General features: G+C 59.5%; 45 protein-coding genes and 2 pseudogenes (1 of these 47 running past the window's edge). 27 read left to right on the forward strand and 20 right to left on the reverse strand.

The features are described 5' to 3' along the window. Positions 1 to 161: 161 nt before the first annotated feature. From TX24_RS31280 to TX24_RS32980, 5 genes and pseudogenes are all read right to left on the reverse strand, one after another. Positions 162 to 614 (reverse strand): hypothetical protein, encoded by a 453-nt coding sequence (locus tag TX24_RS31280; RefSeq protein WP_244175911.1) that lies wholly within the window; start codon positions 612 to 614, stop codon positions 162 to 164. A 3-nt stretch (positions 615 to 617) separates the two neighbouring features. Then, on the reverse strand, positions 618 to 743 hold the full coding sequence (locus tag TX24_RS32760) for a hypothetical protein (RefSeq protein ID WP_275941345.1): 126 nt from the start codon (positions 741 to 743) through the stop codon (positions 618 to 620). A gap of 162 nt (positions 744 to 905) precedes the next feature. After that, positions 906 to 2,756, reverse strand: coding sequence for a hypothetical protein (locus tag TX24_RS32620; RefSeq protein ID WP_057711269.1), 1,851 nt, complete (start codon positions 2,754 to 2,756; stop codon positions 906 to 908). A 51-nt stretch (positions 2,757 to 2,807) separates the two neighbouring features. Then, positions 2,808 to 3,671, reverse strand: a complete 864-nt coding sequence (locus TX24_RS32975; RefSeq protein ID WP_411829346.1) for a methyl-accepting chemotaxis protein — start codon at positions 3,669 to 3,671, stop codon at positions 2,808 to 2,810. Next, a pseudogene (locus TX24_RS32980) lies at positions 3,666 to 4,421 on the reverse strand (MCP four helix bundle domain-containing protein); the annotation flags it as partial. The gene TX24_RS32975 and the pseudogene TX24_RS32980, both read right to left, overlap by 6 nt. A 157-nt stretch (positions 4,422 to 4,578) precedes the next feature. Between TX24_RS32980 and TX24_RS23255 the strand changes: the two are divergent. Continuing rightward, the gene (locus tag TX24_RS23255) at positions 4,579 to 5,790 is read left to right on the forward strand and encodes a multidrug effflux MFS transporter (RefSeq protein WP_057711274.1); all 1,212 of its coding nucleotides are present in this window, start codon (positions 4,579 to 4,581) and stop codon (positions 5,788 to 5,790) included. A 96-nt stretch (positions 5,791 to 5,886) separates the two neighbouring features. Here TX24_RS23255 and TX24_RS23260 read toward each other — a convergent pair whose 3' ends face one another. Further along, positions 5,887 to 6,801: a site-specific integrase gene (locus tag TX24_RS23260; protein ID WP_057711276.1), complete on the reverse strand. Its 915-nt coding sequence runs from the start codon at positions 6,799 to 6,801 to the stop codon at positions 5,887 to 5,889. 108 nt (positions 6,802 to 6,909) lie between these two features. Next, complete coding sequence (locus TX24_RS23265; protein WP_057711278.1) at positions 6,910 to 7,725, reverse strand: M949_RS01915 family surface polysaccharide biosynthesis protein; 816 nt, start codon at positions 7,723 to 7,725, stop codon at positions 6,910 to 6,912. A gap of 411 nt (positions 7,726 to 8,136) precedes the next feature. Between TX24_RS23265 and arnC the strand changes: the two genes are divergently transcribed. The 12 genes from arnC to TX24_RS23320 all read left to right on the forward strand — a co-directional run bounded on the left by arnC (position 8,137) and on the right by TX24_RS23320 (position 21,225). Then, positions 8,137 to 9,171, forward strand: a complete 1,035-nt coding sequence (arnC, locus tag TX24_RS23270; RefSeq protein WP_003191219.1) for an undecaprenyl-phosphate 4-deoxy-4-formamido-L-arabinose transferase — start codon at positions 8,137 to 8,139, stop codon at positions 9,169 to 9,171. Further along, complete coding sequence (gene arnA / locus TX24_RS23275; protein ID WP_057711280.1) at positions 9,168 to 11,159, forward strand: bifunctional UDP-4-amino-4-deoxy-L-arabinose formyltransferase/UDP-glucuronic acid oxidase ArnA; 1,992 nt, start codon at positions 9,168 to 9,170, stop codon at positions 11,157 to 11,159. Before arnC ends, arnA begins: the two co-directional genes overlap by 4 nt. Beyond that, the gene (gene arnD / locus TX24_RS23280) at positions 11,159 to 12,043 is read left to right on the forward strand and encodes a 4-deoxy-4-formamido-L-arabinose-phosphoundecaprenol deformylase (protein ID WP_057711282.1); all 885 of its coding nucleotides are present in this window, start codon (positions 11,159 to 11,161) and stop codon (positions 12,041 to 12,043) included. Before arnA ends, arnD begins: the two co-directional genes overlap by 1 nt. Next, entirely contained in the window at positions 12,040 to 13,695 is a 1,656-nt protein-coding gene (arnT, locus tag TX24_RS23285; RefSeq protein WP_057711284.1) for a lipid IV(A) 4-amino-4-deoxy-L-arabinosyltransferase, read from the forward strand. The genes arnD and arnT overlap by 4 nt, the downstream gene beginning before the upstream one ends. Further along, positions 13,692 to 14,039, forward strand: coding sequence for a 4-amino-4-deoxy-L-arabinose-phosphoundecaprenol flippase subunit ArnE (gene arnE / locus TX24_RS23290; RefSeq protein WP_032897302.1), 348 nt, complete (start codon positions 13,692 to 13,694; stop codon positions 14,037 to 14,039). The genes arnT and arnE overlap by 4 nt, the downstream gene beginning before the upstream one ends. Then, complete coding sequence (gene arnF / locus TX24_RS23295) at positions 14,036 to 14,449, forward strand: 4-amino-4-deoxy-L-arabinose-phosphoundecaprenol flippase subunit ArnF (protein WP_057711286.1); 414 nt, start codon at positions 14,036 to 14,038, stop codon at positions 14,447 to 14,449. Before arnE ends, arnF begins: the two co-directional genes overlap by 4 nt. Further along, positions 14,446 to 15,828 carry a UDP-glucose dehydrogenase family protein gene (locus tag TX24_RS23300; protein WP_057711288.1) on the forward strand — a complete coding sequence of 461 codons (1,383 nt, stop codon included), beginning with the start codon at positions 14,446 to 14,448 and terminating at the stop codon, positions 15,826 to 15,828. The genes arnF and TX24_RS23300 overlap by 4 nt, the downstream gene beginning before the upstream one ends. Continuing rightward, positions 15,829 to 17,451 (forward strand): ArnT family glycosyltransferase, encoded by a 1,623-nt coding sequence (locus TX24_RS23305; protein WP_057711290.1) that lies wholly within the window; start codon positions 15,829 to 15,831, stop codon positions 17,449 to 17,451. It begins immediately after the preceding gene. A gap of 320 nt (positions 17,452 to 17,771) precedes the next feature. Beyond that, positions 17,772 to 17,960, forward strand: a complete 189-nt coding sequence (locus tag TX24_RS31285; RefSeq protein ID WP_275941352.1) for a type VI secretion system contractile sheath small subunit — start codon at positions 17,772 to 17,774, stop codon at positions 17,958 to 17,960. 165 nt (positions 17,961 to 18,125) lie between these two features. Further along, positions 18,126 to 18,836: an HPP family protein gene (locus TX24_RS23310; protein WP_003191232.1), complete on the forward strand. Its 711-nt coding sequence runs from the start codon at positions 18,126 to 18,128 to the stop codon at positions 18,834 to 18,836. A 130-nt stretch (positions 18,837 to 18,966) separates the two neighbouring features. Beyond that, positions 18,967 to 20,070, forward strand: coding sequence for an enoyl-CoA hydratase/isomerase family protein (locus TX24_RS23315; protein ID WP_057711292.1), 1,104 nt, complete (start codon positions 18,967 to 18,969; stop codon positions 20,068 to 20,070). A gap of 3 nt (positions 20,071 to 20,073) precedes the next feature. After that, positions 20,074 to 21,225, forward strand: coding sequence for an acyl-CoA dehydrogenase family protein (locus TX24_RS23320; RefSeq protein ID WP_034135655.1), 1,152 nt, complete (start codon positions 20,074 to 20,076; stop codon positions 21,223 to 21,225). A gap of 590 nt (positions 21,226 to 21,815) precedes the next feature. Here TX24_RS23320 and TX24_RS23325 read toward each other — a convergent pair. The 5 genes from TX24_RS23325 to TX24_RS23345 are packed head-to-tail and all read right to left on the reverse strand — an operon-like array spanning position 21,816 to position 27,373. Then, positions 21,816 to 22,589: an enoyl-CoA hydratase gene (locus tag TX24_RS23325; protein ID WP_003191236.1), complete on the reverse strand. Its 774-nt coding sequence runs from the start codon at positions 22,587 to 22,589 to the stop codon at positions 21,816 to 21,818. A gap of 11 nt (positions 22,590 to 22,600) precedes the next feature. Continuing rightward, positions 22,601 to 23,728: an acyl-CoA dehydrogenase gene (locus TX24_RS23330; protein WP_003191237.1), complete on the reverse strand. Its 1,128-nt coding sequence runs from the start codon at positions 23,726 to 23,728 to the stop codon at positions 22,601 to 22,603. Between the two features lie 9 nt (positions 23,729 to 23,737). Then, positions 23,738 to 24,922, reverse strand: coding sequence for an acetyl-CoA C-acyltransferase (locus TX24_RS23335; RefSeq protein WP_057711294.1), 1,185 nt, complete (start codon positions 24,920 to 24,922; stop codon positions 23,738 to 23,740). Positions 24,923 to 24,934: 12 nt separating this feature from the next. Beyond that, positions 24,935 to 25,702 carry an SDR family NAD(P)-dependent oxidoreductase gene (locus tag TX24_RS23340; protein ID WP_003191239.1) on the reverse strand — a complete coding sequence of 256 codons (768 nt, stop codon included), beginning with the start codon at positions 25,700 to 25,702 and terminating at the stop codon, positions 24,935 to 24,937. Positions 25,703 to 25,723: 21 nt separating this feature from the next. Further along, on the reverse strand, positions 25,724 to 27,373 hold the full coding sequence (locus tag TX24_RS23345; RefSeq protein WP_057711296.1) for an AMP-binding protein: 1,650 nt from the start codon (positions 27,371 to 27,373) through the stop codon (positions 25,724 to 25,726). Positions 27,374 to 27,709: 336 nt separating this feature from the next. Here TX24_RS23345 and TX24_RS23350 point away from each other — a divergent pair, with 336 nt between their 5' ends. From TX24_RS23350 to TX24_RS23370, 5 genes are all read left to right on the forward strand, one after another. Then, positions 27,710 to 28,603 carry a bestrophin family protein gene (locus tag TX24_RS23350; RefSeq protein ID WP_057711298.1) on the forward strand — a complete coding sequence of 298 codons (894 nt, stop codon included), beginning with the start codon at positions 27,710 to 27,712 and terminating at the stop codon, positions 28,601 to 28,603. A 70-nt stretch (positions 28,604 to 28,673) separates the two neighbouring features. After that, complete coding sequence (locus TX24_RS23355; RefSeq protein WP_003191245.1) at positions 28,674 to 29,732, forward strand: tetratricopeptide repeat protein; 1,059 nt, start codon at positions 28,674 to 28,676, stop codon at positions 29,730 to 29,732. A 206-nt stretch (positions 29,733 to 29,938) separates the two neighbouring features. Then, on the forward strand, positions 29,939 to 31,438 hold the full coding sequence (locus TX24_RS23360; protein WP_003191247.1) for an ATPase domain-containing protein: 1,500 nt from the start codon (positions 29,939 to 29,941) through the stop codon (positions 31,436 to 31,438). Continuing rightward, a complete protein-coding gene (locus TX24_RS23365) occupies positions 31,438 to 33,108 on the forward strand; it encodes an ATP-binding protein (protein WP_057711301.1) in 1,671 nt (556 codons plus the stop codon). Before TX24_RS23360 ends, TX24_RS23365 begins: the two co-directional genes overlap by 1 nt. A 121-nt stretch (positions 33,109 to 33,229) precedes the next feature. Further along, positions 33,230 to 36,493 carry a hypothetical protein gene (locus TX24_RS23370; RefSeq protein WP_057711302.1) on the forward strand — a complete coding sequence of 1,088 codons (3,264 nt, stop codon included), beginning with the start codon at positions 33,230 to 33,232 and terminating at the stop codon, positions 36,491 to 36,493. A 73-nt stretch (positions 36,494 to 36,566) separates the two neighbouring features. Here TX24_RS23370 and TX24_RS23375 read toward each other — a convergent pair whose 3' ends face one another. The 5 genes from TX24_RS23375 to TX24_RS23395 all read right to left on the reverse strand — a co-directional run bounded on the left by TX24_RS23375 (position 36,567) and on the right by TX24_RS23395 (position 43,134). Then, positions 36,567 to 36,944: a response regulator gene (locus tag TX24_RS23375; RefSeq protein ID WP_003191252.1), complete on the reverse strand. Its 378-nt coding sequence runs from the start codon at positions 36,942 to 36,944 to the stop codon at positions 36,567 to 36,569. A 78-nt stretch (positions 36,945 to 37,022) separates the two neighbouring features. Beyond that, positions 37,023 to 38,216, reverse strand: a complete 1,194-nt coding sequence (locus TX24_RS23380) for a hybrid sensor histidine kinase/response regulator (protein ID WP_034135015.1) — start codon at positions 38,214 to 38,216, stop codon at positions 37,023 to 37,025. After that, positions 38,210 to 38,809, reverse strand: a complete 600-nt coding sequence (locus TX24_RS23385; RefSeq protein ID WP_034127460.1) for a chemotaxis protein CheB — start codon at positions 38,807 to 38,809, stop codon at positions 38,210 to 38,212. The genes TX24_RS23380 and TX24_RS23385 overlap by 7 nt, the downstream gene beginning before the upstream one ends. Beyond that, entirely contained in the window at positions 38,806 to 39,636 is an 831-nt protein-coding gene (locus tag TX24_RS23390; protein ID WP_420865848.1) for a CheR family methyltransferase, read from the reverse strand. The genes TX24_RS23385 and TX24_RS23390 overlap by 4 nt, the downstream gene beginning before the upstream one ends. After that, positions 39,637 to 43,134 carry a response regulator gene (locus tag TX24_RS23395; protein WP_057711304.1) on the reverse strand — a complete coding sequence of 1,166 codons (3,498 nt, stop codon included), beginning with the start codon at positions 43,132 to 43,134 and terminating at the stop codon, positions 39,637 to 39,639. It abuts the gene before it with no gap. Positions 43,135 to 43,549: 415 nt separating this feature from the next. Between TX24_RS23395 and TX24_RS23405 the strand changes: the two genes are divergently transcribed. The 3 genes from TX24_RS23405 (at position 43,550) to TX24_RS23415 (ending at position 49,152) form a co-directional block, all read left to right on the forward strand. Beyond that, the gene (locus TX24_RS23405) at positions 43,550 to 47,077 is read left to right on the forward strand and encodes a hypothetical protein (protein ID WP_157255564.1); all 3,528 of its coding nucleotides are present in this window, start codon (positions 43,550 to 43,552) and stop codon (positions 47,075 to 47,077) included. Positions 47,078 to 47,283: 206 nt separating this feature from the next. Beyond that, positions 47,284 to 47,637: a response regulator gene (locus TX24_RS23410; protein ID WP_003191259.1), complete on the forward strand. Its 354-nt coding sequence runs from the start codon at positions 47,284 to 47,286 to the stop codon at positions 47,635 to 47,637. A gap of 114 nt (positions 47,638 to 47,751) precedes the next feature. Further along, positions 47,752 to 49,152: a DUF1254 domain-containing protein gene (locus TX24_RS23415; protein ID WP_003191260.1), complete on the forward strand. Its 1,401-nt coding sequence runs from the start codon at positions 47,752 to 47,754 to the stop codon at positions 49,150 to 49,152. 54 nt (positions 49,153 to 49,206) lie between these two features. Here TX24_RS23415 and TX24_RS23420 read toward each other — a convergent pair whose 3' ends face one another. Next, the gene (locus TX24_RS23420; protein ID WP_003191261.1) at positions 49,207 to 49,878 is read right to left on the reverse strand and encodes a DUF3313 domain-containing protein; all 672 of its coding nucleotides are present in this window, start codon (positions 49,876 to 49,878) and stop codon (positions 49,207 to 49,209) included. Between the two features lie 190 nt (positions 49,879 to 50,068). Here TX24_RS23420 and TX24_RS23425 point away from each other — a divergent pair, with 190 nt between their 5' ends. Beyond that, entirely contained in the window at positions 50,069 to 50,782 is a 714-nt protein-coding gene (locus tag TX24_RS23425) for an aspartate/glutamate racemase family protein (RefSeq protein ID WP_057711310.1), read from the forward strand. A 212-nt stretch (positions 50,783 to 50,994) separates the two neighbouring features. On the opposite strand, the pseudogene TX24_RS23430 reads toward TX24_RS23425, so the two are convergent. After that, positions 50,995 to 51,246 (reverse strand): annotated as a pseudogene (locus tag TX24_RS23430) (GNAT family N-acetyltransferase); the annotation flags it as partial. Positions 51,247 to 51,508: 262 nt separating this feature from the next. Here TX24_RS23430 and TX24_RS23435 point away from each other — a divergent pair. The 4 genes from TX24_RS23435 to TX24_RS23450 all read left to right on the forward strand — a co-directional run bounded on the left by TX24_RS23435 (position 51,509) and on the right by TX24_RS23450 (position 55,738). Continuing rightward, positions 51,509 to 52,480: a helix-turn-helix transcriptional regulator gene (locus TX24_RS23435; RefSeq protein WP_003191264.1), complete on the forward strand. Its 972-nt coding sequence runs from the start codon at positions 51,509 to 51,511 to the stop codon at positions 52,478 to 52,480. A 97-nt stretch (positions 52,481 to 52,577) separates the two neighbouring features. Next, positions 52,578 to 53,450 (forward strand): transporter, encoded by an 873-nt coding sequence (locus TX24_RS23440; protein ID WP_034135016.1) that lies wholly within the window; start codon positions 52,578 to 52,580, stop codon positions 53,448 to 53,450. Positions 53,451 to 53,474: 24 nt separating this feature from the next. Further along, on the forward strand, positions 53,475 to 54,629 hold the full coding sequence (locus TX24_RS23445) for an MFS transporter (protein ID WP_034135017.1): 1,155 nt from the start codon (positions 53,475 to 53,477) through the stop codon (positions 54,627 to 54,629). Next, positions 54,626 to 55,738 (forward strand): class II histone deacetylase, encoded by a 1,113-nt coding sequence (locus TX24_RS23450; RefSeq protein WP_034135018.1) that lies wholly within the window; start codon positions 54,626 to 54,628, stop codon positions 55,736 to 55,738. The genes TX24_RS23445 and TX24_RS23450 overlap by 4 nt, the downstream gene beginning before the upstream one ends. On the opposite strand, the gene TX24_RS23455 is transcribed toward TX24_RS23450, so the two are convergent. Then, positions 55,728 to 56,867 carry a glycerate kinase gene (locus tag TX24_RS23455; RefSeq protein ID WP_057711311.1) on the reverse strand — a complete coding sequence of 380 codons (1,140 nt, stop codon included), beginning with the start codon at positions 56,865 to 56,867 and terminating at the stop codon, positions 55,728 to 55,730. The two genes, TX24_RS23450 and TX24_RS23455, sit on opposite strands and share 11 nt — an antisense overlap. A 327-nt stretch (positions 56,868 to 57,194) precedes the next feature. On the opposite strand from TX24_RS23455, the gene TX24_RS23460 reads away from it, so the two are divergent. After that, positions 57,195 to 57,671, forward strand: the 5' end (the start) of a protein-coding gene (locus tag TX24_RS23460; protein ID WP_057711313.1) for an esterase/lipase family protein. The gene runs 1,320 nt beyond the window's last position; the window shows 477 of its 1,797 coding nt (coding positions 1-477); it begins with the start codon at positions 57,195 to 57,197; its stop codon lies off the right edge, out of view.

Below are 57,671 nucleotides of genomic sequence, written 5' to 3' on the forward strand. Positions count from 1 at the left end.
TTGTAAGGCGGCAACAACTTGCTCAGCACGGCTTCTTTTCGCTCATGGGAATAACGGGCCACATCGGTGTCCTTTACCGCCTATCTGGGGAAAACTGGAGGGTGACAACTATCCTGCCAGAGGGGGGGAGCTGGGGGCTCTGGGCAGATTTGAAGCTTGGCTCACAGGGGCTCCGCCTCTTGATCAAGATGGGACGGCAATTCAAGCGGCGGCATTCCGTAAAACACGATGAACACATCTTTGCAGCCCAGTTCACGATACCAGTGCACAACGTCCTCAATCAGTTCGTCCAAAACTCCGATCAGAATATCGTTGTAGTCTCCTGGAGCACCGGCTTCATATCGATAACGCGCATTGGTAAAAACTTCACGATCCCTTTCGATCCGATGCTCATGACGATCAAGCCGAATACGTTGCCTGATCGGCTCACGTATGGCATGAAACAAAGTGAGCAAATCGTGCTTATTAGGCCCTTTGTCTATCCGATAAGCCGGAATTTTGTCTGCCGCTTTCAAATACTGATGCGCTGCCTTGATAGCGCCGTTGTCCAGTTCGTAGGTTTCATTGACTTGGCCAAGGTTGCCATTGGGCTTCGATACGAAGCTTTTAAGCAAGATTTACATACCGATCGCAGCATTGATCTGTGCAACGTCCAGCATGTCATGACCACGTCTAAGATGCTTAGCAGCCTGCAAATAGCGATAAGCACTCTCAACCATCCAAGGCGATAATTTTTCCTTCATTTCTAAAGTCCTTTTCGGTTAAAAAATAAAGTCTACTCTAGTCTTTTTTATTCCGTTCAGCTATAACTATACTAAATGACTATTTAGTATAGTTATATCGCGGGGCTACCAGCAGTTGTAAGGATTTTAGAAGTCGCAGTAGTTAAACAGCACAAATGCTCGTTAATCCTCGAAGCTTGTCAAGCTGCGTTGCACCAAAAATTCGTAAATGAGCCGCGGCCGACCATTCTCTTGACCATTGGCTTTCTTCACAAGTTTTTCACTTTTGTCCCCCGTCCAAAGTCCAATGACGTCTTCCAATAGCCAAGTGCCGAAGCTTTTGCCTAATCCAGCAGCACGTGAAGGAGACAACGACATCGTTTTATTCTGCTTCATAAGGTCAACCATTAGGCTGGCGGATATCACGGGTAAGCAGCGCCCACCCTGCGCTGGGCCTAGCAGTAGTAGAAAGCTAGCGAGTGTCTGCATGGCGATATCATTGAGCTGATCACGCTTGAGTGAATAAACGTGACGTCGATCTGAAATGATTTGCAGCCTTTTGGCTTGAATTAACGTTACTCGTTCAGTCAGACACACGCCCTCGTCCATGGCCTTGAAAATAAGACAGATGTCAGTAGAAAACCTATCATAGTCCACACCTTCTCCGCCCTCCTCTGGCTTCCCGATAATCCTTTGGGAAAGGCTGAAGTCGAATCGCTCGTGCGCATCAAGCTCCTTTGCCGCAAACGCAAGCTGTCTTGACAGTGTTTCAAGGCAATACTTCAAATCCTTGAAAAACTCACCTACGTGTGTTTCTTCACCTGCATGAAGATTATCGAAAATTTCGCCGCCTGCCCTCCTCGCCATATCATTGACGGCGGCCTCGAAGAGTTGTTCGATGCGAGGGTTATCCAACCATGTTCTGGGAACTTGATCGGCGCCAGCGACCGTTCTTGGTGCAATGGGTTGGTAGGAGACAAGCATCAGATCCAATACATCAGGGTTCTCTCGCAGTAGGCTTATACATGCTCGGGCCCTCCGATTGGCCAATGTCGTCTCAGTACCTACAAAAGTGGACAATTCGTCTTGGGTCTTTTTATCGGCAAGTTTGATAGCAACAGATAATAACTCGTCTTCTTCGCCAGCCGGCCCCATGACGAACAACGTTTCCAGCGTCGCAGTTGCTAGAGCTTTATCCCCCTCAACAACAGCTGAAACTTCCTCCCGCCATGACGTCTTCATCGCGCTGTTCAGTCCATGAAGATTGTAATGATTTTGGCCTGTCTTTGAGCCTACACCAAACTCAAATAGCAGACTCGCGAGCTTCTCGATCTTCTTGGAAATAGTCACATCGCAGACCACTTGTTCGCGATCCGGTTGCGCTGGCGCGTACCACAGAGCGAATTGCAGCTTTCCGTAAGCACTTGTGCCTGCCCATTGTGCACAAAGCAAAGCGAATTGATGATCTGCGCAGCGATACCCTGCTGCACCAATTGCCCGAAGAACACGGACAGCGCGGGTTTCATCTCCGTTCAACGCCCTCATTTGGTGAATTAGTGTTTCCAAATTGGTATGTCTGCTCTCAATCAAATCAATAAGCTGTTCGAAGATTTTTTTGTCATCAGCGAGGGGTGGAAAATCTTCGATAACGTTACGAAATTGAGTGCAGTGCACCCCCGAATTGTGCCGTGATATATGACCTGTCGCTAATGTTCTTATAGCGTCTTTTAATGTTTCCCAGCGTGCGAGGCCATAATCGACGACTTGTGTTCGAGAAGTGTTGGCGGAATAGCCAATGGATTTTAAAGCGTCGTAAAGACTGGCGTATTTTGCACCGCTCAGACATAGATTCTCCAGCCCCTGCGTTAACGAGTTCTCAAACGCCTGCCAGTTAATTGGAGTCTGGTTGAACGTCATGCGATCTTGAGCGAACTTGATAACTGCTTCGATAGCGGCTTCCACGCTTTGGTAATGGTCCGGAGCCTCTATTGTTTTACGCTCGATAAAGTCAAATCCTTCATCATACAGATTCATTCTATGCCGCTCCTTAGCGTGCTTGACGGAAATTAAATATGATTTGTAAGTTCACAACCTAAACCGATCCACCGACTGCGAAAGCTTCCCCGCCAAACTCGACAATTCATCCGTCGTCGACGCCGTCTCGCCAATCACCCGACTGTTACTTTCCGACATCCCCGCAATCCTCTCCACCTGATGAGCAATCTCATTACTGGCCAGGCTCTGTTCACTAATAGTGCGGGAAATATCGTTGACCAACTCAGTGGTACTCAGCGTAGCCTGGAGAATCTCGCGAATGGCGCGTTCCACTTCGGCAGTCACTGCCATGCCCTTGTCCACTTGAGCAACGCCCTCCTCCATGCTGATCACCGCTGCTCGGGTGTTCTGCTGGATGCTCCCAACCATGCTGGCGATTTCCTGGGTGGAGGCGCTGGTGCGTCCGGCCAGGCTGCGCACTTCGTCGGCCACGACCGCGAAGCCGCGCCCTTGTTCACCGGCGCGGGCGGCTTCGATGGCGGCGTTCAGGGCCAGCAAGTTGGTCTGGTCGGCAATCCCCTTGATCACCTGGATAATGCTGTAGATCGCTTCGGACTCCTTGTCCAGTGTGCGGATCACTTGGGCTGACTGTTGGGCAGAACGGGCGATGCCGTCCATGTCGCTGACCACTTGGTGGATGACCCTGCCGCCGTCCTTGGCCAGGGTTTCAGCCTGGCTGGCCATGTCCAGGGCACGTTGGGCGTGACGGGTGATTTCTTCGATGCTGGCTGTCATTTCGCTCGCGGCGGCGGCCATGGTGCTGGCGGCGACGCTTTGTTGCTGGCTGCTGCCTGCCACTTCATGGCAACCCTGGCTGAGGCGCTCGCTCATGCCATTGACGCCGTGGGCGTTGCTGCGAACCACTTCGATCATGCCGCGCAAATCCCGCTGCATCGTCGCCAGGCTGCGAATCAGTGCACTGGCTTCGTCCTGGTTCTTGGGTTCGGCAATCGGCTCGCTCAGGTTGCCATGGGCAATGCTCTGGGCAATACGGCTGGCGGTGCGCAACGGCCCCATGATGCTCAGGGTCACCCAACGTCCTTGTGCCAGCAGCAACAGCAGGCTCGCCCCCAATACAATAATCAAGGTCCAGTTAGCGTTACTGATGGTTTGCCGGGTACCGGTGCTGGTGAGTTGGGTATTGTTTTCGATCAGTTCGCTCAACCCCGCCATTTGTTCTTCCAACTGGCTGAACGCGGCATTGAAGGTCTGCAGTTCGCCTCGTGCGGCCTCGGGATTGTCCAGGGCCAGCGCGACGATGCGCTCGCCGGCACTGATGTAGGTGTCCAGGCTGGGTTTGATTTTTTCCAGGCTGGCCTTGATCGAGGCGTCCAACGGCAGCTTGAGGTTTTCCGCCAGCACCTCGCGAAAGTGCTCGGCATGCTCCTTGATCGAGCTGTTGACCTCGGCCGCCGTACTGGTGCTTTTGCCCAGCCCGACCAACATGGCTGACAGTACATCCGCACGCAGGGCGTCGTGCATCATGTCGGCTTCCATGTGGTTACGCAGTACCGTCATGCTGACGTCGTTGTCCTGTACCGCATCGGCCATCCGCGTATTGCCCAGGTAGCCAGCCAGGCTCATGATCAAAGCGGTGAGCAACCCGGTCGCAATCAACAGCATCAAGCGTAATTTGATCGTCATAGTGGTACCCCGTGCCAGGACCGCCGGTTGGGAGCCCAACCGTTTCAATGTCGCTGCTAGCTGTATCGGCAGCTGTTGCTTGTTAGTGAAGCCTAAGTTTGCGGATCTGCGCGGTTCCCTTAAGCTGACCGTCCGTTGCTCTACCTGGATCTGCCAAATGCCTCAACGTATCGCCCGCCTCGCCCTGTTGCTGGGCTTGATCACCGCCGTCGGCCCGTTTGCCATCGACATCTACCTGCCGGCGCTGCCGACCCTGGGCGCCAGCCTCCAGGCCTCGCCGGCGGCCGTGCAGATGAGTTTGACGGTGTTCTTCATGATTATCGGCGTGTGCCAGTTGTTCTACGGCCCCCTCAGCGACGTGTTCGGGCGTAAACCACCGATTTATGCGGGTTTGGTGATCTTTGCCATTGGCAGCGTCGGCTGCGCGCTGGCACCGACCATCGAAGTGTTGATTGGTTTTCGTGCGGTGCAGGCGTTCGGTGCTTGTGCGGGCATGGTGATCCCACGGGCGATTGTCCGTGACCTGTATACCGGCCATGAAGCGGCGCGCCTGATGGCGTTGTTGATGCTGGTGATGAGTGTTTCACCGATCCTCGCGCCTTTGGCCGGTAGCCTGGTGATTTCGATCTGGAGCTGGCGCGAAGTGTTTGCCGTGTTGGCGGTGGTGGCCGTGCTGTGCCTGCTGATGACCGCCGTACAACTGCCAGAAACCCACCCGGCCGAGCGCCGCCTGGGCAAAACCCTGGGCCAGGCGTTCGGCAGCTATGGCGCCCTCCTCCGCGACCCTGTTTTCACGGGGTTGTCGGTGGTGTGCGGGTTTGGCCTGGCCACTTTCTTCGTGTTCATCGGCAGCGCGCCTTTCGTGTACATCGAGTTTTTTGGCCTGACACCAACCCAGTTCAGCCTGTGCTTTGCTCTCAACGCAGCTTCTTTTTTTGCCATGAGCCAACTGACCGCACGCCTCAGCGCCCGCTTTGGCCTGGCGCCGTTGATTCGCTGGTCGGTGGTGGGCGTGGCGGCGGTCATGAGCTTGCTGGCCGCTACTACGCTGTGGGGTGACAGCTTGGCCTTGATGATGGGGCTGTTGTTTATCGGTTTTGGTTTTCTGGGCCTGCTATTGCCGGCGGCCGGGGTGTTATCGTTGGAAGATCACGGTGCAGTGGCCGGTTCTGCGTCTGCACTGCTGGGCGCGATCCAGATGGTCACGGCTGCTGTGGCGATGACCCTGGTGGGCGTGTTTGCCGACCATACCCCGGCGCCGATGTTGATCGGCATTGCGCTGTGTGCGCTGGCCGCGATGCTGACCACCTTGTGGACGTTGCGGCGCTTGCCGGCTCACCTGGTCTCAAGCGTCCCGCCTTCCTCCTGAGCAGAGGAGCAGGCAGATTCAACATTCTGGTTGCCTGTGAGGCCCTCTTCGCAGGCAAGCCAGCTCCCACATTTGAATCGTGGTGTATCCACAAGCCTACAAATCAAACCGATCCACCGCCCGCCGCCGCTCATTGTCGTCGCGCACGTCATAGCTGGCAGTGGTCTGGATGTTGGTGTGATGCGCCAGCTTCTGCGCAATCGACAAATCATGCTCCTCGATCACCCGCGTGATAAACGAACGACGGAAATCATGGGGCATGATCTTGACCCCCACCTGATCACCACGCTGGCGCGCGATGTAGTAAATCGCGTGCTTGGTGATGCGTTCCCGGGTGATATGGCTGCCTCGACGGATGCGGTTAAACAGGAAGCTGTCGTCCTGCTCACCTTCCTTGAGCTGCTCGCGACGAAACGCCAGCCAGGCCTGAAGTTTGGCAAACGCCCAGTCCGGCGCGTACTTGACCAACTCTTTGTTGCCCTTGCCGATCACGCGCAAGCTGCGCTCGTCAAAGTTGATCTGCGCCAGGTCCAGGTTGACCGACTCCGACTTGCGCATGCCCGAGCCATATAACAGGCCGATCACTGCGGCATCCCGCAGGCCCTGGGGCCGAGGGTCGGCGGCGCAGACGTCGAGCATCTCGCGGATCAAGGTGCGGCGCAGGTTGCGGCCCTGGCCCAGGCGCGTGCCGGGTGTGGCCTTGACCGAGCGCATCTTCAACAGGTGGTCCTGGCTGATCAAGCTCATGCGCCACGCCTCGTTCATCACCCCGCGCACCGCATTCACATACAGCGACGAGGTGTTCGGCGCAAAGCCGTCCTCACGCAAGGCAGCGACCAGCGCAATAACGTGTTCGGGCTGCAGCAGGTGCCAGTCAATCTCTTCGAGGTTGTGGTCTTCGAAACCCAGGCGGTCGGCGGCATCCTGTAGCACGTAGCGCATGGTCAGTTGGCTGGAAGGCGCCAGGCGGGTGAGGTAAAGGGTCAGCGGGTTGCAAATGGACTCGGTCAAGGTAGATCAGCCTTTGGATTAAATACACCGAGCAACTATTTGATTAATCGATGTATTTAGTGGATTGGCGAAGGCCGAGTCTAACCCAGGAGCGGCCCTGGCACAAAATCACGGGGCTGTATCTTCGTCCTCGCTGGCTGCCTGGGGTTGGGCCTGGGACTGGCTCCAGTCGGCGTCCTGTTGTTGCATCAGCGCGAACCACTGCTGGCGCATAAAGGCGAGGTAACTGTCCGGCGCCTTGGCAAAGTCCTTCTCGTCGCCATAGCAGCCTGGCAGTGGCAGTTCGGTGCCCTGCTCCTTGTATTGGCTGACCAAGGCTTGCTGCGCCGCGACGCTGCAGTCAGTCGGCAGTGGCATACCGCGCAAGGCGCCGGCGTCCTCATCCCACCAACTGGCGCCCACGCGGTCGAGGCCGCGCAGACGATACTTCTCGGACTTGCCAACATGCATGATCAGCTTGAATTCGTTGGGGCTGACGTCACTGGTGCAGGCCCGCGAATAACCGACCGTGGCCTGGGTGTTGCCGTCGCCCAGCAGGTCGGTGACCTTGGTGGCAGCCCGGTCAAAGCGCAGCCCGGCGTCGAATTCGCAGTGCTGCACATCGTCGTACAGCATCCACACGCGCTTGGGGCGCTCGCCTCCCAGCACGTATTGCGCCGCGTAGACAAAGGCCGACTGGGTACCATCGTCATCGCGCTCACCCACTTGCTCGGCGAGTACCAACAGGTTTTTGCCCTGGCGGTCATCCCAGGTATAAGCGGCGACCTGCTTGCCGCGCACTTCCACCCCGTCCGGCACCTGGTCCAGTGGGGTCAGCGCGACGCCCTGATCAGCCCGCACGCTGGTGACACAGGCCACCGTCATCAACAATCCCATCAGCGCTGGCCGCAACTGGCCGCGTAAAAAAAGCTGCACGCTATTCATCCGAGTACCCTGGCAAGAGAGGGCTTACTTTACCGGCACTTGAGCGCCAATGCAGAGAAGATTGTTGAAGGGCAAACATTGGGCTAATCGCCTCGCTCAGATTGAACCAAGCGTCTTGCACGAAGCTCCGATATCGCCCTGTGAGGCCTACATGTAACGCCTTGATTACTTAGCTGAACCCTAGCTGTCTGCCTGTCAAATAAACGAGTTTTTCATCCGCCTTTCATATTCGTTGCACATTTTTGCGCTTAACCTTGTAGGCAACACTTAAGTGCAATCCGTGGATTATCGACTAACCTATTGAAAACGCATCATCTTTAGCTCCGTGTTGTAGTCTGCGGGCTGTAGTTTTGCCCAATAATCACTGCCGTTTTCGCGCTCTACGTTGCTCCAGCCCGAGGTCATGAATCTTTGAAACCCTACCCTATTCATTGCGTGTCGATCGTTATCCCGGTCTACAACGAACAAGAAAGCCTGCCTGAGTTGCTGCGTCGCACCACGGCCGCCTGCAAGCAACTGGCTTACGAATACGAAATCATCCTGGTGGATGACGGTAGCCGCGACAATTCGGCCCAATTGCTCGAAGACGCCGCCGCAGAAGACGGCAGCAATGTGGTAGCGGTGATCCTTAACCGCAACTACGGCCAGCACGCGGCGATCATGGCCGGCTTTGAACAGTGCCGTGGCGAAGTGGTGATCACCCTCGACGCCGACCTGCAGAACCCGCCGGAAGAGATCCCGCGCCTGGTCGAGCAAGCTGCCCTGGGCTACGACGTGGTCGCCACCGTGCGTAATAACCGCCAGGACTCGGCCTTCCGCCGCTGGCCGTCGCGCTTGATCAACCTTGCCGTGCAGCGCTCTACCGGCGTGGCCATGACCGACTACGGCTGCATGTTGCGCGCCTACCGCCGCACCATCGTCGATGCCATGCTCGCCTGCCGTGAGCGCAGCACGTTCATCCCGATCCTGGCCAACGGCTTCGCCCGCCACACCACGGAAATCCTGGTGCACCACGCCGAACGTGAGCACGGCGAATCCAAATACAGCGCCATGCGCCTGATCAGCCTGATGTTCGACCTGCTGACCTGCATGACCACCACGCCCTTGCGCCTGCTGTCCATCGTCGGTTTCAGCCTGGCGGCACTGGGCGTGCTGTTTGCCTTTGCCCTGATCGTCATGCGCCTGGCCTTCGGCGCCGACTGGGCCGGTGATGGCCTGTTCGTGCTGTTTGCGGTGTTGTTTGTGTTCACCGGTGGCCAGTTCATCGGCATGGGCCTGCTGGGCGAATACCTGGGCCGTATGTACAGCGATGTACGTGCCCGCCCACGCTTCTTTATTGAAAAAGTGCTGCGCAACCAACCGGCAGCACCGGCTCCAGTCGTCGTGGTCGACGGCCTGGTGTCTTCCCATACGTCTACTTCTTCTTCGGATCAGGTCCAGTCATGAGTTCAAAAGCTGTTGTATTCGCCTACCACGATATTGGCTGCGCAGGCATTGAAGCGCTGCTCAGCGCCGGTTACGACATTGCCGCCGTGTTCACCCATGCCGATGACCCCAAGGAAAACAACTTCTACGGTTCCGTCGCCCAACTCTGCGCCCGCAATGGCATCCCGGTACATGCTCCGGAAGACGCCAACCACCCGCTGTGGATCGAACGTATTGCCAAGCTGAACCCGGAGTACATCTTCTCGTTCTACTACCGCAACCTGCTGAGCGAACCGCTGTTGGCCACCGCCCGCAAAGGCGCGTTCAACCTGCACGGCTCGTTGCTGCCTAAGTACCGTGGCCGCGCCCCGGCCAACTGGGTGCTGGTCAACGGCGAAACCGAAACCGGCGTGACCCTGCATCGTATGGTCAAGCGTGCCGATGCCGGCGCCATCCTGGCCCAGCAGACTGTCGCCATCGAACGCAGCGATACCGGCCTGAGCCTGCACGCCAAGCTGCGTGATGCGGCCACGGCTCTGCTGCGTGATGCCCTGCCACAGCTGGCCCAGGGCAAGCTGAGCGAAACCGTTCAGGACGAAAGCAAAGCCACCTACTTTGGTCGGCGCACCGCCGCCGATGGCAAGCTGGACTGGAAACAGCCCGCCGAGCAACTGTTCAACCTGGTGCGTGCGGTGACCCAGCCGTACCCGGGCGCCTTCTGCGCCGTGGGCGAGCACAAGCTGATCGTATGGCAAGCCGACGTGGTCAAGGGCAACGAAGGTCTGGCGCCTGGCCGTGTGATCAGCGTCAACCCGCTGCGCATTGCCTGCGGTGAAGATTCCCTGGTGGTCAAGTTCGGCCAGCGCAACGAAAACGGCCTGTACCTGGCAGGCCCGTCCCTGGCCGATGAACTAGGCCTGGTGGATGGCTCTGTACTGCGCGGCGCCGAGTCGGGTCGCAAGCCGCGCCGTACCCGTGTGCTGATCCTGGGCGTCAACGGCTTTATCGGTAACCACCTGTCCGAGCGCCTGCTGCGTGACGACCGCTACGAAGTCTATGGCCTGGACATCGGCTCCGACGCCATCGAGCGCCTGCGCAGCCACCCCAATTTCCATTATGTGGAAGGCGACATCAGCATCCACACCGAGTGGATCGAATACCACATCAAGAAATGCGACGTGGTGCTGCCGCTGGTGGCCATCGCCACGCCGATCGAATACACCCGTAACCCGTTGCGCGTGTTCGAACTGGACTTCGAAGAAAACCTCAAGCTGGTGCGCTACTGCGTCAAATACAACAAACGCGTGATTTTCCCGTCGACCTCGGAAGTCTACGGCATGTGCCAAGACCAGTACTTCGACGAAGACACCTCCAACCTAGTGGTGGGCCCAGTCAACAAGCAACGCTGGATCTACTCCGTCTCCAAGCAACTGCTGGATCGCGTGATCTGGGCTTACGGCGACAAGGGCCTGAAGTTCACCCTGTTCCGTCCGTTCAACTGGATGGGCCCGCGCCTGGACCGCCTGGACTCGGCGCGTATCGGCAGCTCCCGCGCCATTACCCAGCTGATCCTGAACCTGGTGGAAGGCACGCCGATCCGTCTGTTCGACGGTGGTGAGCAAAAGCGTTGCTTCACCGACATTGCCGACGGCATCGAAGCCCTGGCGCGCATCATTGATAACGACAATGGCGTGTGCGACGGCCAGATCATCAACATCGGCAACCCCGAAAACGAAGCCAGCATTCGCCAGCTGGGCGAAGAACTGCTGCGTCAGTTCGAGGCTCACCCGCTGCGCCACAACTTCCCGCCATTCGCCGGTTTCCGCGACGTCGAGAGCAAGGCGTTCTACGGCACGGGCTACCAGGACGTGGCACACCGCAAGCCGAGCATCGAAAACGCCAAACGCCTGCTGAACTGGGAGCCGAGCGTAGAGATGAGCGAAACCATCGGCAACACGCTCGATTTCTTCTTGCGTGAAGCCATGCTTGAAATTGCGGATAAAAAGTAATGCAGGCAGGTCTTCGCATCGACGTCGACACCTACCGTGGCACCCGTGAAGGTGTGCCACGGTTGCTCGACTCCCTGGCCGAAGCCGGGGTCAAGGCGACGTTCTTCTTCAGTGTCGGGCCGGACAACATGGGGCGCCACTTGTGGCGCCTGATCCGCCCGCAGTTCCTGTGGAAGATGCTGCGCTCCAACGCTGCCGGCCTGTATGGCTGGGACATCTTGCTGGCCGGCACCGCCTGGCCAGGCAAGCCGATTGGCCGCGACCTGGGGCATTTGATGCGCCAGGCCAAGGCCGCCGGGCATGAAGTCGGCCTGCACGCCTGGGACCACCACGGCTGGCAGGCCAACACCGGGCGTTGGAGCGAGGCACAGCTGGTCGAGCAGATTCGACGCGGCGTAGACACCTTGAGCGACATCCTCGGCGAGCGCATCGACTGTTCAGCGGCCGCCGGTTGGCGCGCCGATGAGCGCGTGGTGCAAGCCAAGCAAGGCTTCAACTTTCGCTACAACAGCGATTGCCGGGGCACCAGCCTGTTTCGACCAACCTTGGCCGATGGCAGCGCGGGCACCCCACAAATTCCGGTAGACCTGCCGACCTTCGACGAAGTCGTCGGGCCGGTGGTAGCTGCCAACGATTTCAACCGCTTCATTCTTGATCGGTTCAACGCGTCAAAGCTGAACGTCTACACGATCCACGCGGAAGTAGAAGGGATTCTGATGGCCAATGATTTTCGCCAGTTCCTCGCCCAGGCCGGGCAGCGCGACATCGAGTTCAAAACCTTGGGCGAGCTGTTGCCCACGGATGTGACCACCCTGCCCCAGCAACAGCTGGTGCGCGGCGCCTTGAGCGGCCGCGAGGGTTGGCTGGGAGTGCAGCAGGCATGATCCGCCGCTGGGCTTTGCCCCTGCTCCTGCTGGCGTTCGCCGTGTTCTACCTGCTGCCGTTGGCCACCCATGGCCTGTGGATTCCCGATGAAACCCGCTATGCGCAAATCAGCCAGGAAATGCTGCTGACCGGCAAGTGGGCCGCGCCGCACTTCATGGGCATTCGCTACTTCGAGAAGCCAGCCGCAGGCTATTGGATGATCGCGCTGGGCCAGGCGATCTTCGGGCAGAACCTGTTTGGCGTACGGTTTGCCTCGGCCTTGAGTACCGGCTTGAGCATTCTGCTGGTGTATCTGGTCTCTCGCCGGTTGTGGAGCGACCCGCAAAAGAGTTTGGTCAGCACGCTGCTCTACATGAGCTTCGTCAGCGTGGCCGCGCTGGGTGGCTATGCCAACCTGGACCCGCAGTTCACCTTCTGGATCAATCTGACGGGCGTGGCCTTGTGGTTCTGTTTCGACAGCACCACGCGGCGTGCGCGCTTGTGGTCCTGGGCCTTGCTGGGCCTGGCGTGCGGCATGGGCTTCATGACCAAGGGCTTCCTGGCCTGGTTGCTGCCGGTGCTGGTCGCCCTGCCCTACGCCGTCTGGCAAAAACGTTTTGTCGAGTTGTGCAAATTTGGCCCTGTTGCCGTGGTGGTGGCGATTGCTGTCAGCGTGCCGTGGGCGTTGGCTGTGCACCTGCAAGAGCCGGACTACTGGCATTTCTTTTTCTGGCACGAGCACATCCAACGCTTTGCCGGTGAAGACGCCCAGCACGCCGAACCCTTCTGGTATTACCTGCCGCTGCTGGTAGGGTTCGCGCTGCCGTGGGTCGCGCTGTTGCCGTCCGCGCTCAAGCAGGCCTGGCTGCAGCGGCGCGTGCCGAAAACCGCGTTCCTGCTACTGTGGCTGTTAATGCCCCTGGCCTTTTTCAGCCTGGCCAAAGGCAAGCTGCCCTCCTACATCATGCCGTGCATGCTCCCCCTGGCCTTGCTGATGGGCTCGGCCCTGAGCGACAAACTGGCTCTAGGCCGCGGCCGCGTGCTGCGCATCAATGGTTGGTTGAACCTGGCGATCGGTGTGCTGGTATTGCTGGCCCTCAGCTGGTTCCAGTTGAAGAAGCCAGTATACGAACCGGGTGAGGAAACCCTCAGCCTGGTGCTGGTGTTCATCTTCTTGTTCGGTTGGATCGTGGTCAATCTGCTGCAAGCGGCACGCCCGCTGAAATTGTGGGCCGCGCCGCTGATCGGCAGTGGCTTACTGGTGCTGCTGGTGCCTGCCGCATTGCCCCACTCGGTGGTTTACAACAAGACCCCGGACCAATTCATCATCGATCACATCGACGAGTTGCAGCCCAGCGTTGCCCTGCTGAGCAACGACCTGGGCGCCGCCTCGGCGTTGTCCTGGCGCCTCAAACGCCCCGATATCACGCTGTACAACACCTCGGGTGAGGTCAAGTACGGCCTGGCTTACGAGGACACCGCGCCGCGTCTGGTCGACCGTAACCGCATCCAGTCATGGATGGCCGAAACCCGTCGTACCGGCGCGGTGGGCGTGGTGATGCGCGTCAATAGTACCGGTGAAAAAGAAGAACTCGCACTGCTGCCCACCGACGGCAAACGGTATGCGCAAGGCAAGATCGTGATCCTGATTTTCCCGCAGGTCGCGCCATGATCACCCTGCTGCTACTGCTTACGGCCTGCCTGCTCACTTGCATGGGCCAGGTCTCGCAAAAGTTTGCTGTGGAAAGCTGGCGCGGCGTGCCGGATGGCTGGGCCTTGAAACTGCGCTCGCCGTGGTTGTGGTCGGCGCTGGTGTGCCTGGGCCTGGGTTTGCTGGTGTGGCTGCTGGTGTTGCAGCGCCTGGAAGTGGGCATTGCCTACCCCATGCTCAGCCTGAATTTTGTGCTGGTCACGCTGATGGCGCGCTTTGTCTTCCACGAGCCCATTGATGGCCGTCACTGGTTGGGTGTGGGGCTGGTGATTGCCGGGGTGGTCTTGCTAGGGCGTCAGGTATGAGCCGCGTGCGGGGTTTCGCCCTGGCCCTGGGCAGTGTCGGCCTGGTGAGTGGTGCCCAACTGGGCATGCGCTGGAGCATGACGCGCCTGCCGCTTCCCTCTGAGTGGCTGGCCGCCTTCACGGATAACAGCATCGACCTGGGCGCCCTGGGCGTGGTGATCCTCGCGATCATCGCCTATGCGCTGTCGATGCTGTGCTGGCTCGGCGCATTGAAGCACTTACCCCTGGGCCGCGCTTATTCGCTGCTCAGCATCAGTTACGCGCTGGTGTATTTGCTGGCGGCCAGCCTGCCGGTGTTCAACGAAAATTTTTCGCTTTCAAAAACCCTGGGGGTGGCCTTGGTCATCCTCGGTGTACTGGTTATCAACTCTCGTCGTGCTAGCACCTCAAGTCCCAGGAATACCCCATGAAAATCAGTGTATTTGGTAGTGGTTACGTTGGTCTGGTCCAGGCCACTGTATTAGCCGAAGTCGGTCACGATGTCATTTGCATGGACGTTGACAAGCACAAGGTCGAATCGCTGCAGAAGGGTCATGTGACCATCTTCGAGCCGGGCCTGGCAGCCATGGTCAAGGACAACCTGGAAAGTGGACGCCTGCGCTTTACCCACGACGAAAAACTCGCCGTCGAACACGGCGAAGTGCTGTTTATTGCCGTGGGCACGCCGTCGGATGAAGACGGTTCGGCCGACCTGAAATACGTGCTGTCGGTGGGTGATGCGGTTGCCCGCCATCGCGTGGCGCCGGTAATCCTGGTGGAGAAATCCACGGTACCGGTCGGCACCGGCGACACCTTGCGCGACCACATCCTCAACAACCTGCGCGCTGCCGGCCGTGAGCTGCAGTTCGATATCGTCTCCAACCCGGAGTTCCTCAAGGAAGGCTCCGCGGTTGCCGACTGCCGCCGCCCGGACCGGATCATCATCGGCTGTGAACGTGAAGAAGTACGTGACGTGATGCGCGACCTGTACGCGCCGTTCAACCGCAACCACGACCGCATCATCTTCATGGACCTGCGCAGCGCTGAACTGACCAAGTACGCCGCCAACTGCATGCTGGCCACCAAGATCAGCTTCATCAACCAGATCGCCGAACTGGCCGAACACCTGGGCGCCGACATTGAGTCGGTGCGCCTGGGCATCGGTGCCGACTCGCGCATCGGCTACCACTTTATCTACCCCGGCTGCGGTTATGGCGGCTCGTGCTTCCCCAAAGACATGCGCGCCCTGATCCACAGCGCCAAGCAGGCCAACTGCTCCAGCGACCTGCTCGAAGCCGTGGAAGCCATCAACCAGCGCCAGAAGAGCAAGCTGTTCGAGCGCATCAACGCGTTCTTCCAGGGCAACCTTAAGGGCAAGACGTTCGCCCTGTGGGGCCTGGCCTTCAAGCCCAACACCGATGACATGCGTGACGCCCCCAGCCGTGTGCTGATGGAAGCGCTGTGGGCCGCCGGCGCCAATGTGCGCGCCTTCGACCCGGAAGCCATGCAGGAAACCCAACGCCTCTACGGCGATGACCCGCGCCTGATGCTGATGGGCACCCCGGAGTCCACCTTGGGCGGCGCCGATGCGTTGATCGTGTGCACCGAATGGCAGCAATTCAAGGCGCCGGACTTTGACCTGATTCACCAGCGCCTGAAAACCCCGGTGATCTTCGACGGCCGTAACCTGTACGACGGCGAGCGCCTGGCGCGCAAAGGCTTCAAGTACTTCCCCATCGGCCGCGGCGACTCCTGCGAGTTACCGATCCCCCAGCAAAACTGGGTGGAACAGGTCAAGGACGCTTGCTAGGTGAACATCGCCTTACCGTCCGCGCAGCGTGCAACGATCCGTCACCAGTCGCTGGGGCTTGGACTCTTGGCGCTGGTGCTGTTTATCGCCGGCAACTGGCACCAGGCGATCATCGGTTTTGATTCGCGCTTCGTGGTGTTTGCCCAGGAAATGTTGCGCCATGGGCCCAGCTTCTTCCCCACCACCTATGGCCAGCCGTATGCCGATTACCTGGCGACGTCGACCCTGCTGACGTGGCTGCTGTCGTTGCCCTTGGGCCAGGTCACCAGCCTGACGGCGTGGCTGCCCACGGCGGTGGCGTCGGCGCTGATCGTGGTGCTGGTCTATCGCCTCACCGCGCCCTACTCGCCACGTTGGGGCCTGCTGAGCATTGCGATGCTGCTGCTCAGCAGTACGTTTGTCAGCGAAACCCGCGCAGTCTCCCTGGATCAGATGCTCGCCGCCGTGGCGTTGGCGGTGTTCTACCTGGGCTATGCCCATGACCATTTCGCCGCCGCCAAACGCCTGCATTGGGTATTTTTGCTGTTGCTGCTGGGGTTTGCCATTCGTGGCCCGATTGGCCTGGTGATCCCCACGGGCGTGTTGTGCAGCTACTACCTGATCAACCGCCAGTGGCGCCAGCTGTTCAGCTTCGGCCTGCTGGCACTGGCGCTGCTGGCGGCGTGCGTCGGCCTGTTGCTGCTGCTGGCCAAGCTCAGCGGTGGTGAAGACTTCATGCATGACGTGATTCGCATGCAGTTCCTGGGGCGCATGGATGGCAGCGAAGGCTCCGGCGGCGTGCTGTATTACTTCACCAGCTCTTTGGGCAATTACGCCCTGGCCTATCCACTGGCATTGTTAGTGCTGCTGGCGATGCTGGTGGGCGGTCGACGTGCGCCGGACCCAGCGTTGAAGCTGGTGCTCTATTGCGCGGCAGCGGGTGTGCTGGTGATGTTGGGCCTGTCGGTACCCCAAGCCAAGAAAGCGCGTTATATCCTGCCGATGTTGCCGATGGCCGCGATCATTGCCGCGTACCCCTTCCAGGTCACGCAAGGGCGACTGTTTGCCTGGCTGCGCGCCTTGATGCTGGGCATCTGGACGCTGTTGCCAGCGTTGCTGGTCATTGGCCTGGTGGTGGCGCGACGGCACTACCCGGAGCCGCTGGCCGACCTTGCGCTCATCTTCGTCGTGCTTGGCGTGCTGCAGGTGCTGGCCCTGCTGGTATTGGTCCGCTCGCGGATGCGCACCTACGGCCCCGCCCTGGCCGCCGTGCTCGCCCTGTGGAGCACCTACATCATGGTGGTCGAACCCCTGGAACGTCAGGTGTACGACACCCGCACCTTCAGCCTCGCCGTCAAGGCGCACGTTCAGCTGCAACCGGCGCCGCTGGTATTGCATGCACTGGGCAAAGACGCGAAAGCCATCAAGTTCATGGTCAACTTCGATTGCGACAAGGTGCCGTTGTTTACTCAATTGCCCGCCGAATTGAAACCGGTCCAGGCGCCGGCATGGATAGTGATGAGCCAGACCGACTTCCAGGCGCTGGACGATCCGCGCCTGCGCTCAATCACGCCGACGCTCACGGCAGCGTTCGACAAAAACCCCTATGTGTTGCTGCATTTGGCAAAAACCTCGACGCCCTGAGTGCTTTTCCGGCTGCATTGTAAGAAAGAGCGCCCACTCTTCCACGAGTGGGCGGCTTTCATCATAGGTACCAAGAAAGTGCCTACATTTGTTTGCGTAATGGCTGGTGCACTTTCCCTTCCGGTGCTCGGAGCCCAACTGTAGACTCGCTGCCACGTGCACTCACTATCTACCACCCGACCGTCAGGACCAACCTGTAACGCTTGGGTCAGGGCACTTCACAACAACAAGGACGTTGTAGGCTGCCCGCGCGCGATGGCTTACTTCATTGAGAGGACAATGCCGTGCGAGATGACCTGTTAACCGTACCTTTACCCAGGCTGGATCGTTTGATGGCGTTGCGTGACGCACTGGTGGCGTTGAAGGGGCCGCTGGCCGACGATCCCAGGCTGCGCGAAGACCTGCAAGAGCACCTGTTCAATGAAGAAACCCACAGTCGCGTGCTGGGCAAGATCAACCCAACGACGGCCACAGCCACCGGGCCGATCACCTACGGCGACGCCGTTTAACTGCATTTTTTTTGCATTTAACATTCATTAATATGCAGTAGCGCCACTGAATCAAGCGCGGCACACTGCACAGGTTCCTTCCCCCAATGTTGGAACCTTCAAAGGGCTGTTCCGGGAAACCAGGCAGGCCTTTTTTTTCGCCCGCCGTTTATGGACCGTCTTTCAATGCTCGCTCGCTGGTTACCCGCTGCAATCAACACCCGTCCCGCCGAATGGAGCCGTGCAGCCATCGGCATGGCCCTGGGCACGCTATTGAGTGTCTGGGCGTGTGCCCAAGTATTCGGCATGGAGGTGGCCCTGCATCTGCTCGGCCCTCTTGGCGCCTCGGCGGTGCTGTTGTTTGCCGTGTCATCGGGCGCGCTGGCCCAACCCTGGTCGATCATCGGCAGTTACCTGTGTGCAGGCGTCGTGGCGCTGCTGGTCGCCCGCGTCCTGGGGCGCACCTTGGGCAGCGCGTGCCTGGCGGCGGGCATGACAGTGGTCCTCATCTGCTGGCTACGCTGCCTGCACCCGCCGGCCGGCGGCTTGGCCATGACCCTGGTGCTGGCCGACCCGGCATCCGTCGCCCTCGGATGGTACGAGCTGGCGCCGGTGATGCTCGGCGCTGGCGCCCTGCTCGCCTGTGCGTTGGCCTATAACAATGCCACACGCACGCGTTACCCCAAGGGGCTTGCCGAGCCTGCACCGGTTATCCTGGGCACTGCCACCGCCGTCAGCGAGCCGAGCATCACGGCAGCCGACCTCAAGCTGGCGCTGGCCGAGATGGAACAGTTCTACGACGTCGAACCGACAGAGCTGGAGCAACTGATCCACGCCGCCGAGGGCCATGCACGGCGTCGCAGTATCGGCGAGGTTCTGGCCAGCCGGGTGGTTTGACCGGCACTGCATAAATGCAACAACGACCTGCACGATTCCGGGTTGTACGGGGCAAATTTGCACTGGTACGATCACAAGAGAGTTCACCCGCGAACATCTTGATAAAGACAATAAAAGCAGGGAGTTAGAGATGACTGCTCAGGTTTCATCCCAAGCAAGCCACGCCGAGGTCCAGCAGGACGCTGTTCTGGCACAGGTGCGTAACCACATCGGCCACCTCACCCTCAATCGGCCCGCCGGCCTGAACGCCATCACCCTGGACATGGTCCGCCAGTTGGCCGCGCACTTGCAGGCCTGGGCCGATGACCCCGAGATCTACGCCGTGGTACTGCGCGGCGCCGGTGAAAAAGCCTTTTGCGCCGGCGGCGACATCCGTTCGCTGTACGACAGCTTCAAGCAAGGCGACACCCTGCACCAGGATTTCTTCGTCGAGGAATATGCCCTCGACCTGGCCATTCACCACTACCGTAAACCCGTACTGGCATTGATGGACGGCTTCGTCCTCGGCGGTGGCATGGGCCTGGTGCAAGGCGCGGACCTGCGGGTGGTCACCGAACGCAGCCGCCTGGCGATGCCGGAAGTGGCCATCGGGTACTTCCCGGATGTAGGTGGCAGCTATTTTCTCTCGCGTATTCCTGGCGAGCTGGGCACCTACCTTGGGGTGACCGGGGTGCAGATTCGCGCGGCGGATGCCTTGTATTGCGGGCTGGCAGACTGGTACATCGACAGCGCCAAGCTGGTTGAGCTGGACCAGAAACTCGACGGCCTGCAATGGCACGACTCGCCGCTCAAGGACTTGCAAGGCGCACTCGCCAAGCTCGCCGTGCAGCAATTGCCCGACGCCCCGTTGGCGGCCTTGCGCCCGGCCATTGACCACTTTTTCGGGTTGCCGGACGTGCCCAGCATCGTCGAGCAACTGCAACAAGTGACCGTGGCCGATAGCCATGACTGGGCGCTGACCACCGCCAACCTCATGCACACCCGCTCGCCCCTGGCCATGGCCGTGACGCTGGAGATGCTGCGCCGTGGTCGCCACTTGCCACTGGAACAGTGCTTTGCCCTCGAACTGCACCTGGACCGCCAGTGGTTTGAACGCGGCGACCTGATCGAAGGGGTTCGCGCCCTGATCATCGACAAGGATAAGTCTGCGAAGTGGAACCCACCCACCCTCCATGCGCTGAATGCCAGCCATGTCGAGAGCTTCTTCCGCGACTTCGTGCAGATTGGAAAATAAGCCATGCAAGATCTTGAATACACTGAAGAACAAGTGATGATCCGAGACATGGCGCGGGATTTTGCCCGTGGCGAAATCGCCCCCCATGCCCAAGCCTGGGAGAAAGCCGGCTGGATCGACGACGCCCTGGTGGCGAAGATGGGCGAGCTGGGCCTGCTGGGGATGGTGGTACCGGAAGAATGGGGCGGCACCTATGTCGATTACGTCGCCTATGCCCTGGCCGTGGAGGAAATCTCCGCCGGTGACGCTGCTACGGGCGCGCTGATGAGTATCCATAATTCAGTGGGTTGCGGGCCGATCCTCAACTACGGCACAACCGAACAGAAAAACACCTGGCTGGCCGAACTCGCCAGTGGCCAGGCCATCGGTTGCTTCTGCCTGACAGAACCCCAGGCCGGTTCCGAAGCCCATAACCTGCGCACCCGTGCCGAGTTGCGTGACGGGCAATGGGTCATCAATGGCGCCAAGCAGTTCGTCAGCAACGGCAAGCGCGCCAAGCTGGCCATCGTGTTCGCCGTGACCGACCCGGAACTGGGCAAGAAAGGCATTTCAGCGTTTCTGGTGCCCACCGATACCCCAGGTTTCGTGGTCGACCGCACCGAGCACAAGATGGGTATTCGTGCGTCAGACACCTGCGCCGTCACGCTCAACCAATGCAAGGTTCCCGAAGCCAACCTGCTGGGTGAGCGCGGCAAGGGCCTGGCCATCGCCCTCTCCAACCTCGAAGGCGGACGCATCGGCATCGCCGCCCAGGCCCTGGGCATTGCCCGCGCCGCGTTTGAAGCCGCGCTGGCCTACGCCCGTGATCGGGTGCAGTTCGACAAGGCGATCATCGAACACCAGAGCGTGGCCAACCTGCTGGCCGACATGCAAACCCAACTCAACGCTGCGCGCCTGCTGATCCTCCATGCTGCGCGCCTGCGCACTGCCGGCAAACCGTGCCTGTCCGAAGCCTCCCAGGCCAAGCTGTTCGCCTCGGAAATGGCCGAGCGAGTCTGCTCCAAGGCGATGCAGATCCATGGTGGGTATGGGTATCTGGAGGATTACCCGGTGGAGCGTTACTACCGGGATGCACGGATCACGCAGATTTACGAAGGCACCAGCGAGATTCAGCGGATGGTGATTGCCAGGGAGTTGAAAAACTACCAGCTCTAACGGACACCACACAAAACCCTGTGGGAGCTGGCTTGCCTGCGATGCAGACACCTCAGTACATCAGACTACCGATCAACGGTAACCACGATGCGAAGCGAGCCGCTCTTGATCTTGCTCTTGATCTGCTTTTGATCTTGATCTTAGGCGCCCCGTTAAACCACGCTGGCCGGAATTCGACAGGGATTTGGGGGGTAAACCGGCAGGGATGCCGGTTTAGCCGCCCCGCGCCATGGATGGCGCGTGGCGGCGGCCCCCCAAATCACTGACGAATTACGGGCACACCGAGCCTAAGCGAGGTGCCGAGTGGTGGGGCAAGAGCGTTTTGCTTACTTTGCCGCTTTTGCAAAGTGAGCCGCCGTCAGGGCGGAACCCTAAGCGGCCGTTACCGCAGCAATGGATATGTACACAATCCAACTGCGTTAACTGCTAGGCCGCCTTCGCGAGCAAGCCCGCTCCCACAAGTTTGACCGCAGGGGATCAGGTAGATAGGCGCCGGCTGGGAGGCCGCCATCGCAGGCAAGCCAGCTCCCACAGTTGGATCGTTGGGGTGTCAGGTAGGTGTCGGCTGGCAGGCCACACACCCATCAGGCTTACTTATCCTTGAATTCCGGCGCCCGCTTGGCCACAAACGCGGCCATGCCTTCCTTCTGGTCCTGGGTCGCAAACGCCGCATGAAACACCCGACGCTCAAAACGTACGCCTTCGGACAGGCTGACTTCAAACGCACGGTTCACACTTTCCTTGACCATCATGCTGATCGGCACAGATTTACCGGCGATCAGGGTAGCCACCTTCAGCGCTTCCTCCAGCAGTTCATCGGCGGGCACGATGCGCGCCACAACCCCGCAGCGCTCGGCCTCCACCGCGTCGATAAAACGCCCGGTCAGGCACATCTCCATGGCCTTGGCTTTGCCCACCGCACGGGTCAGGCGCTGGGTGCCGCCCATGCCCGGCAGCACGCCCAAGTTGATTTCCGGCTGGCCAAACTTGGCGGTGTCGCCGGCAAGGATAAAGTCACACATCAAGGCCAGTTCACAGCCGCCGCCCAGGGCGAAACCATTCACGGCGGCAATGATCGGCTTGCGACGGTTGGCCACGCGGTCGCTGTCGCTGAACAGATCGTCCATATAGATCTGCGGGTAGGTCAGCTCGGCCATTTCCTTGATATCGGCACCGGCCGCGAAGGCCTTTTTCGAGCCGGTCAGCACGATGCAGCCAATTTCAGGATTGGCTTCCAGGCTGTCCAGCGCCTGGTTCAGCTCGCTGACCAGTTGTGCATTCAGGGCGTTCAGCGCGTTGGGGCGGTTAAGCGTGATCAGCCCGACACGGCCCTGGACGTCAAGCAGGATGGTTTCGTAACTCATGTATCGGCTCCTTAAAGATTGCGTGAGATGACCATGCGTTGAATATCGCTGGTGCCTTCGTAAATCTGGCAGACCCGCACATCGCGGTAGATCCGCTCCAGGGGGAAGTCGTTCAGGTAACCGTAACCGCCCAGGGTTTGCAAGGCGGCTGAGCAGACTTTCTCGGCCATTTCCGAGGCAAACAGCTTGGCCATGGACGCTTCCACCAGCGCTGGCTTGCCGCTGTCACGCAGGGCGGCGGCGTAATGCACCATCTGCCGGGCGACGGCGATCTGGGTGGCCATGTCGGCCAGGCGAAAGGCGACGGCCTGGTGTTCGATCAACGGCTTGCCAAAGCTTTCACGCTCACGGGCATAGTCGCGGGCCGCTTCGAAGGCGGCGCGGGCCATCCCCACCGACTGGGAGGCAATGCCCACGCGGCCGCCTTCCAGGTTGGCCAGGGCGATTTTGTAGCCTTCGCCCTCCTCGCCCAGGCGGTTGGCCACCGGCACTTTCACGTCTTCAAACAGAATCTGGCAGGTGTCCGAGGCATGCTGCCCCAGCTTGTCTTCCACCCGCGCCACGGTATAACCCGGCGAATCGGTGGGCACGATAAACGCGCTGATCCCACGTTTACCCGCAGCGGGGTCGGTGACCGCAAACACAATCACAATCCCGGCGTTTTGCCCGGAGGTGATGAACTGTTTACAGCCATTGAGCACATAGTGGTCGCCTTCAAGGCGCGCACGGGTTTTCAGGCTGCTGGCATCGGAGCCGGCCTGGGGTTCGGTCAGCGCAAAAGCACCCAGCATGGCGCCGCTGGCCAGGGGCGTGAGGAACTGCTCTTTGTGCTGATCATTGCCAAACTTGAGGATCGGCACGCAACCCACCGAGTTGTGCACGCTCATGATCGTGGAGCAGGCACCGTCGCCCGCGGCGATCTCTTCCAGGGCCATGGCGTAGGCCAGGTAGCCGGTGTCGCAACCGCCCCACTGTTCTGGCACCAGCATGCCGAAAAAGCCCAGTTCGGCCATTTCCGCGATGGCTTCCTTGGGAAAGCGATGCTCGCGGTCCCACTCGGCGGCGAAGGGTTTCAAACGTTCCTGGGCAAATTGCCGGGCGGCGTCGCTGATCTGCAGTTGTTCGTCATTGGGCAACATAGGTCATCCTCAATACAGGCATTCAACGGCCATGGCCGTGGCTTCACCGCCGCCAATGCAAATGGCTGCGACGCCACGCTTGAGCCCCTTCTGGCGCAGGGCCGCGAGCAACGTCACCAGGATACGTACGCCAGAGGCACCAATGGGGTGGCCCAATGCACAGGCGCCGCCGTGCACGTTGACCTTGTCGTGGGGAATCTCTAGCTTGCTCATCGTCACCAGGCTGACCACGGCGAAGGCCTCGTTGATTTCGAACAGGTCCACCTCGTCCAGGCTCCAGCCGGTCTTGCTCATCAGCTTGCGGATCGCTCCTACCGGCGCCACCGGAAACAGCCCCGGCTCATCGGCAAACGCGGCGTGCCCGTGAATGACTGCCAAGGGCTTGAGGCCACGCTTGAGCGCCTCGGACTCACGCATCAGCAACAACGCCGCGGCGCCATCGGAGATCGAGCTGGAGTTGGCCGCTGTCACCGTACCGCCGTCACGGAACGCCGGTTTCAGGCTGGCAATCTTGTCCAGCTTGGCTTTTGGCGGTTGCTCATCATGGAGGATGGTTTTTTGTTCCTTGCCCACGGTGACCTGCACCGGGACGATTTCACTGGCAAAGCTGCCGTGGGTGATGGCCTCTTGTGCGCGGGTCAGGGAAGCGATGGCAAACGCGTCCTGGGCCTCACGGGTAAAACCATTGTGCTCGGCGCAGTCCTCGGCAAAGGTGCCCATCAGGCGCCCCTTGTCGTAGGCATCTTCGAGGCCGTCGAGGAACATATGGTCCAGCACCTTGCCGTGGCCCATGCGGTAGCCGCTGAGCGCCCGGTCCAGCAGGTACGGGGCGTTGGACATGCTTTCCATGCCGCCGGCGATCACCACATCGACGCTGCCAGCGCGCAGCGAGTCGTGGGCCAGGATCGTCGCTTCCATGCCGGAGCCGCACATTTTGTTGAGGGTGGTGCAGCGCGTGCCCTTGCCCAACCCGGCGCCCAGGGCAGCCTGGCGGGCAGGTGCCTGCCCAAGCCCGGCGGGCAGCACACAGCCAAACAGCACTTCGTCGACGGCATCGGTGGCGATACCAGCACGCTCGACCGCCGCACGAATGGCGGCAGCGCCCAATTGCGGCGCGGTCAGGCTTTTGAGGTCGCCCTGAAACCCGCCCATGGGCGTGCGCACGGCGCTGACAATCACAATAGGGTCGTTCATAGCCATTGCTCCTTATTTGGCAGCCATGCGCAAGGCACCGTCGAGACGGATCACTTCGCCATTGAGCATGCTGTTTTCAATGATGTGGCGTACCAGCGCGGCATATTCGGCGGGTTTGCCCAGGCGTGGCGGGAACGGCACGCCGGCAGCCAGGGAGTCGCGGACTTCGTCGGTCATGCCGGCCATCATCGGCGTTTCGAAAATGCCCGGTGCGATGGTCATCACGCGGATACCAAAGCGCGCCAGTTCCCGTGCGGCAGGCAAGGTGAGGCTGGCGATCGCGCCCTTGGAGGCGGCATACGCAGCCTGACCGATCTGCCCATCGAACGCCGCCACTGAGGCGGTATTGATGATCACGCCGCGCTCGCCATCGGCATTCGCCTCGGTTTCCGCGATAGCCGCTGCGGCCAGGCGCAGCAGGTTGAAGCTGCCGATCAGGTTGACATTGATCACCTGCGCGAAGTTTGCCAGGCCATGCGGGCCATTCTTGCCGAGGATCTTCTCGCCGCGCACCACACCCGCACAGTTGACCAGGCCATGCAAGCCCCCAAAGGCCTCGACCGCTGCCTTCACCGCCGCTTCTGCAGCAGCTTCCTGGCTGATGTCTGCTACGGCACTGCGGGCGTTGTCGCCCAGTTGCTCGGCCTTGGCGGCCACGGCGTCGGCGTTCAAGTCCACCAGCATCACCTTGGCACCTGCGGCGACCAGCATTTCAGCGGTGGCCGCGCCGAGGCCCGACGCGCCGCCGCTGACCAGAAATACCTTGTTTTCAATCTGCATCGTTGTTTCCTTTTAAAGGGATCAAGCCACGACCGCCTGGGCCTTGGCTATTTCCTGATTGCGCAAAATAAAGCGTTGCAGCTTGCCGCTCGGGGTCTTGGGCAAGTCGCTGACAAATTCGATTTCCCGTGGGTATGCATGGGCGGCCAGGCGCTGGCGCACGTGCAGGCGCAGTTCTTCAGCCAGCTCCGGGGTGGCACGGTATTGCTCGCTGATCACCACAAAGGCTTTGACCAATTCGGTGCGCTCCGGGCAAGGCTTGCCGACCACGGCAGCCTCGACCACCGCAGGGTGTTCGACCAGCGCGCTTTCCACATCAAAAGGGCCCACCCGATAGCCGGATGTAGTGATCACGTCGTCGCTGCGCCCGACAAAGCTGATGCTGCCGTCCGGGTTCAGCTCTACGGTGTCGCCGCTGAGGTAGTACTTGCCGACAAAGGCCTTGGTTTTCACGCCGTCGTACCCGGCAAACCAGCACATAGGCGATTGCTCGCGGTCGATGGCCAGGATGCCGGGCTGGCCGGCCGGCAGCTCCTGATGGTTGTCATCCAGCACCACGATGCGATGCCCCGGCGAGGCAAAACCCGCCGAGCCGACATGCACCGGATGCACCAGGCCGTGGTGGTTGCACAGCACCATGCCCAGCTCGGTCTGGCCGTAATGGTCGTGGATGGTCACGCCCAGGTTGTCGGCGAACCAGCGGATCACCTCCGGGTTCAACGGCTCGCCGGCGCTGCTGACGATGCGCAGCTTGCCCTTGATCGAACGCGCGAACTGTTCGCCACCGGCAATCAGCAGGCGATACGCCGTGGGCGAACCGGTCAGGTTGGTGATTGAGTATTTATTGATCACCCGGCAGGTGCTTTCCAGGGTGAACGGGCCATCGTAGAAGGTGATCGGGTGCCCCATGGACAACGGCCCGGTCACGCCGAAATAGATGCCATAGGCCCAGCCCGGGTCGGCAACGTTCCAGAACGCGTCCTCGGGGCGCAAGTCCACGGCGTCGCGCATGTAGCCCTGGAACGCGACGATGGCCTTGAGCGGCACCGATAGCGCCTTGGACGGGCCGGTGGTGCCCGAGGTGAACATCAGCAGAAACGGCTCCTCTGCGCCCAGCAGCACCGGCTCGCAGTGAGAAGCGTAATTGGGCAGTTCGGCCCAGAAGCTGTAATCGCCACGCACGATGCCTTCACCCTTGGCCCCGGCGACCGTGACGATAGTCGGGCAGTCGGCGACTTCCGCCAGCTTGGGGCGGTTCACCGCATCGGTGACCACCAGCGCTGCGCCGGAGCTGTTCAAGCGGTGTTCAATCGCCTTGGGACCGAACGCGGTAAACAGTGGCTGATAGACCGCGCCGATGCGCCAGGTTGCTAACACCACCACCAGCAATTCGGCGGTACGCGGCAGCAGGCCCGCCACCTTGTCACCGCGCTTGACGCCCTGGGCCAGCAGGAAGTTGGCGAAACGTGCGGCCTGCTCCTGCAATTCGGTAAAGGTCGAGGTGGCGCTAAGCCCGTCCTTGCCTTCCCAGAACAACGCGATTCGCCCCGGCAGCGCGTGACGGTCACAACACTCCACACAGGCATTGAGCGCTTGCAGATTGCCGGCCAGTGCGGCGTCGACGGTGTGCTGGTAATCAAACTCGGTGGTGGCAGCCAAATACTCACGCATCGCTTCCTATCCTTCTGTGTTTTTATTTTCAGGACGTTTACAACTCGAAAAAAGCGCTGAAATAGTCGCTCCAGAGCGGCGTAGCAGCAATGGTCAAAGCCTTCAACTTGGCTGACTGGTTTGGCCATGGCTATCTGTAGGAGCGAGCTTGCTCGCGAAAAACTCACAGGCGCCGCGTTTAATCAGGATGCGCGCGTTATTGTTGACGTTTTTCGCGAGCAAGATCGCTCCTACAAAGAGTCATTGAGTCGACTGATCAGGCGGTCGATCCAAGTGATTGGACGCTCCGGGTGCCAGCTTCTACCCTGATGATCTGCACCGCCACAGAAGCCCGCCATGATCGTTCGCCCCAAACCCAACGTCCTGGGTATCCTGTTCTCCCTCAAAGGCTCCATTGCCAAGCGCATTGCCTGGCGCAGCCTGCTGGTCACGCTGCTGGCCTCGGTCATCGTGCTGGTGGAAACCCTGCACCCCGCCTATTTTTCCAAGGTCAACGCTACGCCCTTCACCTTGTTGGGCCTGTCACTGTCGATCTTCATGAGTTTTCGCAACAACGCCTGCTACGACCGTTGGTGGGAGGGCCGCAAGCAACTGGGGCAAATGGTCATTGACGTGCGCTCGCTGATTCGCGAGACCCAGGTGCTGGGGGACACCGCCGAGCGTGCTGGCCTGCTGCGCGGCCTGTGCGGTTTTGCCCATGGCTTGGTCGCGCATTTGCGCCATGAAGATCAAGCCCGGGCGATACACCCCTGGATCAGCGTGCCAGGGGGCCACCCCAACCTGCCGGACAGCGTGCTGCAAACGGTCGGTGCGCGCTTTTCGGTCTTGGCACAACAGGGCGTGATCAGCGAATGGCGCTACAACCAACTGGAAGCCCGGCTGGTCAGCCTGAGCCAGGTGCAAGCGGCATGCGAGCGCATCAAGACCACGCCACTGCCCTTTCCCTACACCCTGCTGTTGCACCGCACCATTTACCTGTTCTGCATCTTGCTGCCATTCGCCATGGCCGAGCCACTTGGCTGGTTGACGCCAGTGTTCACCGCGATTGTCAGCTACACCTTCTTTGGCCTGGATGCGATTGGCGACGAATTGGAGGACCCTTTCGGCTTCGACGAAAACGACTTGCCGTGTGATGCCATCCTGCGGACATTAGAGCGCGAGATCCTCGCCGCCCTTGGCGAAGTCAACCTGCCGCCTGCGTTGGAGCCTGCGGACTACGTGCTGACCTGACGCGGGTTTGACACTCGCCTCGCACTGACCGAAGCTTGGAACTTTGCTGCCCAAGCTTTCGGACGCCTGCATGTCAAAGTCACGCCGTTACTCCATCATCGGCCTGTGCGCCCTGTTGCTGATCGTACTGATCACCTGGTTTTTCTCTCGCACCCCGGCAGTGGCCGTCCCCCCAGCCATCGCCCATGGCTATTCCAAGGCTTTGAAGCAGGCGCATAACGGCGAGCCCGGCGCCGCACGTGTGTTGTACCAACAGCTGGGCCGGCCGGACCTGTCGCCGGAGCGCCGCGCCGCCTTGCATGCTGAGCTGCCCAATTACCCCAGCCCCCAGGCGCTGAAGCTGGCCGATAAAGACCTCGCCAATGAGTCGGCGCTGGTGCGCGAAGCCGCTATTCACAGCATCGTCGGCCTGGTGCCCACTGGCCAGCGCACCTTACTGCTCGGCCCGGTGCTGGACGATCCGGAACAATCGGTGCGCTTTGCCGCCGCCAACGCCTTGCTGGGCCTGTCGCCCGATACACTGGGTTTGTACTTTGGCCCACTGCAGCAGGTGCTCGATGAATTCGTGACAACGCTCAAGGCCCAGCCCGAAACCGCTGAAGGCTGGATTCAATTGGCGCGCCTGTACATCCACAGCGCCCTGCTGCCGGAGGCGCAAAACGCCCTGGAGCAGGCAATGCGCTTGCAGCCGGACAACCTGCAAGCGGTGGTATCGCAAATCGAACTGCTGGACAAGCAAGGCAAGACCGACGAGTCGCGCCAACTGCTGGCCCGGCAACTGGCGGCGCATCCGGAGTCGGCCTACCTGCAACATGCCTTGGGCATGTGGCTGTTGCACCATGGCGAGCGCCCCTACGCCCTGCTCGGCCTGTCCAAGGCGGTGGAGCTTGCGCCAGACAACCCGGATTATCGCTATGACCTGGCCACCACCCTGCACGCCCAGGACGAAGTAGAGGCGGCCCAGCGCCAGCTGGAAGAAATCGTCCAGCGGCATCCCGCCAATCGCAAAGCCCGCGTGTTGCTGGTCAATTACTGGAAAGAGACCGGGCAGTTGCAGAACGTTCAGGTGCTGCTCGCCCAACTGGAGCAACAGAACCCGGATGATCCGGCGCTACAGCAGGGCCTGTAGGAGCGAGCTTGCTCGCGAAGATCGTTAACGATAACGCGAGCTGCCTGGCTCACAGCGGCGCCCTCTGGATCTTCGCGAGCAAGCTCGCTCCTACACGGCTGTAATTCTCACAAAACGTTGAACCGCTACGTGCCACTACGGTCAAGTGAATATGGCGCGTCCCAGTCGGCGTGCCCCTCTACTTGTACGTGACCTGAGGGCACTTCTTGAGTACATCCAAACAGCTGTTGAGTGAAAAGGCAGCCACCGGCGTCGAAGGTCTTGATGACATTCTTGCCGGGGGGCTATCGCGAAGCCACGTGTTTTTGCTCGAAGGCGAACCCGGCACCGGTAAAACCACCGTGGCCCTGCATTTTCTGCGGGCCGGTGCGCAGAACGGCGAACGTTGCTTATATATCACCCTGTCCGAAACCGAGCACGAACTGCGCCAGGGTGCCAAATCCCACGGCTGGGACTTGGATGAGCATATTCATATCTTCGAGCTGACCCCACCGGAAAGCCTGCTCAACGCCGATCACCAGCAAAGCCTGCTGTACTCCTCCGACCTGGAGCTGGGTGAAGCCACCCGCCAGATCTTTGAAGTGGTAGAGCGGGTCAAGCCGACCCGCGTGGTGGTCGACAGCCTGTCTGAGATCCGCCTTCTGGCGCAAAGCTCGTTGCGCTATCGCCGGCAGATCCTGGCGATCAAGCACTACTTCGTGCGTTATGACGCCACCGTGTTACTGCTGGATGACTTGACCACCGAATCCCTGGATAAGACCGTGCACAGCGTTGCGCACGGGGTGATTCGCCTGGAGGAGCTGACGCCCAACTATGGCGCCGAGCGTCGGCGTATCCGGGTGGTCAAGTACCGGGGCCAGAAATACCGTGGCGGCTTCCACGACTTCACCATCATGGGCGACGGCATTCACGTATTCCCGCGCCTGGTGGCGGCCGAGCATCGCGGCGGTTACAACCGTCAAACCTTGAGCAGCGGTATCGAGGAGTTGGATTCTCTGCTCGGCGGGGGGATCGAGACCGGCTCCAGCAGCCTGATTCTCGGCCCGGCCGGTACCGGCAAGTCTTTGATCTCGATGATCTTCGCTGCCGCCGCCGTGGCCCGTGGCGAAAAGGCTGCGCTGTTCATCTTCGATGAAGAGCTGGGCCTGCTGTTCGAGCGCATGAAGAACATGGGCATCGACCTCGCCGCCTTACGGGACACCGGAAACCTGCTGATCGAACAGGTCGACGCGGCCGAACTCTCCCCCGGCGAATTTTCCCACCGGGTTCGCCGCTGCGTGGATGAGCGCGGTATCAAGACCGTGGTCATCGACAGTATCAACGGCTACCAGGCGGCCATGCCCGAAGAAAACGCGCTGATCCTGCATATGCATGAACTGCTGCTATACCTTAACCGCCGTGGTGCCGCGACCTTTATGACGGTGGCCCAGCACGGCCTGGTCGGCGACATGCAGACGCCAGTCGACATCACCTACCTGGCTGACACCGTGATCCTGCTGCGTTATTTCGAGGCTCTGGGCAAAGTTCGCCGGGCCATTTCGATCATCAAGAAAAGAACCGGCTCCCATGAGTCCACCATTCGCGAATACCGCATCGGCAGCCGCGGCATGACGGTGGGTGTGCCTCTGGATAACTTCCAGGGTGTGCTGCGCGGCATTCCGACCTATATGGGCGCCGGTTCCCCCCTGCTCAAGGATGAGGGCTAGTGCCGGCCCTTTCTCCCGTCTCCGAGCGCGCCATCGTGCTGGCGCCCATGGGCCGCGATGGCTCATTGGCGTTGATGATGCTTAATGAAGCCGGCTATAGCGGGATCGTCGCCAATAGCCTGACCGCGCTGTGCGAAGAGCTGACGCAAGGCGCCGGCCTGCTCATCATTGCGGCTGAGGCCCTGCGTGGCGTCGACCTTGAGCCGTTACTTGAGCTGTTGCATCAGCAGCCGGCCTGGTCCGACCTGCCGATCGTGCTGATGACCCAGCATGGCGGCAAAGAGCAGAACGGCTCGACCCGCCTGAGCGGCTTGCTGGGTAACGTCACGTTTCTGGAGCGGCCATTCCATCCCATCACCCTGATCAGCCTGGTCAGCGCCGCCCTGCGCGGTCGGCGGCGCCAATACGAGGCGCGGGACCGGTTGATTGACTTGAGCGAGAGTGAGCTGCGGCTGCAGCGCACCCTGGAAACCCTCGAGCAGCAAGTGGAAGAACGCACCGCCCAATTGCGTCACAACGAAGAAGCCCTGCGCCAGTCGCAAAAAATGGAAGCCGTCGGCCAGTTGACCGGCGGTATCGCCCAAGACTTCAACAATATGCTTACCGGCATTATCGGCAGCCTGGAACTGCTGCGCCGACGTGTGGCGCGAGGCAAACTGGATGACCTGGACGGCCTGATCGACCTGGGCGTGACCTCCGCCAACCGCGCGGCCAGCCTCACCCACCGACTGTTGGCGTTCTCCCGTCGACAATCGCTGGACTCCAAACCCGTGCAGATCAACCAGTTGGTCACGGCCATGGGCGAATTGTTGCAACGCAGCATCAACGAAAGCATCAGCTTGGACATGCGCTTGAGCGACGCTTTATGGACGGCCGAAGCCGACCCCAACCAGCTCGAAAGCGCCCTGCTCAACCTGGTGATCAACGCGCGCGATGCCATGCCCACCGGTGGCACGCTCAGAGTGGAAACCACCAACCGCCACCTCGACAGCGTCTTCACCGCCGCCTACGGCACCCTGATACCGGGCGATTACGTAGAGCTGAGTGTCAGTGACAACGGTTGCGGCATTCCCCAACACCTGATGGGCCGCGTATTCGATCCGTTTTTCACCACCAAACCCATCGGGCAGGGCACAGGGCTGGGGCTGTCAATGATCTACGGCTTCGCTCGCCAGTCTCGTGGGCATGTGACGATTCACAGTGAAGTCAACAAAGGCACCACGGTCAGCCTGTTCCTGCCACGTTTTATCGGCGAGCCCCAAACCCAGGCGCCGCTCAACCCCACATTGCTGCCGTTTGCCAATGCAGGAGAAACGGTGTTGATCGTCGAGGATGACCCTGCGGTAAGGGTGCTGGTCAGCGCCGTGCTCAAAGAGCTGGGGTATGGGTTTATCGAGGCTGGGGACGCGAACACGGCGGTGCCAATCATTGAGTCCGAACAGCGTATTGACTTGATGATCAGCGATGTGGGCTTACCGGGTATGAATGGTCGGCAGCTGGCAGAAATAGGCAGGCAGATTCGTCCTGAACTCAAGGTGTTGTTCATTACAGGCTATGCCGAGCACGCAGCGGTGCGCGGTGGTTTTCTCGACCCTGGCATGCAACTGATCACTAAGCCGTTTACTTTCGATTTATTGACCGCCACGGTCCGGGAGATGATCAAGGCATAGGGCGGCCGCGCTACGTAATTCGGCGTTACGGTTGAGCAGGAAATAGATGGAATCGTTGTGGTTGTTTTTCCACATATGTGGGCGAACAACATGTTGCCCACATCGATTAGGAATATTTCTGATGACTGCTATTTCCAACTCACGCGTGTCGGATTTGCATAGCCCTCAACTGGCAAAAGCCGATCCAACACCGTCACCTGCCCACCTCGAGATCGCCACAGAGCTTGCGGGACGGGGAGGAAGCCTCCAGCAAAGGGGGGATCGAAAGTTACTTGAGTTCTACACCCAGGACTTGAAGGAATTGTCGGCCGGCAATCAAGACTATCGACAGGCCACTGTTGAACGTATCCCGCCCCATTCATCCTTCGGGCAGTCGCGTGCGCTGTTGGATAGCATCCTTAAAAGCCCGGCGTTCCAAAACTGGGCCAAAGAGAATGACGTCGATCTCTCAAAAGAGATCACTATTAATCTCGCCAGCGGTACCATCGGCTTCACCACTATGGGTACCAAGCCCCGAAATCCCTTCGACTTTTCGCCGCCCAAGCCCTCCGCCGGATCCGCCGATATTCACAGCTTTATGGGTTGGCCGCTGCTCAAGAGCGCTGCCAACACGTTGGCAGGCTCCGGCAACGTCATAAAGTTTGACCCCGCGACCACCGCAACCAGTGCGAAGGTCGCTGAGATCGCCCAGTTTCATGGTCATACCCTGCCTTTTGACAGCACTCTTTCGCCTGCAGAGCAACAGGCAGCCATCACGCAGTACATCAACAAATGGGAGCATAAAGATGACCTGTTCCCTGAAAATGTCGAAACGCCCTCCCAGAAACATCTGGAGAGTCAAGCCTCGCAACTGGGCGATCTGAATAACCGGAGTTCTGTGATTGCGGCAATAACAAAGGTTGCAGACAGTGTCGTTGAGGGGCTGGAAGACCACGACTCCAAAAGTTCGCTCGCCAATGAAAAAGACCACGCAGAATACAATCTAATTATTAAGCAAAGGATTAACGCTATTCTGGATACGCCCATCCAGATAGATCCCGCGTCATCCTACTTCAAGAACCGCAATCTGAAACCGGGCGTGGCCGTGACGCTGCGCGACTACCTCGTAGGAAGCGGCATTTCACTTCCAGCTAATGAGACTGAGTTAAAGAGCATTGCGCAGTCGTTGGCAAGTCCACCAATTGAAACACCGATGCATGGCAATCTAGGGGGTGCGCTTTCATGGCCAACGCCAATGAGTAATGCTGATCAGCGCGCACTCATCTCCATGACGAATAAGTTTTTGGAAGGCCAACCAGAACGCAACTTGCTCGACTATCTGACACGCGGTCTTGATCTGGGAGATGACGTCTCGAACGATCGTAGCAGTGCCATCGACCGTATCCTCAAGTCACCCAATGCTGAAATCTTCGCCCGGGCGGCCGAACGCGAATTTGGCGAAATTGCATCGCCCGACGTCATCGCCGAATGGGTGTTGACAGCCCTCTACACGTCGATGGATGCCCTTGGCGTCAACACGACTGCGCCAGACTCGAGCCGGACCAAAGTTGCAGGGTTCGACCTGGCCCACGTTAACCTCTCAGGCAAGAACATCGCCGAAATACACAAAGAGCTGGCTCATCACTTACTCGTCAACAAAATCGCTTCAGTGGAAAACCTGGAGCTTGCCATGGAAATCCTGTTATCGCGCAAGGCACCGGAACTTCTAGTCAAGGAGATACCTGACACATTGGTAAAGGGCACCCACTCCTGGGTCAGTTTTACGACCGCCGTCGCCCGTCTCGAAGCCGAGGCCCCTGGCTCAACCAACAAAATGACGTATGCGCAGGTCATGATGCGAAATGAGCTGGCGCCGATAACGTTGGCAGACAAACTGGTTGAGCAGCAGGCTCAAAGCGACGCATTGAAAGACTGGGGTGTTCAGAACGGCGTGCTGGATTGGAACAGCACAGATAGCTACTCAGAAGAAGATATGGCGAAGGTGCGTGCTGCATTCAAAGACCAGGTGGATCGCTTGAATGAGGCTTCCAATGCGTTTGCGAAGATGCCCCCTAATCTTCATGACATGACCATGGCCTACATAAAAGAGCTGAACCCGCATTTGTCGGAGGAGCAAATCAAACAAAAAGTGCTGACGCCAAAGGAATCCACCTTTTTCTCATTTCCAGGCCCCTACTCACTGCTGGATGTATTCATCCACACCGCGCAACTCCACAAGGAAGTGGATTTGCATACCTATACTTCCAGCGATAAAAATATCGACCTCAGCACCATTACCGCTCCGAAATTCGAAAAAAATTTTGTGAACTCTCATTTTGAAGGCGGGCTGAGAGTATATCTCGATGGCTTTGAACAAGGCACGCAATCGCAAGTCAAGCATTTGATTTCAAAGCTGCCACTTGAAGATCGGAAAATCATTGAACATGGGAAAATCTCGGTTTCTAAGGAAGTTGATGTAACGTACACTCCTTACTCTCAAATCCAAGAACAAAAAGACTCTTCCACCACCAGTGTATTTGTGCAAAGCGAAGTTGTGGATGCACGCGGCAATAAACGCACCCACACGTATGAGATAGACAGCGCCAAGAACACTATTCGAAAACGCCCCGATCTGGATGACACACGTCCAGGCCCCATTCCCGACGATAAAAGGAATGCAAAGCATCTCGTCCCCCTCGTCCCTGATGGCGACTACAAAGAAAATGTCCTCTCGCCCTGGCCTGATAACAGCACCCACGACGCGCCCAACAGTTTCTCCAGCGAAAAGACACAGTACATTGCTGATGCCATGGTGAAAAAAATTAACATCCGCGGTTACGCAGACGAGTTGCGGGGTACTACCACGTTCGATGGTGAAGTACCTTTTTATCAAAAATTAGAAGATTTCGTGTTGGGTCTGATTCCCGGTTACAACGCCATCACTAACTTTATCAAGGGCAACTGGCGAGAAGGCCTCATCGATTTGGCGTTCGACGCGTTCGGTTTTATCCTGGCCGGCGCCGGTGGGGCCGCACGGGCCGCGGGCGCTGGCGTCAGGACGGCCACATCTACGCTGGGGAGCACCGCGAAAAAGCTGTTGCGTGGCGCAATAGGCGCGCTCAACCCCATAGATGCCCAGGGCCTGCTACTGGCCGGGGTGCAGGAAGGTATCAGCTACTTGACCAATCGCGGCCCAGAGGGAAATAACCAACCCCGGATAAAAATCAACTATGACCCCGTAAAGATATTCAGGAACGTTGAGAACGCCACCGTGGGCAGCGCCACGATGCAGGGCAGCATGACTAAAATTGCGGCCACCCAGAAAAATGGCAAATGGTATGCACTTGATCCTGTCAGCAAACAGCCCTATGGCCTGCCTTTAAAGGATTTCGTGCCTTCGGCATAAAGGCGGCAACAAGCTGAAAAGAAACGCCCTGCATTAAAAGGTTCTTCTCGGCGTTCGAGAAGAACCCTGTTTATTACGCCAATAACCTCTGGATATGCTCCTGCAGCGTATCCAGATCAAACGGCTTGGCCAAAATCGGCGCATTGCGCGTGATCGGGCTGTTGCAGTCAAGAATCTCCTGCGGGTAACCGCTGATAAAGATCACTTTCAGTTCCGGACGCAACTTGATTGCAGGCTCAGCAATCTGCACGCCGGAGATCCCACCCGGCAGGCGATAATCGGTGACCATCAAGTCCAGATGCGGCTTGGTCGCAAGGATTTCGAAGGCCTGCTCTCCGTCGACCGCCTTCAAGACCCGGTAGCCCAGGCCCGCCAGGTACTCACCCAGCACAAACATAATGGATTCGTCGTCCTCGACGATCAGTACGACATCTTGTGCATCTTCACTCATGGGAAGCCTTTGTCCGGTCAATTGCTGCAGTTACGACCATGGGGTCACGCAGAGGTTGCGTCGAAGTGACGATTGAATTCACTCGGCCGCCTCAAGGGGTAGGCACACGCGAAACAAGGCGCCCTCGCCTATCTGGCTCTCGACCTCAATGGTGCCGCCATGGGCTGCCACGATCTGCTCGGAAATAAACAAGCCCAGGCCCAGGCCGGCTGCGGAATGGTTGGCAGATACCCGCTCGAACTGCTGGAAAATACGCTTCTGGTTCTCCTCGCTGATACCAATGCCATGGTCGCGCACCTCTACTCGCGCTTCGCCATGTTCGGTATACACCCGCACCTGCACCGGGCTCTTGGCGCCATAACGCAGTGCGTTGGTCAGCAGGTTGGTGATCACCTGCTCGATGCGAAACTCGTCCCAATTACCCTCCACCGGGCTTTCGGCCTGCAATTGCATGGAGGATTCGGCGGCTGCCACTTGCGGCGCGAAGTTATCCACCAGGTTGCGTACCAGTTGCGCCAAGTCAACGGGTGCCGGACGAATCGACAGCTTGCCGGTACGAATGCGCGACACATCGAGCATGTCCTCGATCAGGCGGATCAGGCTCTGGATCTGGCGCTCATCGCGGTCAACCATGGCGTGCATCTTGTCCAGGGTAAACGCGGCCGCGTTGTCCCGGGCCAGGTGCATCTTGCGCAGTTGAGTCTCCAGGATCAGCCCGTTGAGGGGCGTGCGCACTTCGTGGGCGACGATCGACATGAAGTCGTCACGCATGCGCACCGCCTGCTCCAGCTCAGCCTGAGTGGCCTGCAGGCGCGTGAGCAACAGTTCCTGCTCGCGGCGGCTGCGCTCCAGTTCCTCGACTTGCAGTTTCATCGCCTTGCTTTGGCGGTACAGGTCAACGAACACATTGACCTTGCTCTTGACCGCGTGGATATCCAGGGGCTTGTGCAGGAAGTCCACCGCACCGCTTTCATAGCCCTTGAAGGCGTAATTGAGTTCGCGGCCAGCGGCGCTGACGAACACGATAGGGATGTTCTTGGTCTTTTCGGTGCCGCGCATCAGTTCGGCCAGCTCGAAACCGTTCATGCCGGGCATCTGCACGTCAAGGATCGCCATGGCGAATTCATGTTCCAGCAACAGGGACAACGCCTCGTCGGCACTCAATGCCTTGAAGACCTGGCGATCCTCACGCTTGATCAGCGCCTCGAGGGCCAGCAGGTTTTCCGGCAGATCGTCGACGATCAGCAGTTTGGCCTGGACAGTACTTAACATGGGAAGGGTTCCAGGGAAGCCAGCAATGAGCCGATTCGGCTCAAGGAAAGAATATGGTCAGGTGTGTGCAAGGCCAGGGCCGCCAGGGGCATGACGGCAATACGTGCCTCTTGTGGGTCCTGCACGATGGTAATGCCACCCGATTGCTTGACGTGGGCCAGCCCGCTTGCGCCGTCCTGGTTGGCGCCAGTCAACAAAATGGCGAGCAGGCCCGGCCCATACACATCGGCCGCCGAGGAAAACAGGTAGTCGATGGCGGGTCTGGAATGGTGCACCCGGTCTTCCTGGCTCAGGGACAGGCTGCGGTCCTGCTCTACCGACAGGTGATAACCGGGCCCGGCAAAGTACAAGGTGCCCGCCTCCAGCGCTTCTTTGTCCCTCGCCTCCTTGACCGGGATGTTCAGGCGCCGGGCAAAGACTTCTGCCAGTTGGCTGCGGCGCTCGTCCGGCAGGTGCAGCACGGCAATGATCGGCAGCGCGAAGGTGCTCGGCAACTGGCCGAAAATACTCAGCAACGCCTCTACGCCGCCGGCGGACGCGCCGACGACGATGGCTTCGATCCCCGAAATCGGGGTGTCTGGCGCGTCGCTCATGATTTCCGGTAAATCCGTTCCTGCTTGACCAAGGGCTCGAATTGCTTGCTGTAGGCGGAAAAATCCAGGGTTTCCTTGCTGCCCAGCACCAAAAAGCCGCGATGACACAGCGACTCATGAAACAAGCCAAACGCTCGATCTTGCAATTTTTTATTGAAATAAATCAATACGTTACGACATGAAATTAATTGAGTTTCTGAGAATACGCTGTCGGTTGCCAGGCTGTGGTCGGCAAAGGTCACGTTCTCGCGCAATGTTTTGTCGAAGATCGCGTAATCGTAAGCCGCTGTGTAGTAGTCGGCAAATGAACGTTGCCCGCCGGCCTGCTGATAATTGGCGGTGTAGGCGCGCACGTTCTCCAGGGAAAAGATGCCCTGCTTGGCTTTATCCAGCGACGCGGGGTTGATGTCCGTGGCGTAGATGATGGTGCGTTCCAGCAAGCCTTCTTCACGCAGCAGGATGGCCATGGAGTACACCTCCTCGCCCGTGCTGCAGCCGGCAATCCAGATCTTGATCGACGGGTAGGTCTTGAGGAGCGGCACGACTTCCTGGCGAATCGCGAGGAAGTGCGACGGGTCTCGAAACATCTCGCTCACCGGAATGGTCAAGAATTGCAGCAACTGCATGAACGCGGCCGGGTCGTGCAACACGCGCTCTTGCAGTGCGGAAATGGTCGCGCAGTCGAACTGACGCAAGGCATGGGCCACACGGCGTTTGACCGACGCGCCCGAGTAGTCGCGAAAGTCATAGCTGTACTTAAGGTAAATCGCCTCGATCAACAGGCGCAGCTCAATATCGCTGCTGGTATCCAAGAAACACTGCTCCACTTAAATGCGTTCCATCTTCGGTAGCCATACGCGAATCAGTGAGAACAGGCGGTCCAGGTCAATCGGCTTGGCCAGGTAATCGTTTGAGCCTGCTGCCAGGCAACGTTCCTGATCGTCCTTCATGGCCTTGGCCGTCACGGCAATGATTGGCAGTTTTTTCCAGCGTGGGTCCTGGCGGATCAAAGCGGTGGCTTCGTAACCGTCCATCTCCGGCATCATTACGTCCATCAGCACCAGGTCGATATCGTCCACTTCATTGAGTCTGTCGATGGCTTCCTGGCCGTTACGCCCGATCACCACCACGGCGCCTTTGTGCTCCAGGGCGCTGGTCAGGGCGAAGATATTGCGTACATCGTCGTCCACCAATAGGATTTTGCGCCCTTCAAAGACCTTGTCGCGGCTGCGGGCGGTCTTGAGCATCTTCTGACGGTCATGGGACAACTGCGATTCGACTTTGTGCAGAAATAGCGTGACTTCATCCAGCAGGCGCTCGGGCGAGCGCGCGCCCTTGATGATGATCGAGCGTGAATACTTGCGCAGTTCGGCCTCTTCGTCCCGGGTCAGGTTGCGCCCGGTATAGACGATCACCGGCGGGAACGAGCAGATATCCTCGGTGGCCATGCGCTTGAGCAGCTCGTTGCCGAGCATGTCCGGCAGCTTGAGGTCGATGATCATGCAGTCGTAGATAGTGGTGCGCAGCAGGTCGAGGGCCTCCTGGGCAAAGCCTACGGCGGTGATCTCGATGTCATCGTCGCCGATCAGGCGGGCAATACTGTCGCGCTGCAGGTCATCGTCTTCCACCAGCAGGATGCGCTTGACCTTCTGGGTCAACTTGGCTTCCAGGCGAGCGAACACGTCCTTGAGCTCTTCGCGGGTGGTGGGCTTGACTGCATAACCGATGGCGCCCATGTGCATGGCGGCTTCGACGCGGTCTTCCACGGAAATCACGTGCACCGGGATGTGGCGCGTGTTGGCGTGTTCCTTGAGGCGCTGCAGCACGGTCAGCCCTGAATGGTCGGGCAAGCGCATGTCCAGCAGGATGGCGTCGGGGATGTACTGCTCGGCAAGGCTGTAGCCCTCGTCGGCACCGTGGGCGACCAGGCAGTGGTAACCCAGCTCGTGGGCGAGGTCGAACAGAATGCGCGCAAAATTCGGCTCGTCTTCCACCACCAGGATGCAACGGGTGCTGAACGGCGCCTTTTCGCGGTCGTCGGCAAAGCGTGGGATCAGCTTGGCGTCGGCCACCGGCAGCGGCGACACCTTGACGGGCGCGGGCGCTGGCGCGACCACCACTTGGCGCGGGGCCTCGATGGGCGCCGCGTCCTCGTCGCGTTCAACATATTGTTCCGGCAACACCAGCGTGAAAATACTGCCTTTGCCCGGCTCGCTGGTCACGCTGATATAGCCGCCCAGCAAGGTGGCCAGGTCACGGGAGATCGACAAGCCCAGGCCCGTACCGCCGTAACGGCGATTGGTGGTGCCATCGGCCTGGCGGAAGGCTTCGAAGATGCTTTCTTGTTGATCCGGGGCGATACCAATGCCGGAATCGCGCACCGTAAAGGCAATGCCCTCCCCCGGCGCGCGCGACACCGACAGGCTGACCTCGCCCTGTTCAGTGAACTTGATGGCGTTGGACAACAGGTTCTTGAGAATCTGCTCCAGACGCTGGCGATCGGTAAACAGCAGGGTTGGCGAGCCTTGCTGCACGTCCACCTGGAAGCCCAGTTTGCGGTCCATTGCCAGCGGCTCGAACATGCCGCGCAGGCCATCCACCAGGCGCTCGACACTGGCATTTTCCGGGCGCACTTCCAACTTGCCGGCTTCGACCTTGGAAATATCCAGGATGTCGTTGATCAGGTTGAGCAAGTCATTGCCGGCTGAATAGATCGACTCGGCAAACTTGACTTGCTCGGCGCTGAGGTTTTCCTGGGGGTTATCTGCCAGCAGTTTGGCCAGGATCAGCGAGCTGTTCAGCGGTGTGCGCAGCTCGTGGGACATGTTGGCGAGGAATTCGGACTTGTACTTGCTGGAACGCTGCAGCTCATCGGCACGGTCTTCCAACTCCAGTTGGGCCTGGTTCAGCTCGATGTTCTTGCGGTCCATGGCGTCGCGCTGTTCGGCCAGGGTCTGGGTCTGTTCGGCCAGTTGCTCGTTGGTCTGCTCCAGCTCAGCCTGCTGGGTTTCCAGGTGGGCCTGGGATTCCTTGAGGATGCGCGACTGCTCTTCCAACTCTTCGTTGGCGGTCTTGAGTTCTTCCTGCTGCACTTGCAGTTCTTCGTTGAGCTGCTGGGTCTCGGCCAGCACTTCCTGCAAGCGCTGGCGATAGCGCGCGGCTTCGATGGAGGTGCCGATATTGTCGGCGATCAGTTCCAGCAGTTCAACATCACGCTCATCCAGCGGGCGCAGGAAACCCAGCTCGACCACGCCGTTGACGCGGTCGTCATCGCTGGTGGGTACCACCAATACGCTGCGGGTGGCGCCCTCGCCCAGTCCCGAGCTGACCTTGAAGTAATCCACCGGCACATCGTCCAGGCGAATCAGGCGATCGCGCTGGGCGGCCTGCCCGACAATGCCTTCGTCGCTGTAGATCGACTGTTCCTGTTGTTCCTGCTCGCGGGAGAAGCCATAGGTGGCCACGCGCTTGAGGCCGCCGTGTTCTTCGCGCACGTACAGCGCCGCGACGGCCGAGCCCATGTACTGGGCAAAGAACTGCAGGATATTACGCCCCAGCATGTTCAGGGTCAGTTGGCCCAGCACTTGCTCGGCCAGTTCGGTCTGGCCATTGCGCAGCCAAGCGGTTTGCTCAAGGCGCCGTGCAATCTTCTGCTGTGACGCGAGGTTTGCACTGTAACTCTTTGAAAGTGAAATTAAATTCTTTCTGCCGATGTAGGCAAGAAAACCACTCAACCCCAGTACAAACACCAAGTACAGCGTGACACTGATCACCGTCGTGCGGGTGACCTCTGCGTTACGGGTGATACGGAACTGCTGCTCCATCGCCACCGCGTCTTCGTATTCCTTGCGAATTTCATCAGTGAGCCGCTTGCCCCGGCCCGCCTTGACCGCGCCACGGTAATCACCGCTGTTGCGCTGCAGCTCAATCATCGACTGCGCGTAGGTGTTCCATTCGGTTTGCAAGGTTTCCAAGCGCTTGAGTCGGTCGACCTGCTGCGGGTTGTCGGCTACCAGGTCTTGCAGATTGCGCAGGTCTGCAATGATCCGCGGCTTGGCCACTTCGTACGGGTCAAGGAAATGCTCGTCACCGGTGATCAGGAAGCCGCGCATACCTGTTTCCAGGTCAACCGTCAGTTTGGACGTCTCATTGAGGTTGTTAATGACGCGGTCGGTGTGCTCCACCCACTGGATAACCGAAAGCAAATAGGTAATCAGGCAGACGAAAAACACCGCGCTGAGCACGCCCACGCCCAAGGGCAAGGCGACGTTTCGGCTCAGCAGAGTACGGAAGCTTTTTTCATCGACGGACGACGCGGGTGTCATGGGCATGCCTTGGCCAAATGCGGAAAAACCGCAAGTTTGCCCGAATAACCGGGCTAAAAGCTATGTTTGTGCGTTGATTGGCAAGCAAAACCTTCCGACCGCTTGGGCCTGTCGCGCTGACTCTGGACGGAGTTTGGCAGCCCCTCACTATCTTGAAACAGATCTCACCATCGCAAATCGGGGGCGTCGTCACGTTGTGCGTAGTCAGACGCTCCCCCTTCTAAACACGCGCGTCCAGGCGGCCCTGGGTCGGTTCGCCTGCCTGTCGGGCCCGGGCGTCGAAGGTGAGTCTCATACAGTGTTACGAGTTGGGTTCGGAACCTCGCCAGAACCTCTTCCCACACATCGATACGTGTTTGGACCACGGAGCGGTCGCAGGCACACATAAATTCTCTTTGCGAACCAGGTACTTTGTATGACGAAGATATTGCACAGTTTCCAGCCTGATATCCTTGCACATTTACCCAAGCCCCCCCCCATCATCAAACTCCCACACACGCCGCTCACGCCCCCGCAATCTCCCGAAGTCCCGGGCACTCCCGACGTCAGCAACCTTGATCTCAACGAGCAACTGGGCAACCGTCAGAATTTGAACACGCTCGGCGATGCCTTGGTCGGGATCGCCGAGCGCTTGGGCAAGGACGCGCCCGCCCATGACGTATTGGCAGCGCTCAAAGCCACCTCGATGGAGGTTCATCCGGACTCAGCGGCTCGCGCCGTGATGGGGGCTCGCACCACGCTTGAATCTTTTATAAAAAGCCTGGGGCTGCCGCTACCCAACAGTCACTTCGGCATATCTGGCCTCTCGGTGGCGGTGCTCGACCGTGCGCAAATCCATCCGCTGGGCAACCTGGAGGGCGCATTGGGCTGGCCCGTGCCGATGAGTGCCGATGACCAGCAGCGCTTGCACAACCTGGCTCTCAATTACGCCACCGCGCCGGATCAGCCAACCGTCAAGCAAACCCCTGGTTCGTTGCTGGCGTATTTACGCGAGCAAACCACCCTGGCGCCCGACGTCTTGGGCGATCCGGTCAAAACCCTGAACGCACTGGTCAGTTCCCCCGCGGCGCAGCAACTGGGCAAGAGCCTGCAGGAAGGTATGCAGCACGTCGCCACGGATAGCAGCGCCATGGACCACCTCCTGGCTGCCATGACCCTGCAACTGGACCCCGAGTCCATCACTGAGGCCAATCGCAACCTGACAGCCGGCTTCGATCTGGCCCACGAAGATCACTGGAACCAAACCGCTGACAAGGTGGTGCAAGCGTTGGGCAAACATTTGGTAGCCAACGGCAAGACCAGCCCCGATCTGGCCGGCGTCGCCGCTTATTTATTGCTGGCATCCCGCGCACCGGTATTCCTGATCAAGGACATCCCCTCAACCGTGACCTATGGAAGCCCGGCGTGGGTCAACCTGGCCGTTGCCGCAACGACAATTGAAGCCCAGACTCCCGGCCGGGTCGCGAGCATGACCTTCGCAGAAGTCATGCTCGAGGCCGAGAGCGCCGGCCTGGCCGACCGCTCAGTCACTCACGATGCGCAACGTGAAGCCCTGATCGACTGGGGCGTTGTGCAGGGCGTACTAGTCAAAAAAGCCGATCACCTCTACAGCGCTGAAGAACTGGCTGCCCTGCTGAGTGAATTCGAGGCGCGCACGGCGTCGATGACCTCGGCGACTCAAGTTTTTGAAAAAGAACTGCCCTCCCGTGCGCTGAAAGCCGACACCGTACTCAAAGAGCGCTTTCCCGGCCTGGAAGCGCTCTACGATAAAAGATTGATTCACGTGTCGTATCAGAAGCGCAGGCCCTGGGGAGATGTCTTCTATGAACCCGGCCCGGTCGGGCCGCACTCGCTCAGGGACATCGTGATGATGGACTTGAAAGGGCCGGTTCGCTACAGCAGCAGTGATTCGCGTATTCCTTTGGATAAGTTGAATGCCATCTCCACGTTTGGCGTGCTTGAGTCGTTCAACCAGGAATTCAAGGCCGCCATCAATGAAAAAAAAGTCGCGATGAACACTGCCATAAGGCACTTGATCTCCCAACTGCCGCTGGAAGATAGAAAGAATTTCGAATTAGGCAAACTTTCATTTTTTTATAATCAATCCACGACCCTGAGCACAGAACTCATTCCGATCTGGGGTAACACGCTTCACCCCAAAGAAGAACCGTTGTTAGTACGCGTAGAACGCGGTGGCAAGGCGACTGATTATGAAATCAGCTTCAAAGAGGGGTCGATTCGAAGCTTTCTCCCCAATAGAGCGGAGCCCAAGACGACAAAAAATGGCAACGTAAAATGCGAAACCATAGCCTTCAGTCCTTCAAAAGGTGGCAGCTCGCTTCGCAAGGAACAGCCCCCGACGGACAAAGCCGTACCTGACAGCTTCAATGGCGCTCGTAGTCAACTCATCGCAGATGCGTTTGTGGAACATACCAATTTTGATGATGAGGCCATCCTGGAGCAGGCACGGGGCCTCACTTACCACGATAAGAATGAGAAACGGGCCAATGCGATCAGCAACTTCATTTTAGAACTGGTGCCGTTTTATTCGGCTATCAATTGTTTTCGCAAGGGCAAAGTCTTCGAGGGTCTGAGTCACTTGGACATGGACCTGTTCGGGTTCGTGACCGCAGGGATGTCCACTGCCGGGAAAATGATCAAGATTGCCGGCACCACGGCCTCCGCCGTCAGCAAAGGGGCGCGCGCGGCCAAGGTCATCGGCATGGCGACTTTCAGCGCACTTAACCCGTTGGGTGGGTTGGGTGATGCGGCTATCGGGGGGGCGCGGCTGGCTGGTAAGGGCCTTCAGTTTCTTCGAAACAAAGCCACCAAGGCGGCGAATGCAATTCGCGGTGCTACCGGCAGTTACGATGTGCTCAAGGCAGCGGGCAAGGGACACGGGACCGCAGTGATTGGTACTTATCCCTCTGGAAACGTCAGCTTGCAGACGGTCGCCGTATTCAAAAATAATCGGTGGTATCACTATGACCCGATCAAGAAAAACGTATTTGGGGCGCCGATCAAAAATTTTTCGCGCGTGGGCGCGTCGTCAATGATAGTCCGCGCCACAGGCTCTAATAACGCTGCTTTTCGGCATCTTCTGAACCTCTCCCAATCGCCAACGAATGCTGCCGCTTATCAACGAGGTCTAACTCAAGGCTCTCCTTTTGACCTGCCAGGCTTTCATGTCCATATGTCTTCCGAAGATTTAGTCAATATTGCGTTAAATAATCACTTGGCCCCTGAACAAATGGGCACGCTGGTGAGGGAAATCAAAGCGCTGAGAATCGAGGAGGCCAAACTGGTCGTATCGAACCTAAAACATGATGTGAGTGCTCCTGGTGTGATTTTCACCGATGTGTCGCAGATCGATTATCTGGCGCGTACTGACATAACATCCACGGGCCATTGCGCAGGTTTTTCCAACCTCATGGCCTTGGCGATCATGCTCGGTAAAGAAGACGAGCTGATAAAAAATATCAAACGCGCAGCGATGAATCCGGGGGACATACAAGCGGCTGAATTTATCCAAGAGCTGCATAACTTCCAGATGATCGTTGGGGACCGGTCGGCTGTTCACATGGGTAAATCTTTCAAGCAGCAAAATCACTTGGAGATCATCGACGAACTGACCAACTCCCCCACCTCGAAAACCATAAGAATCGTAACTGCGGACCATGCAATGGTAGCTGGGATAAAGGTCGAAGGTAGCAGCACAAGCTGGTTTTTCTACGACCCCGATGGCGCGCTGGTCAAATTCACAACCTTGCAGGCAATGCAGGAGGGCATGGAAAAAGTGCTCAACAGTGGCCGACATGGAAAGAATATGAACCCGTACGTCACGGATAAGGGCGATAAATTCTTTGAAACCAGTGAATTTGCCGCCAGCGATATGGACACGGTGAACGACGTTTACAAAGAGTTGTTGGACGCCGCACTGTAAAGGCATCATAGCGCGCCAATGAATGTTGGCGCGCTTGTGTTTCAGCAAACGCTCATAGGGTTTCGCCCGCGCGTGAGACTTTATCCCGCACAATGATCACAATAGGCACCTTTTGTGGGAACTAGCCAGGAAGCGCAACACTCACTAGTAAGCAGTCAGTCAATCCCATAGCCCCGTACGCTCTCCATTTTTCAGGAATATCCCTTATGCCCGCCGCCTCCACCATCCTTGTAGTCGAAGACGACGCTATCGTGCGCATGCTGATCGTCGATGTCCTCGAAGAGTTGGAGTTCCAGGTGCTCGAAGCCGCTGATGCTGGGGAAGCATTGACGGTGGTGCAAGATACCGCCCAGGTCATCGACCTGATGATGACCGACGTCGGCCTGCCCGATATGGACGGCAAACAACTGGCAACCAAAGTGCGCGAACTGCGCGCTACCCTGCCGATTCTGTTTGCTAGCGGCTATGCCGAAAACATTGACGTGCCTGCCGGCATGCAGGTGATTGCCAAGCCGTTCTCGATTGATCAATTGCGTGACAAAGTCAAATCCATGCTCTAACGCCCCTTCCCTATCGTCCTTTGCAGAGATTAACGTGACGACCGGCCAATAAAACAGGAAACTCAGCGCCTTCACGCCACGCTCTCAGATAGCACTCAGGAAGGACGCAACAACATGATTGGAAAACCGACGCGCCTGCTGTTGGCGAGCCTCTCGATTTTCATGAGCTCCGGCGCCTGGGCTGACTTCACCGCAAGCCCCAGCGAAGCCCGGGCCATCGCCAAGGAAGCCTACCTGTACGGCTTCCCCGTGGTGCAGATGTACAAGACGCTCTACACCCAGGCCGTTGATAAAGGCGGCGCCCACTTCAAGGCGCCGTTCAACCGTATCGACAACAGCGCCCAGGTGCTCACTCCCAAGGACAATGCAGTTACTACCCCTAACGTCGACACGCCCTACTCGTTCGTGTGGATGGACCTGCGTAAAGAACCGCTGGTGCTGACGCTGCCCAAGGTCGAAGACAACCGCTACTACTCGGTGCAGTTGATCGACCTCTATACGCAGAATTTCGCCTACCTGGGCACCCGCAGTACTGGCAATAACGGCGGCCACTACATGATTGCCGGGCCAGACTGGAAAGGTCAGCAGCCGGTGGACATCGACCGTGTGATCTACAGCGAAAGCAACATCGCCTACGCTCTGTACCGCACGCAGCTGTTTGATGACAAAGACCTGGGCAAGGTCAAGCAGATCCAGAACGGCTACAAGGTGCAGGCGCTGAGTAGCTATGTGAAACAACCGGCCCCCCCCAACGTGCCGAAGATCCAATGGCCCAAGCCGATGGCAACCATGACCGAAGGCCCGCAGCTGTTTCGCTACCTGAACTTCATGCTGGCCTTCGCCGCGCCACAGGACAGCGAAAAAGACCTGCTGGCGCGCTTTGCCAAGATCGGTATCGCCCCAGGCGCGCCGTTCAAGGTGAACCAGTTGACCGCCGAGCAGCGCAAGGCCCTGGAAGACGGCATCACCGATGGCCGCGCCGAATTCGCCGCGTTCAAGAAGGCCAAGGTCGACACCCACCAAGTGACCAGCGCAGACCTGTACGGCAGCCGCGACCACCTGCAAAACAACTACCTGTACCGCTACGCCGGTGCCGAGCTGGGGATGTTCGGCAACTCCAGTGATGAAGCCGCGCACTTGAGCTACGTCATCGACAGCGAGGGCAAGCCGGCCAATGGTGCACGCCACAGCTACACCGTGCATTTTGCCAAGGACCAGTTGCCGCCGGCTGATGCGTTCTGGTCGCTGACGATGTACGACGCCAAGACCAGACTGCTGGTGCCAAACCACAAGAAGCGCTACCTGATCAACTCGCAGATGTTGCCGAGCCTCAAGCTCGACGCCGACGGTGGCCTGACCCTGGCATTGCAACACCACGAACCGCCCAAGGCTGAGCAGAGCAACTGGTTGCCAGCCCCGCCCGGCCCGTTCTACGCGGTATTGCGCATTTACCTGCCCAAGCCTGAAGTCGCTAGCGGCCAGTGGAAGCTGCCAGCGTTGACGCCGCTTAAATAATTTCGGCGAATAAAAAAAGCGCGGCGGGTGATTACCCGCCGCGCTTTTTTTGACTCAGTGTTTTTTCAGTTTCACGTAAGACTGGTGCAGGTCCGACGCCCAACCGTCAATGACGCTTTTCACATCGTCGGCCTTCATGACCTGAGAATCATTGGCCAGCGGCTTGCCGGTGCCTTTGCGCACCACTTGGGCCAGCACTTTATGAGTGCTGCCATCGAGAAACTGCGCCTCGGTGCCCAGGGTGGTTTCCTGATCGCGAATGCCGGTGCCGGTGCTCACTGCCGCGGCCACCAGGGCGACGGGAATAAATTCATAAGGCTTGAGGCTTTCGGTCTTGCTGCTCACCGCGGTAATCGCCGCTCTTACCACGATCACTCCAGGGCCTGGGGCATTGGCCACGGGCAGTGACTGGGCCAGCTCGCGCTTGAGCGCCTGGTTGTAATAGTCGTTGATGCCGCGCAGCGTACTCTCGGGAATCCGGGAGGTGGCCTGGGGCTTGGGGTAGAACTGGGTGGGCTCGATGTACACCGCCGTGTAGCGGCTCAGGTCCAGCTGTGGATCGACCCAGCGCATCACCTCGGCCCCCGACGGTGACTTGGCTTCCTTGAGTTGGCTGTAGTTGGAAAGAAACCCTGAATACTCATCCGGCTGCACCACCTTGCTGGCGCAACCAGCCATACCGAGCGAGGCGACGCATAGTGTGCCGATCATTAGCCTTAGCTTCATTAGTGAACTCCCTGGCGACCATCATCGTGAGAACGAGTGGTAGGTATAGCCAATGTTAGGACATTGCACCTTATTTAACATGGGGCATCACTCAGATTTGAACTGCTCCGGTGAATTGGCTGGCAACTGCGTATGACTCATCCGCCTTGAATGGGTAAGGTGAAGCCACACTTTTTGTCCGGAGCATCACATGCGCACCATCGGCCTTATCGGCGGCATGAGCTGGGAGTCCAGCGCCGAGTATTACCGTCTCATCAACCAGCGCGTGCGCGATCAGCTCGGCCCGCTGCGGTCGGCGCAAGTGTTGATGTACAGCGTGGATTTCGGCCCGGTGGAACAGGCCCAGCATGCCGGGCGTTGGGACGATGCCGCGCTGATCTTGGAAGATGCCGCGCGACGCTTGCAGGCCGGGGGTGCTGATTGTGTGGTGCTGTGTACCAACACCATGCATTTAGTGGCACCTCGCATTGAGGCGGCGGTGTCGATTCCCTTCCTGCATATTGCTGATGCCACGGCGACGGCGGCTCTGGAGGCTGGGACCTTGACGGTAGGCTTGCTGGGTACCGCGTTCACCATGGAGCAGGATTTCCTTAAATCGCGCCTCGCCGCCCAGGGGCTCACCGTGCTGGTGCCAGACGCGGATGAACGCAAGGCGGTGCACCGAATCATCTATGAAGAGTTGTGCGTGGGCGTCATCAGTGACGCCTCGCGCCAGGTGTATCAGCGGGTGATCCAGACACTCGCGGCACGCGGCGCTCAGGCGATTATTCTCGGCTGCACGGAAATTTGCCTGCTGATCCAGCCCGAACACAGCGCCCTGCCACTGCTGGACACCACCGCGCTGCATGCGCAGGCCGCGGTCGGGTTTGCCTTACAGGGCACAGGTATCGCCACAACTTTTTAGCCGCTACCTGAACCCAATATCCTGGTTGGCTGTCAGGTCTTCTTCGCGAGCAAGCCCGCTCCCACAGGGAATCTGTGCCAAACGCTGATTTTGTGGGCAATGCATGACCAGTGTGGGAGCTGGCTTGCCTGCGAAGGCGGTGGTTCAGGCAAAGACTCAGTAACTGACACACCGCTTTCATCGAAGTTGTATAGAGCCCTATGCTTACAGGATCAAGCCGATGTGCGCAGGCGCGCCATGCTGAAGGTGTAGACAAACACACCATCACGCAGGGCATAGTCACGTAATCGCCCTTCCACTTCGAAGCCGAACTTGCGGTACAGGTTGTGCGCAGCTTCGTTGTCGGCGTAGACCGTCAGTTCCACACGGCGCAGGTTCATCCAGTTGTCGGCCACCTCCAGCGCGGCCGCCAACAGCCGCGAACCGACGCCCTTTCCCTGCCACGCGGGCGCCACGCCCATACCCCCTGAATCACGATAGACGGTTCAGGCACGTGCATTGCATTTCATCCTATGAAAGACAGGTGGCCGGCCAGTGTAGAGGCTAAGTCGCCCACCTGACGAGCCGGAGTTTTCCCACCGGCCAACCAGCACCATCCTGCATCTGAACGATAGCGATCCTTGCGCGCAACGCCGATACTCAGCCCAGGCCCTGCCCCGTCAACCCGACGCTTTGGCCTTCACCCTGTGACGAGAACAACAAAAAAAGTCCCACAGAGGAACACCCATGAACCGTCTCGATCCCGCGAGCCTGTTACAGGCTTTCAGCACTCTGACCCTGGACCTGCAACGCCTGGCCCAACACCAGGACATCGAACACTTTCAACACCATGCCCTGGCGCGCCTTAGCCAATTGCTGGCCTTCGACAGCGCCTGGTGGGGGCGCTCGGCGGTTATCAACGGTTTACCGCACGAGCACAACAGCTACCTCTACCAGTTGCCCCCCGACTATCTGGCGGACTGGCAGTCGATCCGCCATCTGGACGTAACCGTTGCGCGGGTGCATGCGTCGCCCGGCGAGGCGGTGATCATCGATATGCGCGACTCCGCCAACGGCAGCGCCTTGAACTGGCTGGGGCAACGCCACGGCTTGGGTGAACTGCTGTGTGTGATCCATATCGACCCGCAAACCCACCTCAGCCACCACCTGACACTCTACCGCCAACCCGCTGCACCCAAGTTCAACGTGCAGGATTGCCAGATGATTAATAACTTGATGCTGCACCTGGTGGCAGCGGTCTCGGCAAACCAGATCCGCACCTTGGTGGCGATGCGGGAAACCCTGACCAGCCCGCGCAACCTCGCGCTGGCGGTGTGCGACCCACGGGGAGTGTTGCAATGTGCCGAGCGAGGGTTTGTCGACCTGCTGCTCAGCGAATGGCCGCAATGGCGCGGCCCCACCCTGCCGGTGCCTCTGGATGAACGCGGCCATGACGGCAAGCATATCCATATCCAGGCGTCCCCAGTGGGCGACCAGTTGCTGTTGGCCGCACGCATCAACCGCGCCCTGCCCCAGCTCAGCCCACGGGAAAACGATGTTGCCCAAGGCTTTGGCGAGGGCAAGACCTACAAGGAAGTGGCCCGCGACCTTGGCCTCTCGCCCAATACCGTGCGCCACCATATTCGCGCCATCTATACCAAGCTCGGCGTCAAGGACAAGGCACGCATAGCGCACCTGGTGCACGCCCCGCCCGACTGACCCTGCCCGTTTCTCCCACGGTTTACCACGGTCGTTTTTCAACGGTCACGGGCTGCTGTTGCCCTTTTTTCGGCCTTCTCACACGAGACGCTTCTTCATGACTTCCACATGCTTACGTAACCTGACAGTGCTGTTCGCCACCCTGCTCAGCGTCGACAGCCAGGCGGCCGACCTCAACGCCCGCGACTTTTTCGCCGCCCCACCGGGTACCAGCCTGGGTGTGTTGTACCTGCCCGCCACACGCGCCGGGGATTTCCATGGCCCCGCCGACAGCACCGGCAAGGCCGACCTGCGGGTCAACGCCGTGGCTTACCGCCAGGTGTATTTCACCGACGCCTGCGGCACGTTGTGCACGCCACAATTCATCCTGCCCTTTGCCGACATCAACGCACGCCTGCCCGGCGCCAATCAGCGCAGCCGCGAGCGCGGCCTGGGCGACCCACAGGTGGGCGGCACGCTGTTTTTCGTCAACGACCCGGCCTCGCGCACTTACAGCGGCTTGTTGAGCCTGATCACCGTGCCGGTGGGTGAATATCACAGCCAAAACCCGGACGTGTCCCCCGGCGCCAATCGCTGGGGCGCCACCTTTGTCTACAACTACACCCACGGCATCGGCGAAAAATGGGTACTGGAAGCCAACCTGGAAGCCCAGCTCTATGGCCGCAACAACGATTACTTTGGCAGCGAACTCAAGCAAGCCCCGCTGTATCGCCTGCAGGCCTTCGCCTCCTATGACTTCAGCGCCGCCACTTCCGGCGCACTGCGCCTGATCCACGCCGACGGTGGCGCCCTGCGTCTGAACAACCGAAGCCTCGACGACACCCACAAGCGCTATACCCAAGTCGGCTTCGAATTCGGGCATTGGCTCGACCGGCAGAACCAACTGATGGTCAGCCTTTCGCAAAACGTTGCGGCTTCCAATGGCTACGCCGGCACCGAGGCGTTGTTACGCCTGGTGCATGTGTTCTGACCCCCCTTTCCCTGGAGCTTGAAAATGCCCATTTCCACCGCTGCGACAACGGCACGGCTGGCGGCGATCGTGCTGTTTGCCGCCATCACCCCGACCATCCTGATGACCGCTCCGGCCGTGGCCGCGCAGTTAGCCAGCCAGTGGCAACTGAGCCCGGCGCGTATTGGTGACTTGTTTTCCGTGGAGCTTGGCGCGATGAGCCTGGCAACCTTGCCCGCCTGGTGGTGGCTCAAGCGGGTTGACTGGCGCACCGCCGCCCGGGTCGCCGCGCTGTTGTTCATTGCCGCTAACCTGCTGTCAATGCTCGCCGACACCTACGCCGTGCTGCTGGTGTTGCGCGGTGCCAGCGCCCTGGCCGGCGGTTCGTTGATGATCCTCTGCCTGGCCAGTGCCGCCACCACCGCCAATCCCAGCCGAGTCTATGGTTTGTGGGTTATGGGGCAGTTGATCGTCGGTGCCGTCGGCCTGGTGGTGCTGCCTGGTTTGTTCGAACGGTTTGGCTTGAATGCCTGCTACCTGATCCTGGCAGGGTTGATGACCCTGCTGCTGCCATTGGCGCGGGCCTTTCCTGCCGGTAGCCCTGCGTTGCCCGCCAGCCGCGCCCCGGTCTTGCCCGGTTCACGCTGGAAAGCCGCCCTGGGGGTTGGCGCGGTCCTCGCCTTTTACATCAGCCTGGGGGGCGTATGGACCTTTATCGGTGCCTTGGGCGCCAGTGCCGGGATTTCTGCGCAGCACAGCGGCGAGATTCTCGCCATCGCCACCGTAATGGGTATTGCTGGCGCTGCGAGCGCCTCACTGATCGGCGCTCGTCTGCCGCGTGGTGCGCTGTTGTTGCTGGGCTACACGTTAATGGCAACAGCGGTGCTCCTGTTGCTCGGCCAGCCCGCCTTGCTGCGATTCGCCCTGGCCGCGCTGCTGTTCAAATTTACCTGGACCTTCATCCTGCCGCTGATCCTGGCCTGCCTGGCCGACCTCGATCACAGCGGCAAGCTGATGAACGCCTCCAACTTGGTCATCGGTGGCGGCCTGGCCATCGGCCCGGCGCTCGCCGGCCGCCTGATCGAAGCCAGCGGCGGGTTCAGCCTGTTGCTGCTCGGTGCAGCCGCTATCACCTTGCTGTCCCTGGTGATGATCGTCGCCAGCCGTCCCCACTCCTCCACTGAATTGGAACTGGTATGAACCTAACCACCGCATTTTTTTTCGACGAAATGAGCCTGTGGCACAGCGCCGGCGCCCATGCGCTGACCCTGCCCGTGGGCGGCTGGGTGCAGCCGCCGGCCGGCAGCGGGCATGCCGAGTCACCGGAGACCAAGCGGCGCTTGAAAAGCCTGTTGGATGTCTCCGGACTCAGCCGCCACCTGCACCTGCATAGCGCGCCGCCCGCCAGTGAAGAGGACCTGCTGCGCGTCCACAGCCGTGCTTACCTGCAACGTTTCAAAGCCTTGAGCGATGCCGGCGGCGGTGAGCTTGGCCCCCAGGCACCAATAGGGCCTGGCAGCTATGAGATCGCGCAACTGTCCGCCGGTTTGACCCTGGCCGCCGTGGACGCGGTGCTCAAGGGCCAGGCGCACAACGCCTATTCGCTGTCGCGGCCACCGGGGCATCACTGCCTGGCAGACAGCGCCATGGGCTTTTGCTTTCTCGCCAATATCGCCATTGCCATCGAGGCCGCCAAGGCGCGCCACGGGCTGGGCAAAGTCGCCGTGATCGACTGGGATGTGCACCACGGCAACGGCACGCAGTCGATCTTCGAAGAACGGGCCGATGTGTTGACGATTTCCCTGCACCAGGACGGCTGCTACCCGCCCGGTTACAGCGGCGAGCAGGATCGCGGCCGGGGCGCCGGCCTGGGCGCCAACATCAATATCCCGTTGCCGCCAGGCAGTGGTCACGCCACCTACCTACAGGCCATGGAGCGCATCGTGCTGCCCGCCCTTGAGCGCTTCGAACCGGAGTTGATCATCGTTGCCTGCGGTTATGACGCTAACGCCGTCGACCCGCTAGCGCGCATGTTGCTGCACAGCGAATCGTTCCGGTTAATGACCCGCGCCCTGCGCCTGGCCGCCGAACGTTTGTGCCAGGGCCGCCTGGTGCTGGTGCACGAGGGTGGCTATAGCGAAGCCTATGTGCCGTTCTGCGGCTTGGCGACCCTGGAGGAATTGAGCGGCGTGCGCACGGCGGTGCAGGACCCGATGCTTGAGCTTGTGCACTTGCAGCAGCCGGGTGCGGCGCTGCAGGGGTTTCAAGAGCAGTGGGTGGAACGATTGGCGCACGGGGTCAGCGAGTAGCTGCCAGGCGCCATACCCGCGCAATGTCCGAGGCCCGCTCGCGTAACAGACGCGGGGCCTCGTGGCAGGCCTGCTCAAGTGACATCGGCCCCGACGGCAAGGCGAACGCTGCGTCCACGCCATGAGCGTACATCTGCTCGTAGCCGTCGCCCAAGGTGCCCGCGATCACGATCACCGGCACGCCATGTCGCTGGGCAATGCGCGCCACGCCAAACGGGGTTTTGCCACGCAGGGTCTGGGCGTCGAAGCGGCCTTCGCCGGTGATGACCAGATCGGCGCCACGCACCGCTTCATCCAGGCTAACCAATTCAGCGACCACCTCGACCCCCGGACGAAACTGGGCAGCGAGGAACGCCTTGGCGGCAAAGCCCAGACCACCGGCGGCGCCGCTACCGGGCTCGTCGCGCACATCCCGGCGCAGCACCTGGGCGCAATGGTCGGCGAAGTGGCCAAGGGCAGCGTCCAGTTGTGCCACTTGCTCGGGGTTCGCGCCTTTTTGCGGGCCAAAAATCGACGAGGCACCGTGAGGGCCGCACAGGGGACTGTTGACGTCGGCGGCGATTTCAAAACGCACCTGCGCCAGTCGCGGGTCGAGTTGTTCAAGGCTGATATGGGCCAGACGTGCCAACGCCAACCCACCCGCCGGCAGTGGCTGGCGTTCGCTATCCAAGAGCTGCACGCCAAGGGCCTGCATCGCCCCCGCTCCGCCATCGTTGGTAGCACTGCCGCCAATCGCCAGGATGATGCGCTGCGCCCCGGCATCCAGCGCGGCGCGGATCAACTCGCCGGTGCCATAGGTGGTACTGGAGCATGCGTCGCGCTGCCCCGGCGCAACGAGTTGCAAGCCGCTGGCCTCGGCCATCTCGATCATTGCGGTATGGCTGTCGGCCAGCCAGCCCCAACGCGCCTCGACGCTGTCGCCCAGCGGGCCTCGGACCGTTTGCCTGCGCAGCTCACCCTTACACGCCGCGAGCACCGCATCCACCGTTCCTTCCCCGCCATCAGCCATCGGGCATTGAAGCACGTGCGCATCCGGCCAGACCTGGGCCCACCCACCGGCAATCGCCTGGGCGACGCCTGCGGCACTCAGGCTGTCTTTGAACGAGTCGGGGGCGATCACGATTTTCATGGGCTTTCTCCGGTTTTTATAACGCCCATGCTGCCAGTTGGCTGGGGGAATGACGCGGGGCCGATGCACAAGTGTGGATGGGGTTTTGTTGTTCATTCCTACAAAGTGACACGCCGCGATGAATAAACGCCAAACCTACGGGCCGGCTTGTTTGATCTATCTGTCAGCAACGACTTTCAGCAGTGTAGGACGCCTCTTTAATGCGCACGCTCCCTTGAGGCTCGCTATTTCACGCTAATAGAGTGTGGCCCAGAAGATTCCAGACAATATCAATCCGGGGGGCTCCACGCCGAACGGCAGCAGCGCCCTCGATTCAGGGAGAATTTCATGGCCGATACCTCTCAAATGCCACGCATAGCGCCGCTCTCTTATAACGCCCGGGGCAACCCTGTGCATACCTGGACCCTCACGCCCAGCCATATCACCGACCCGGTGCACTGCATATTGCCGCCGGACGGGGTGCTGCCGGTGATTTTTGTGCCGGGGATTATGGGGTCGAATTTGAAGAGCAAACCGGAGAAAGGAAAGGGAAAGAATAAGGCGGCTCCCGTCTGGCGGTTGGATGCGGGGTTCATGGGTAAGAATATGTGGTTGGCCCTGAACTGGATAAACAAAAAGGCGGGTATACGACAGCAACTGTTGCACCCCGCCAGGGTAGAGGTTGATAACAAAGGCGCGGTGCCGGAGCGCTCTGTCGGCACGGTCATAGTGCCGCCAGAACCGGACAGGAAAAAAACCATCCTGGCTCTGACCAAGCGCTACGAAGAGCGCGGATGGGGCGAAGTCAGCGAAACCAGCTACCAC

Source organism: Pseudomonas lactis, assembly GCF_001439845.1.
GTDB lineage: Bacteria > Pseudomonadota > Gammaproteobacteria > Pseudomonadales > Pseudomonadaceae > Aquipseudomonas > Aquipseudomonas lactis.

Bases quoted from the DNA above. Each gene is read 5' to 3' on its own strand.
- TX24_RS23370 (WP_057711302.1), top strand. From the start codon at position 33,230: ATGACTGCTATTTCCAACTCACGCGTGTCGGATTTGCATAGCCCTCAA.
- TX24_RS23415 (WP_003191260.1), top strand. From the start codon at position 47,752: ATGATTGGAAAACCGACGCGCCTGCTGTTGGCGAGCCTCTCGATTTTC.
- TX24_RS23375 (WP_003191252.1), bottom strand. From the start codon at position 36,944: ATGAGTGAAGATGCACAAGATGTCGTACTGATCGTCGAGGACGACGAA.
- TX24_RS23340 (WP_003191239.1), bottom strand. From the start codon at position 25,702: ATGCAGATTGAAAACAAGGTATTTCTGGTCAGCGGCGGCGCGTCGGGC.
- arnD (WP_057711282.1), top strand. From the start codon at position 11,159: ATGCAGGCAGGTCTTCGCATCGACGTCGACACCTACCGTGGCACCCGT.
- TX24_RS23405 (WP_157255564.1), top strand. From the start codon at position 43,550: ATGACGAAGATATTGCACAGTTTCCAGCCTGATATCCTTGCACATTTA.
- TX24_RS23300 (WP_057711288.1), top strand. From the start codon at position 14,446: ATGAAAATCAGTGTATTTGGTAGTGGTTACGTTGGTCTGGTCCAGGCC.
- TX24_RS23355 (WP_003191245.1), top strand. From the start codon at position 28,674: ATGTCAAAGTCACGCCGTTACTCCATCATCGGCCTGTGCGCCCTGTTG.
- arnA (WP_057711280.1), top strand. From the start codon at position 9,168: ATGAGTTCAAAAGCTGTTGTATTCGCCTACCACGATATTGGCTGCGCA.
- TX24_RS23350 (WP_057711298.1), top strand. From the start codon at position 27,710: ATGATCGTTCGCCCCAAACCCAACGTCCTGGGTATCCTGTTCTCCCTC.
- TX24_RS23445 (WP_034135017.1), top strand. From the start codon at position 53,475: ATGCCCATTTCCACCGCTGCGACAACGGCACGGCTGGCGGCGATCGTG.
- arnF (WP_057711286.1), top strand. From the start codon at position 14,036: ATGAGCCGCGTGCGGGGTTTCGCCCTGGCCCTGGGCAGTGTCGGCCTG.
- TX24_RS23420 (WP_003191261.1), bottom strand. From the start codon at position 49,878: ATGAAGCTAAGGCTAATGATCGGCACACTATGCGTCGCCTCGCTCGGT.
- TX24_RS23255 (WP_057711274.1), top strand. From the start codon at position 4,579: ATGCCTCAACGTATCGCCCGCCTCGCCCTGTTGCTGGGCTTGATCACC.
- arnE (WP_032897302.1), top strand. From the start codon at position 13,692: ATGATCACCCTGCTGCTACTGCTTACGGCCTGCCTGCTCACTTGCATG.
- TX24_RS32620 (WP_057711269.1), bottom strand. From the start codon at position 2,756: ATGAATCTGTATGATGAAGGATTTGACTTTATCGAGCGTAAAACAATA.
- TX24_RS23395 (WP_057711304.1), bottom strand. From the start codon at position 43,134: ATGACACCCGCGTCGTCCGTCGATGAAAAAAGCTTCCGTACTCTGCTG.
- TX24_RS23345 (WP_057711296.1), bottom strand. From the start codon at position 27,373: ATGCGTGAGTATTTGGCTGCCACCACCGAGTTTGATTACCAGCACACC.
- TX24_RS23385 (WP_034127460.1), bottom strand. From the start codon at position 38,809: ATGAGCGACGCGCCAGACACCCCGATTTCGGGGATCGAAGCCATCGTC.
- TX24_RS23455 (WP_057711311.1), bottom strand. From the start codon at position 56,867: ATGAAAATCGTGATCGCCCCCGACTCGTTCAAAGACAGCCTGAGTGCC.
- TX24_RS23265 (WP_057711278.1), bottom strand. From the start codon at position 7,725: ATGAATAGCGTGCAGCTTTTTTTACGCGGCCAGTTGCGGCCAGCGCTG.
- TX24_RS23315 (WP_057711292.1), top strand. From the start codon at position 18,967: ATGACTGCTCAGGTTTCATCCCAAGCAAGCCACGCCGAGGTCCAGCAG.
- TX24_RS23330 (WP_003191237.1), bottom strand. From the start codon at position 23,728: ATGTTGCCCAATGACGAACAACTGCAGATCAGCGACGCCGCCCGGCAA.
- TX24_RS23335 (WP_057711294.1), bottom strand. From the start codon at position 24,922: ATGAACGACCCTATTGTGATTGTCAGCGCCGTGCGCACGCCCATGGGC.
- arnT (WP_057711284.1), top strand. From the start codon at position 12,040: ATGATCCGCCGCTGGGCTTTGCCCCTGCTCCTGCTGGCGTTCGCCGTG.
- TX24_RS23450 (WP_034135018.1), top strand. From the start codon at position 54,626: ATGAACCTAACCACCGCATTTTTTTTCGACGAAATGAGCCTGTGGCAC.
- TX24_RS23325 (WP_003191236.1), bottom strand. From the start codon at position 22,589: ATGAGTTACGAAACCATCCTGCTTGACGTCCAGGGCCGTGTCGGGCTG.
- TX24_RS23410 (WP_003191259.1), top strand. From the start codon at position 47,284: ATGCCCGCCGCCTCCACCATCCTTGTAGTCGAAGACGACGCTATCGTG.
- TX24_RS23425 (WP_057711310.1), top strand. From the start codon at position 50,069: ATGCGCACCATCGGCCTTATCGGCGGCATGAGCTGGGAGTCCAGCGCC.
- TX24_RS23320 (WP_034135655.1), top strand. From the start codon at position 20,074: ATGCAAGATCTTGAATACACTGAAGAACAAGTGATGATCCGAGACATG.
- TX24_RS23310 (WP_003191232.1), top strand. From the start codon at position 18,126: ATGCTCGCTCGCTGGTTACCCGCTGCAATCAACACCCGTCCCGCCGAA.
- TX24_RS32975 (WP_411829346.1), bottom strand. From the start codon at position 3,671: ATGCAGCGGGATTTGCGCGGCATGATCGAAGTGGTTCGCAGCAACGCC.
- TX24_RS32760 (WP_275941345.1), bottom strand. From the start codon at position 743: ATGAAGGAAAAATTATCGCCTTGGATGGTTGAGAGTGCTTATCGCTAT.
- TX24_RS23380 (WP_034135015.1), bottom strand. From the start codon at position 38,216: ATGTTAAGTACTGTCCAGGCCAAACTGCTGATCGTCGACGATCTGCCG.
- TX24_RS23435 (WP_003191264.1), top strand. From the start codon at position 51,509: ATGAACCGTCTCGATCCCGCGAGCCTGTTACAGGCTTTCAGCACTCTG.
- TX24_RS23440 (WP_034135016.1), top strand. From the start codon at position 52,578: ATGACTTCCACATGCTTACGTAACCTGACAGTGCTGTTCGCCACCCTG.